Here is a 57,671-nt window from a genome sequence, read left to right on the forward strand (position 1 = left end):
AGTCCTATTAGAACTATGTCCCCTTGTAGCTGTTTTTAACTTTACATTGCAAAAATAGACCAGATATCTAAGAGAGATAATAGGCACGACTTTCATCTTTAAGGGGTAAATGTGGCAATCATCCAAATTGAGAGAAATACCTCTCGAAACGATAGATTCACTGTAATAGAATTGAAAACAAAAACAACTATCATACGTCTTTTTATAAAATTTGTCCGCCGCTTTCAGATAAATCCAAAGATGACAGACAAACCATATTTCTTACTTATTGTACGATTTTCCAAAATACCCATTGGTCCGGATCGAAACAGTAGCGCATAAAATTTGATTTTATACCCCATATATTTCAAATTTCCCGCAAGGGTAATATTTTTTAAGAAACAAGATATTTGGCAAGAGTCTGGATATTAACAAAATATGAATATCCGCCTTTTTGGGAGGGGTTCTTGTATTTTTTTTATCACATTATGTTACCTGTGTCGCCCTTACAGGGCGACACAGCCCTAAGACTTCGCTGCTATAAACACACCGATAATCTAACAGCCTGCCGGACAAGCAAACCGACGTCTTAGCGGAACATATATCCCAACGACAACGTCACATTGTTTTGATACAGGGAAGATTCGCCCTCACGCTCTATGGCACGGCGATCCAGCGTGCCGCAAAGGGCTCCGACGGAAAAGAAATAATGACTGTAATCGACACGCAGACCGACACTGACGCCCAAGTCGAATGTCTTGAGGTCGGCTTCTTTGGTTTGGCCGAAATGGATATCCACATTCTGGTTTTCGGTCTTCATTTTCCCAAACAGGGAGAAATCGAGGGCGGGACCGGCATAAACGCCTAACTGGACATCATTAATATGAAATGTATAAGCCAGGTTTACAGGGACCTGGATAGAGTAGTAGCTGCATTTGTTGAGAGAGTTCTTCGCCCCTTCCACCTGGAAGTTCGAAATGAAAGAACCGCCCTGATTCGTAAACGCCAGTTCGGGACGCAAAGACAAGCCCTTATATAAATGTATATCGGCAAGCCCCGCCAGACTGAAGCCGAAACGGGCGCCGGCGTTGTATGTTCCTTCCACTTTTTGCACCAGAGAAGAATAAGCGCCACCCGCACGAACGCCGAAAGCGACCTGACCGGCCGCCGGCATAATCATCAACAATGCCCAAAGGGCGATAAATATAATTTTTCTCATATTGCCAATCTCTGAGTTATTATGAGCAAAGATAGAATTTTTCAGCCGGATTATAACTGCCGATAGAATAAATTTGTAAAATAACCCGTATCTTTATAGGCCGAAATAAAAAAGATTAAGAATTGATATGGAACCGTTTATACATCTGCACGTACATACCCAGTATTCACTGCTGGACGGACAAGCATCGATCGACGCTTTGATTGACAAAGCGCAAAAGGATGGTATGCCGGCGATTGCCGTCACCGACCACGGTGTGATGTTCGGGATAAAAGAGTTCTTCAACAAGGTATCCAAGAAAAACGGCAAACCGTTAGGGGCCATCAAGGAGTATGAGAAAGAGCTGAAAGAACTGAAAAGCAAAACGGAACTGACCGCTGAAGAGCAGGCACGCCTTGAAGAAATACCGGCAAAGATCGAAGAAGAGAAGAAAAAGATATTCAAACCGATCTTCGGTTGCGAGTGCTATTGCGCCCGTTTCGGACGGCACAGCAAGCTCGCTTCGCAGAACGACCGGAGCGGATGGCACTTGATCGTGCTGGCCAAGAACCTGAACGGCTACAAGAACCTGATCAAGATGGTTTCCTTGTCCTGGACGGAAGGGTTTTATGGACGTCCGCGCATCGACAAGGAGTTGCTGGAAAAATATCACGAAGACCTGATCGTATGCTCCGCCTGCATCGGCGGGGAAATCCCGCAGCATATCCTGAACGGGCGGATAGACAAGGCCGAAGAATCGGTCCTTTGGTTCAAGAACCTGTTCGGCGAAGATTACTATCTGGAAATACAGCGGCACGAGACACATGATCCGAACGCCGCACAGGATGTGTACCCCCACCAGGTAACGGCAAACAAGGTGATCTTAGAACTGGCGCGTAAACACAACATCAAGGTGATCGCGACCAACGACGTCCACTTTGTCAACGCGGAAGATGCGGAAGCGCACGACCGCCTGATCTGCCTCAGTACGGGTAAAGACCTGGACGACCCGAACCGTATGCGCTACACCAAACAGGAATGGATGAAGACGACGGCTGAGATGAATACCCTCTTTTCTGATATTCCTGAAGCCCTCAGCAACACGCTGGAGATAGCCGACAAGGTGGAATTCTACTCCATCGACCACGGTCCTATCATGCCGACCTTCGCCATCCCCGAAGAGTTCGGGACGGAAGAAGGATATCGCCGGAAATTCACCGAACAGGATTTGTTCGACGAATTCACCCGCGACGAAAACGGGAACGTTGTCCTGAGCGAAGAGGCCGCGCGAGACAAAATAAAGAAATTAGGCGGTTACGAAAAACTGTACCGTATCAAACTGGAAGCCGACTATCTGAAAAAGATCACATACGACGGGGCAAAGATCTGTTACGGGGATGACCTGACCGACGAAGTCAAGGAACGGTTGAACTTCGAGTTGCATATCATGAAGACGATGGGTTTCCCCGGTTACTTCCTGATCGTGCAAGACTTTATCCGTGCCGCCCGTGAAGAATTAGGCGTTTCGGTCGGTCCCGGACGTGGTTCGGCGGCCGGTTCGGCTGTCGCCTACTGCCTGGGGATTACCAAGATCGACCCGATCAAATATGACTTGCTGTTCGAGCGTTTCCTGAATCCGGACCGTATCTCCCTCCCCGATATCGATACCGACTTCGACGATGACGGCCGCGGGGAAGTGCTCCGCTGGGTAACGGAGAAATACGGGGCCGAGCGCGTGGCGCATATCATCACATACGGCACGATGGCGACCAAATCGGCCATCAAGGATGTCGCACGCGTGCAGAAACTCCCGCTTTCCGAATCGAACCGCCTCGCTAAACTCGTCCCGGACAAGATACCGGACATGAAGAAGTTCAAGCTGAAGGATGCGATCAATTATGTGCCGGAACTGAAAGAGGCGGCTACCGGAAACGATCCGCTGGCACGCGACACCCTGAAATATGCGCAGATGCTGGAAGGCAATGTGCGCAACACGGGTGTGCATGCCTGCGGCGTCATCATCGGCCGTTACGATATATCGGATGTCGTACCTGTCAGCACGGCCAAGGACAAGGATACCGGCGAAGAGATGCTCGTCACCCAATATGAGGGTTCGGTGATCGAAGAGACCGGTTTGATCAAGATGGACTTCTTAGGGCTGAAAACACTGTCCATCATCAAGGAAGCGATCGAAAACATCCGGCTGACGACCGGGCAGGAACTGGACATCGACCATATCAGCCTGGAAGACCCGGCGACCTACAAACTGTATTGCGACGGAAAGACGACAGGTACATTCCAGTTTGAATCCGCCGGCATGCAGAAGTATCTGAAAGAACTGCAACCGTCCAAGTTCGAGGACTTGATCGCGATGAACGCCCTCTACCGTCCGGGACCGATGGATTATATCCCTTCTTTTATCGCCCGTAAACAGGGGAAGGAGGAAATCAAGTACGATATTCCCGTCATGGAGCGGTATCTGAAAGACACGTACGGCATCACCGTCTACCAGGAACAGGTCATGCTTCTGTCGCGTCTGTTGGCAAACTTCACGCGCGGCGAGAGCGACGCCCTCCGCAAGGCGATGGGTAAGAAGCTGATCGAGAAGATGAACCACCTGAAATCCAAATTCATGGCAGGTGGAAAGGCGAACGGCTACAAGGAAGAGACATTGCAGAAGATATGGTCCGACTGGGAAAAGTTCGCCTCCTACGCCTTCAACAAGAGTCACGCTACCTGCTACTCATGGGTAGCCTACCAGACGGCATACCTGAAAGCGAACTACCCGTCCGAATATATGGCCGCCGTCCTGAGCCGAAGTTTGTCGAACATTGTGGATATCACGAAGTTCATGGACGAATGCAAGGCGATGGGCATCCAGGTGCTCGGCCCGGATGTGAACGAGTCGATCCTGAAGTTCGGTGTAGACAAGGACAAGAACATCCGTTTCGGTCTGGGCGCCGTGAAGGGGGTCGGCGAAGCCGCCGTGCAAAACATCATTGAAGAACGGAGGAAGAACGGCCCGTACAAAGATATTTTTGATTTCGTGGAACGCGTCAACCTGACTGCCTGCAACAAGAAGAACATCGAATCGCTGGCATTGGCCGGTGCTTTCGACAATTTCGGCATCCAGCGGGAACAGTTCTTTGCCGAAACCGGGAAGGGGGAAATATTCCTCGAAACACTGGTTCGCTATGGCAATAAGTTCCAGACGGACAAGAGCACGGCGACCAACTCCCTGTTCGGAGGAGATACTTTTATCGCCATCGCCAAACCGGAGATTCCCAAATGTGAACGTTGGAGCGACCTCGAACGCCTGAACAAGGAAAAAGAACTGGTCGGCATCTATCTTTCCGCCCACCCGTTGGACGAATACCGCATCATATTGACGTACGTATGCAATACCGGCATGGCGGAAATAAACGACAAGGAAAACCTGGTGGGCAAAGACTTGCTGTTCGGCGGTATCGTGACGGATTTCCGCGAAGGGATGACCAAGAAAGGGAACCCTTACGGCATTATCAAGATAGAAGATTTCACAGGTAGCGGCGAAATCGCGTTGTTCGGCAAGGATTATGTCGATTACAGCAAGTTCGGCAAGCGCGGCATGTACCTGCTGATCAAGGCGCGTGTGGAAGACCGTTACAACTCCGGTCGCCTGAGCCTGTCCATCGGGTCCATCCAGTTGCTGCAGGAAGAGAAGGACCGCCTGATCGAAAAGATCAGCATCACGGTCCCGATCCACGATTTGGACGAACCGACCGTAAACGAACTGTCGACCCTGATCAAAAACAATCCGGGGCAAAGTCTGTTATATTTCAAGGTGGTGGACGGCGAGCACAACATCATGCAGAACTTTTTCTCGCAAAACATACGGCTCAATGTCACGCGCAACCTGGTCGAATTCTTGCAAACGAACGAGAATATGGATTTTAAAATTAACGGGTAGTAATTTGTGCGGTATAAAAGAATTTGTACTTTTGCACGAAATTCGAATATATAATTCATAATTAAAGATATGGCACTACAAATTACAGATGCAAATTTTGAAGAGTTGGTAAACTCTGGTAAGCCTATGGTCCTTGACTTCTGGGCAGAATGGTGTGGTCCTTGCCGCATGGTCGGTCCGATCATCGACGAACTGGCCACCGAATATGAAGGCCGCGTTACGATCGGCAAGATGGATGTAGACAACAACAACGACGTGGTTGCGCAGTTTGGCATCCGCAATATCCCGACCGTCCTTTTCTTCAAAGACGGCAAGGTAGTGGACAAACAGGTCGGCGCTGCTCCTAAAACGACATTCGTATCTAAAATCGAAGCTCTTTTATAATTTAATAGCACGAAGCATTTCGCGCTTTCCAGGGGGGCCGGGTATTCTTTCGACAGCATATCCGGCTTCTTTCATCATACGCCTGACGGCGCCTTTCGCACAATAGGTCGTCAAAACCCCGCCTCCGGTCGTTCGGGCATACAACCGGTCGAAGATTTCCCGGTTCCACATCTCCGGTTGCTTGTCGGGAGCGAACGCATCGAAATAGACCAGGTCGATACGGTCCGGCAAAGCACACGTATTGCTGTCTCCTTGTATTTTATGCAGTTCGAAGAACTCCGTAAGCGGGACCGGCACATTCCATTCCGCCTGATGCAGGGCCAGGAAAACATCTTTCCGTCCGGCACAAATCATCTCTCCGTAATTCAGGCTCCCGATCACATCCGTATCCAACGGGTAGAGTTCAACCGAATAGTAATGTATTTTCCGTTGATGCGCCTCGGCATCCAACAAAGTCAGAAAGGCATTGAGTCCGGTGCCGAAACCTATTTCCAGAAGGGTGATTTCGGTTCGTTCCAGATGGTGCAACCCGGCTTCGATAAAGACATGGCGCGACTCCTGCACGGCGCCGTTCACGGAATGGTAGTGTTCGTCCATTTCGGGGATAAAGAGCGTATGGCTTCCATCCGCCGTCAGCTGCAATTCCCGTTTGATATGATTCGATACGTTCTGCATATATTTCTATAATATGCCTGCAAAGGTACGTCTTTAATCCCGGTTTTTATATACCTTTGCACCCTAACAAGAATTGAGAATGGCCAAGAAATTTATCTTTCTTTTACTCTTGCTGTTTACGGGTTTACAAATGATGCAGGCCCAACAAACCTATTCCATAAAAGGGATCGTAAAAGATGCCGCCAACGGCGAGCCGGTCAGTTTCGCCAATGTCGTCATCTGGAATACGATAGAAGGAACCGTCACTGATTCGACCGGCCGATTCGAGATCACCGGGGTCGCTCCCGGAAGCTATCGCCTGCAAGCCTCCTTCATCGGCTATAAGCCAACGGTTACGGCCGAATTCAGAGTTTCCAACAAGGATATGTTCTTTCCGGTCGAACTGGAAGAAAGCAGTGAAAGCCTGCAAGAAGTAAGCGTCGTCGCCTCGCCGTTCCGCAAGACGGCAGAAAGTCCGCTCGGACTGCGCGTGATCGGGTTCAAAGAGATCGAGAAAAGCGCCGGAGGGAACCGGGACATATCACGGGTCGTGCAATCTTTTCCGGGTGTGGCGTCTACGGCCGCTTTCCGCAACGACCTGATGGTCAGAGGCGGAGGACCGTCCGAGAACCGGTTCTTTCTCGATGGCGTAGAAATACCGAACATCAACCACTTTTCCACACAGGGAGCTTCCGGAGGCCCGGTCGGGATCATTAACCCGGACTTCATACGCGAAGTCGATTTCTATTCCGCCGCCTATCCTGCCGCACGCGGGAACGCCCTTAGCTCGGTCCTTGATTTCAAGCTACAGGACGGGAACAAAGAAAAATTCTCCTTGCGGGGAGTGATCGGGGCTTCAGACATCGGGTTCTCAGCCAACGGGCCGGCCGGGAAGAAGACGACTTATCAGGTATCCGTCCGCCGTTCATACCTCCAGTTCCTGTTCGACATGATCGGACTGCCTTTCCTGCCGACCTTTACAGACGCACAGTTCAAGGTGAAACATACATTCGACCGGAAAAACGAACTGACAATCCTGGGACTGGGGGCCATCGACGACATGAAACTCAACACAGGCATGGAAGACATGAGCGAAAAGAACCAGTATATCTTAGCCTACCTGCCGGTAGTCAAGCAAAAGACATACACGTTGGGAGCGGTTTACAAACATTACTCCGGCAAAAACATTTACTCGCTGATCGCCAGCCGGAGCCAATTAAACAACCGGAATATCAAATACAGGGATAATGACGAAAGCTCGGAAGAGAACCTGACGCTCGATTACCGTTCGGACGAGATCGAAAACAAGCTGCGCAGTGAGAATATATTCCGTTTCCCTTTCTTCCGGCTGAATGTCGGCGGGAACCTCGAATATGCGACCTACACCAACCGTACCTACCAGAAGCAGTTCACCACAGTTCCCAAAGTGATCAACTACCATACGGATCTCGGACTTTTGAAATGGGGGCTTTATGCCACAGCCATATACGAAAGCGAGAACGAACGTTTCACCGCTTCTTTAGGCGTACGGACGGATGCCAACGACTATTCATCGGAGATGAACAACCTCCTGGACCAGCTCTCCCCCCGCCTCTCCCTTTCTTACCGCTTATTCGGAGCAGTCTATCTGAACGGGAACATCGGCAGGTATTACGAATTGCCCCCTTATACGGTCCTCGGATTCAAAGACAACGAGGGCAACTACCTGAATAAAGACAACCGCCTGACTTATATCCGGAGCGACCAGGCGGGACTCGGACTGGAATACCGCCCTTCCTCGTATCTGAAATTCTCGGCAGAAGGGTTTTACAAGAAATACGACCAGTACCCGATGTCATGGGTCGACAGTATTCCGCTTGCCTCCAAAGGTACGGACTACGGGGTTTTAGGAAACGAGGCGGTCAGCTCGACCGCTACCGGAAGAGCATACGGACTCGAACTGACCGGACGATGGTATAATTATAAGGGGCTGACTTTTATCGCCTCCTACACCTACGTCCGGAGCGAGTTCAAGGACGGGCGCGGGAGCGGGAAATACATCCCGTCAGCTTGGGACAACCGCCATCTCTTGACCTTCAGCGGAACCTATGCGCTGCCTAAGAACTGGGATGTCGGAGCTAAACTAAGAGTCGTGGGCGGTGCGCCTTATACCCCTTACGATGTTGAAAAAAGCAGCTTGGTCGAAGCCTGGGACGCCAGCGGCAGCCTTTATTACGACTACAGCCGATTCAACAGCGAACGGTTAAAACCTTTCACGCAACTGGATATCCGGATAGACAAGACCTTCTATCTGAAAAAGTTCATGTTGGGAGCTTATATCGACTTGCAAAACATCCTGAATTCCAAATACAAAGAACAGGACGTGTATATCAAAACAGGCAAGATCCTGAACCCGGAAGCCCCCCTCGACCGGCAACGCTACGAATTGAAGCCCGTGGAACGCCGTACCGGGACCTTATTGCCCAGTATAGGACTTATGATTGAATTATAAATAGTACTGATTTATGCAAACTTATATCAATATTATTCCTATTTTTGCGAACGGGATTCAAAAGGGAATAATTTTGGAGCTATAGAATAATATTGAATGAATAAATCATCAGACTACAAAGCAAAGCACAGGTGGCTGTTTTTTCTCACTGTCATATACTTGCTCTTCACATGTCAAGTCCATGCGGATGAAAATAATCCCATCCTGATAATCAGTTCCTACAATCCCGACACACGCAATACGACACAAAACATTTCCGAGTTCATGGAAGAGTACAAGAAGCAGGGAGGCAACTCGCCTGTGGTAATCGAGAACATGAACTGCAAGAGCCTCCCCGAAGCTCCCCTCTGGAAGGAAAGGATGAGACAGTTACTGAGCAAATACCAGGGAGAAAACAGCCCCGGCCTGATTGTCATACTCGGACAGGAAGGATGGGCTTCCTACCTTTCCCAAAATGACAGCATTATCCGAGATATCCCGATACTTTGCGGTATGGTCAGCCGGAATGCCGTCTTGCTGCCGGACAGTAATATAAATGTAGCGGAATGGAATCCCGAAAGCGTAAACATAGAAGACCTGAAAAGCAAGGAGAGAAACCTGGCCGGATTTGTCTACAACTATGATATCAAAGCCAATATAGAGTTGGTTCGAAAACTGTATCCGAGTACCAGGCATTTTGCGCTGATCACCGACAACAGCTATGGAGGCATTTCTCTTCAGGCGCTGGTAAAAAAGGAAATCAGCAAAATAGACGGGATCGACTTGATCCCTCTGGACGGACGTAAGAACGACATCTATAACATTATCGAAGAGATCAAACAGTTGCCTCCGCAAACCGCCATCCTTCTGGGAACCTGGCGCGTCGACGTCAACGACGGATATTATGTCGGCAACGCGACCTACACCATGATGCTGGCCAACCCGAAAGTCCCGACATTTTCACTGACCTCTATCGGATTAGGGCATTGGGCGATCGGAGGCTGCATTCCCCAATACCGTTCCATAGGAAAAGATCTGGCCCGCCAGGCTGTCCACCTTTTGAAAGAACATCCTGACAAACTCGACGCGGAAACAATCCCGAACGCATATACATTCGACGCCAAGAAGCTGAAAGAACGAAACATCGCGGCAAAAGAACTGCCCCCGCATTCCGTATTAATCAATACGGAGGTCGGATTGTTCGTCCAGTATAAATTCGAGATCCTGCTGCTGGTGGCAATCGTGTTGTTGCTGTTCCTGATCATGGTGTTCTACTTCTACCTGCGCACCAGCAAGCTGAAAAACAAGTTACTGATCCTGATCGACAAACAGAAGGAGGACGAAATAGAGCTGAGAAAAGCAAAAGACAAGGCCGAAGAATCCGACCGTCTGAAATCGGCTTTCCTGGCCAATATGAGTCACGAGATCCGTACGCCGCTGAATGCAATCGTCGGTTTCTCCAATCTGCTGACCATAGCGGAGAACGAAGAGGAGCGGGACGAATATATCAACATCATCAGCAGCAACAACGAATTGCTCCTGCAACTCATCAACGACATTCTGGACGTTGCCAAGATCGAGGCCGGGACATTGGAATTTATCGAATCCGAAATAGACATCAATGCCCTATTGTCCGACATCGAACAGTCTTCCCGCCTGAAGGTCCTTGAAGGAGTGCAGGTTTCATTTGTCGAGAAAATGCCTCATTGCATCATCCTGTCGGACAAGAACCGGCTGGCACAGGTCGTGACGAACTTCATCAACAACGCCATCAAGTTCACGAAAGAAGGAAGCATCCGGTTCGGTTACCGGCACATCGGCGAAAACCTGTTATTCTACGTCAGTGATACCGGATGCGGCATCGAACCGGAGAAGAAAGACCTCGTGTTCAACCGTTTCGTAAAGCTGAACAGTTTCGCGCAAGGGACAGGCCTGGGACTCGCCATTTGCCAGATGATCGTCAAGAAACTGGGCGGCGAGATCGGTGTGGAATCCGAATTGGGGGAAGGCTCGACTTTCTGGTTCACTTTGCCGGATTCCGTCATCCATGACATAAAAGCCCAGCCGATAAAGAAGGCGGTGGACGAAGAGACGGTAGCCGACGACACGAATCGGAAAAAAGCGACGTTGCTGATCGCGGAAGACAACGAAAGCAACTACATACTGATCCGCGCAGTCCTGAAAGACTATACCCTATTGCATGCCCGCGACGGGAACGAAGCCGTCCGGCTCTATCGCGAGCGCCACCCGGACCTTATCCTGATGGACCTCAAGATGCCGGACATGGACGGATATGAAGCGACTGCCGAGATCAGAAAAGAAGATTCCGACATCCCCATCATTGCCGTAACGGCTTTTGCTTTTGCAGAGGATGAACAGCGGGTCAAACAAAGCGGCTTCAACGGATATGCGGCCAAGCCGATCAAGCCGGCGGAGTTGAAAAAGATCATCGCCCGATATCTTTCTCCTACAACACACGCGTCTGTGGAAATTGCAAAGTGAAAGTAGTCCCCTTCTCTTCTTCCGAAATAACGGAAATACTGCCTCCATGCCGGTTCATGATCTGCCGGCAAACGCTCAGGCCGATTCCCGAACCGCCCTGTTTGGTGGTAAAAAACGGTACAAACACCTTATCCATCGCCTCCGGCACAATGCCGCATCCGTTGTCGGATACCGTAATGACCGGGACTCCCTCACGCCTGAATGCATTCACCCGGACTTCGGGACAAGGACGTTCCCGGCATGCCTCGGCTGCGTTTTTCAACAGGTTTATCAACACCTGTTCAATCATGGCCCGATCCGCATAAATATTCAAGTCTGACGGGCGGACAGAGAAAGAGAACGAAACCGCCCCGGCCGGATACAGTCCCCTCAGATCGTCAAAAAGGAAGGAGACCGGAAACAACTGCTGTGTCGGAGCCGGAATACGAGTCAGCTTCCGGTAATTCTCGACAAAATCCAATAGCCCTTTGCTCCGGCGGTGTATCGTCTGCATGGCTTGCAACATAATGCCGTAATCTCGTTCGTTCAGGCCGTTGGAGGTCGCCCGTTCCGTCACCGTCTCCGACAGGGAAATGATAGGAGCGATAGAATTCATGATCTCATGCGTCAGGACACGGATCAGCTTCTGCCAGGCTTCTGTCTCCGCCTCCGCCACCACCACATTGTACAGGCGGGTCCGAAAAGCGGAAAGCGCTTCATTCATGGCGCGTGTCAGGTTGGCTTCCGGTCCGTCCGTCGAAGGGACAGGGAAAGACAGGTTCATATCCCCGTAGTGGATGTTGGCTATCAGATGCTCCATCCTCTGAAGCATTTTCCGCTGATCCTGATAAAGGGATAAAGCGGTTCCCAGCAAGATGACAATACACATGACAGTCGTAAAATACAACCCCTTCAAGAGCAGAAAGGCTATTGAAAGGGACAGCCCGACCAGCAGCCCGATCTTCAGGAAAAGGACATATCGTTTCATAAGCCCAACTTATCCAGTTTACGGTACAAGGCAAAACGGGTGATTCCGAGCAGTTCGGCGGCACGAGTGATATTCCCGTCCGCCCGGCGAAGGGCACGTTCGATCGCTTCCTTTTCGAGAACGCCCAGGTTCAGTTCGTCCGGCTCTCCTTTCTTTTGGGCAGGCGCCGGATGCAGCATAAAGTTTTCGGGTTTCAACATGGGGCCATCCGAAAGAATCACGGCGCGCTCGATCGCATGTTGCAGCTCGCGGACATTGCCCGGCCATGCATAGCCTTGCAACTTCGTTTTCGCATCCCGGGTAAGGCCCCCTATCTTTTTCTTATACTTGCGGGCATAACGGTTCAGAAAATGGTCGGCCAAGAGCAAGATGTCATTTCCCCGTTCGCGGAGTGGAGGGATATGCAACTCGATCGTATTGATGCGGTACAACAAATCCTGCCGGAAAGTTCCCTCCTGAACCATCGCATGGATATTCATATTGGTGGCAGAGACCAGCCGGACATCGATCGGCACGGAACGGGTAGCCCCCAAACGGAGAATCTGCCTTTTCTCGATAGCGGTCAATAGCTTCGCCTGCATCGGCAAGCTCAGATTACCGATTTCGTCCAGGAACAGGGTTCCTCCCGAAGCCACTTCCATACGTCCCGGCTTATCGCGCCGGGCATCCGTGAAAGCTCCTTTTTCATATCCGAAGAGTTCGCTTTCAAACAGTTGCTCCGGGATACTTCCTAAATCGATACTGACAAAAACCTGGTTGCTGCGGGGCGAATGATGATAGAGGGCACGTGCGATCAGATCCTTTCCGGTCCCGTTTTCACCTAAAATCAGGATATTGGCATCCGTATCTTTCAGCTTGGCAATCGTGGCAAAGAGTTCCTGCATGGCATCGCTCTCGCCGATAATCTCAAAGCCGGTGTCTTCAGGGTTTCCCAAAACCTCGACCCGTTGTTTCAACGTATTGACTTCCGTACGGCTTTCACGCAGTTTCAAGGCGGCCGAAAGGGTAGCGAGCAGTTTTTCCTTTTCCCAGGGTTTCGGAATGAAATCGGTCGCCCCCGCTTTTATGGCACGCACGGCCTTTTCCGTATCGGCATAGGCCGTAATAAAAAGGACCACGGCATCGGGATCGGCGGCCTTTATCTTTTCGAGCCAGAAGAACCCTTCCTGCCCGCTGATCGCATCCCGCCGGAAATTCATATCCAGCAAGATGACGTCCGGCACGAATGCCGACATGAAATGCTCGATCCGTTCCGGTTGTGTCGTCACCTTTATCTGTTCCACATAAGGCTCGAGCAACAGATTCAACGCGAAGAGGACATCTTCGTTATCATCTATAATCAATATTTTCCCGTTCTTCATATTCCTGATTATATTCTATCTCCTGTAAGAAATCATCCTTGACGCGGCAAAGATATGTATTATATAGATGGAATGTATGTGCGATACTGCACATAATTTGTGCGGAATAACACGTTTTTTTCATACATTTACAGGCAAATACAACATCAACCATTTAAAACAGTATTACGATGAAAACATCCCGGCTATTTATTTCAGCCCTTGTCGCCATGGCAGCCCTTACGGCTTGCCAGCCTGCGGTCAAGACCAACAATGCTTGCAACGACACATGTACCTGCCCGGCGGCAACCGAAGCGGCTCCGGTCGCCTTGTTGACCGATACCCCGGCAATCACCGCTCCTCCTGCCGAACTCCAGCTCGATCCCTTCTATAAGAAATATATGAATGTGAACGGCATTCATGTCGTCAGTTCCTGGCGTGTACCCGACTCCTGCTTCTACGCCGCTTATATCAGTATCAAGGCCCTGACGGACGTCCTTCCACGCGAGGTCATGAAATCGCTGACCGACCGGCATACCCGCATCGGCATCATGGCACGCTACGAAGGGACGACGGATATTCCCGAACATGCTTTCCTGGCAAAAGACACGACGCTCAACTGGGATGTGCGTGCCCGTGGCTTGGGCGGTGATGCCGAACATCCTTTCTCGACTTGTGCCGAGGAGAATATCCTTGCCTACCAGATCGACAAATATCATGCGGAGGATATCCTGATCCACGAGTTCGCCCACACCATACATGGAGCCGGCATCCTCCCGATTCATCCTGAGTTCAACGACGAATTGCAGGCTTCTTTGGATGCAGCCGTAGCGAAAGGACGCTGGAGAAACGTCTATGCCGCCACGAATGTCTGGGAATATTGGGCGGAAGGTGTCCAGAACTGGTTTAACGTGAACGCCGAGGTCAATACGGATGATGGCGACGGCAAACATAATAAGATTAACACCCGCGAGGAACTGAAAGCCTACGATCCGGGGCTATACGCCATTCTTGCCCGGTACTTCCCGGAAGTAAAGGAGCAGGTCAGCCGGCATAAAAAGATCGATTCATACCATTGGGCAGAATAAGAATCTTATCTGTTACTTTTGGCTTGATCCAAAAGTAACCAAAAGATCAAGATTATTCTGTTACTTTTCTCTTGAAAGAAAAGTAACCAAAAGTTCAAGGCTTAACCGTCCGGTCTACTTCGGTCAAAGACTCCGCTGTCGCCTGCGAAACTCGCTTCGCTCAGACAGCGCAGGCTCTGGTCGCTTCGTCTTCGCCCTCCGCTTGACGCCCGTCCGCTTAGGCCTTTCTTAGAAAGCTCCGCTTTCTCTTGGGATGGCCGATGCCGACACCTATATGGCAGGCGGTATCGGCCATCCCCAAAGAGCCGTCAGGCTCTATCTCCGGCCTAAGCTGGTGAGCGTTAAGCGCAGAGACCGCAGTGAGCGCCCGGAGCGTCTGCTGTTTGAGCGAAGCGAGTTTCAGACGCGACAGCGAACGTAGGGAACGGAGTAGCGAGGCAGGTTCGGCCTTGATCTTTTGGTTACTTTTGGATCAAGCCAAAAGTAACGGGTAATCAGTATTTAAAGATTCAAATCTTAAAACAACGAAGCCCCGAAGATGTCGATCACCTCCGGGGCTTGTTTTCTGTATGCTTTCGTCCTTCACAGGGCTACCGGCTACATTGAACTTTTCAATTCAATATACTTTAGTATTATTAATATTAAATCCGGCCGCTTGTTCGCCTGTCGCAGGGTAATTACCGTTTTCACGGCACGCGGCCAAACATTTTAGAATTATTTGATTATAAATCCTTATTTAACGATAGCCTTAACAGCTTCTTCACCTTCGACAGCTACAACTACCACACCTGCCGGAGCAGCGATTACAGCGTTGTCGGAAGTAAGAACCGTGTTGGCTACTGTCTGGCCTAAGATGTTGCTGATGACCACCTTCTTGCCGGCAGCGTTAGCGATGGTTACCTGGCCTTCGCCTGCGATAACGGCGATTTCAGATATTTCTACGCCTTCGTTTGCGGTAGGAGCTTCTACAGAAGTCAATTTGATCAACTGGCTGCCTGTTTTAGCAGAAGTCAAGCAAAGAACATCGTTGTAAGTAGCCAGATAACCGGCTGCATTTTCTACGATATATTCACCGTCAGTATTTGTGTACTGGATTTTGAACTGGAACTGGTCGATACCAGGTTGTTTGCCCTTGTAACCTACGCTATCTTCCTTAGTAAATTCTTCATTCTGATAGTTTACCAACAGAGAATCGCTTGTAGCAAAACGTTTTGCAGGAACAAATGCCAGACGGATCAGACCGTTTGCAGCTTTGTAGCCTTCTACATCAATAGAGTCAGACATCACACGCAAGAAGTTTCCTTCCAATACTGAAGTTCCTTCTTCTGCTTTAGCACCAGACAAGATGAAGTAAGAAGGTTCAATTGCATGAATTTTAGCAGTATCGATAAACAGAGCGAAATCAGCTTTTTCGTAAGCAGCTTTCAATTCGCCTTCTTTGCGGAACATACCGAAACCTTCTGCATCAGCAGCCAACATATCGCCACGCAGGTTTTCGATGTTGTAGTGGCCCTTAGCATTCAATACATATTCAGGAGCCGGTTCAACCAGGATATCGAATGCATTGTTAGCAACAGCAGAACCAACTTTAACAGGTCTTACGGCACCGGACTTGATGTCGATGATCAATTCTTTGGAATCAGCCAAAGCAGCAACAGAGTCGATAAGAGAATAAGTATTTGCACCTACGTTTCTGAACAGGAACTTAACAGGTTCAGCTGTTTCAGACAACTTATAGCCAGTCTTGGCATCGTTGTAAGCAATGAACTTCTTACCTTCTCTATCAGAGATGTAATAAGCGCTTCTTACTAACGTATCAGCACCAAAGCCTTTTTCAATTGCAGGAACAGGTGACAGTTTGAAATATACGCTTTCATCAGATGCTTTCAATACAGAGTCAGCCGTATTGACATAAGTCGTGATGTCGTTATAATCTGTGAAGCTGATAGAGTAAGCATTGTTACGATAATCTTCTTCTTCCAGGTTCAGGTAACCCAGATATTTGTCGTTTGCCTGAGCAGGAACTGCAATAAACTTAACTGTATCAGTTGCATTCAATGCAACGGTATTATTATCTGCCGTATACAGAATAGCACCAGTTGCAAGACCTGCCGTAAGCCCTTCTCCTGTTTCACGGTTCTGGATCGTATAAGTGCCGGTTGCCACCTCTTTTACTGTCCACTGTGTAGCCGGCAGATAGTAAGCAGAGTCGGCATACTGTGCATCTCCATAGAAGCTATTTCCGTAGAACTTGCCGTTAGCCACGTTGGCAGCCTTGTTGGCACGCTGGATATAATAGCTTGCGCCATCTTCGAAAGAAGCAACGCCACCGCCCGGAGTGATATCGCCAAATGTGTATTTAGCAGTTTTAGAAACTTCTGCAACAGGAACTACTGTAAGTTCTTTTGCTGTAGAGAATTGTTTGATAGCTAAAACTTTACCTGTAGCAGCATTTGTAGCAATCGTTACAGTTGCAGAATCAGACCAGCTTGCAGGATCAGCTGCTTTAGCCAATGTAAACTTCGGATAGATGGAAACAGAGTCAGCTGCATAATCGTAAGCAATACCAAAAGCATAAGACTGCATAACGGCTTTAGGAGCGGCAACAATGTCATTACCGTCTTTCGTCAGGGTATCCAATTTCAGTTTGAAATAGTTACCACCGGCAAACTGAGCAGTATCTACACGCAGATACAAAGCACGACCTTGGGCGTCTTTTGCTTTGGCACGAAGGACATCAATGGTTGTAGCAGTTGAAGATGTACCAGCAACAGTGCTACTATTTGCAGTTTCATACGCTTTTACCGTTAACTGAACATATTCAAACTCATTCGTAGCCAACACGTTTGTCCCCGTTGATTCCAAACCAGTAAATTTGAAGCTGGTGAACTTCTTCGGGTTGATAAGACCGGCGAATTTGTCTTTATCTACTGCAATGTCAAAGCCCGGAACCATCGGCTGAATTTTCAAAGCATCATTAGAAGACATTGTTGAATAAGCATCATCGAACACGAACTTTGTCCCAGCATTGAAGGTTAATTTTTTACCTGCATTCACAACTGTTACAACTGATTGATTAGCATCATCCGCAGCAACATACCCCGTAAATGCTTTATCTGCCGCAATTGTAGCTGTATTGTCCCAAGCACCTACAACTTTGTCATTCTTGTCAAACTTCACCAGCTGCAATGATCTTGAAACATTCTTTCCGGACAAAACCTCATAACCATGCAAAACCGCATTGTTTGTCGGTTTATATTCTGACTTTTCCAACAAAGTAATAACTTCACGGAACTCATAATATTCACCTTTCGCCAAATCCAGACCTTGCAAAGAGGTCAGTTCAGTAGCAGCCACAGCATTAGCAGGATTAGCATCAGCAGGAACTCCATTAATCCACTTAAACGCATTCACAGAACCATCAGCCAACAGTGTGCCCGTATGCTTATTTTCAAAAGTCCAGTGGCTTAATTCTCCGGTAGCCGGATTCTTCACTTCAACCACTTTCCACAAAGCACGGTCTGTAGCTTCGGCTGTTGTCAATGCGGCGTCATCTACAACAGCCAAAGAGTCTGTCGTTACTTGACCTTTCAGATAAGCCAAAAATTCAACACCACCTGTAACACCACCTTCGGTAGCTTTCAAATAATAATACTCACCCGGCACAAACGTCGCGGGAGTACTTCCATTAGGTCCGGCAGCGGCACTTCCAACAGTCACCAACTGAGCACTAACAGACAAACTACCGGCCACCAGAGCGGCAGCCAAAAGAGTAGAAAATCTCTTGTTCATAATCATTAAAAATTAATTGTTAATAAAATAGTGTTTAAAAATCCAACAACTAATTTTACGAAGGGGAAAAACAACTCCCCGCGAATGATTATGAACGGGCATAAAAAAACGCGGGTCAATTGTCTATTATCAAACATGAGGCATCTGGAAAAGCCCGCTTAGCAATAATAGAACAAAAGCCCGCGCCTTATACGATATAACAATCCTCCCATAAAAATGGTAGACAAAATTATACGTAACCAGCGCAAGCATTTACTGTCCATTATTCCGCTAAACTCAAAAATTTTCCAGATTTTCATGTTAGGAATAATCTCCGTAAAATGCTTACAATATGTAATTGACCCCGCGCCCTGTGAGCCGCCGCCCACTACGGAATCGTTGCAAAGGTAAATAGGTTTTCCGAATCGACAAGAAAAAACACTCGTAATTTTCCAAAATATGTAGGTTACAGGACAAAACAATATCCTTTGGACAACATATTCCCTTAGTTTAGGGATAAAATACAAGTACCTGATATACTTTGAATGAAGTAAAAAAACGGATCCCAAGACAGCGTGTTGATTAATATTGATAATCAACCTATTACAGTTTCCCTCTGAAGGGAACGGAAATTTCCCTTGCAGGGAACCAGAGTTTCCTATGCTGGAAACGCAAGTTTCCTCGGTAGGAAACGGGAGTTTCCCAGTAAGGAAACTTCATGAAAGTAAAAGGGCAATGGTTAGAAAGACCTAAGCGGACGGGCGTCAAGCGAAGGACGTAGACGAAGCGGCAGGAGCCTGCGCTGTTTGGGCGAAGCGAGTTTCGCAGACGAGAGCGGAGTCTTTGTCCGATAAAAGAGGCGGAAGGTATCTATATATAGATAATTATTGCTATTTTTGCAGATAAGTAGCAACAAATAAATAATAATGGAACAAGCGGAGCATACTACAAACAGCGACATCTTGCTGCTTTTGGCAAAGCGGTTGAAGGATTACAGGCTGGCCGCACGCATGAGCCAAAAGGAACTGGCGGAAAAGTCAGGCGTGAGTCAGACGACTATCAGCCATTTCGAGCAAGGCGTGAACCGAAACCTGACATTGGGAAACTTTATCTCCCTGCTGCGTGTCCTCGGACTGGAGCAACGTATCGGGGAGGTTATGCCAGAGCTGCCGATGCCGCCTATGGCACTCCGGAAAATCGAGAAACTGATACCTAAAAGAGTACGGAGGAGCAAATTATGATAGAGAGCTTGGACGGCAAGGTATAAAGGGACAGCACATGCGGTTTCCCATCCGAAAGTCCGGTATCATATAGATACGCTTCCCGCTGCTTTTGGAACAATACCGGCTACCCGTTTCAATCTGAGGTGGTGATACAAGTGTGACACAGGAGTGATACATGAATCCGGCATGTATCACTCCTTGTACATCCTATTTATCAACGCCTATAAAGCAAAGTGTGATAGAGTGACAGAGAATCCCGCAAAACCGTAAAGAGAAGCCTATCGTCTTTAATACCGTTCCAGGCTGAATATTCCGTGCTAATCCGCACGCGGATTGTGCGGATTAGCACCCTGTTCCCATAACTTGATTTTCCTATTCATATCAGTACCAGGCTTTTACAAGAATGGCATATTATTTGCTTCATTCTTGTCATGAAACACACGATATACATAGCGATACTCCTTCTGCTCCCCTTCCAGCTCCGGGCGCAGAAAACACTTACGCTGACATTGAGCGAAGCGATCGAAATGGCGCGTCGCAATTCTCCTGAAGCGATCGCCGCCCGTCACGCTTTCAGGGCTTCTTACTGGAACTGGCGCTCGTTCCGGGCAAAACAGCTACCGAGCCTGACACTCACATCCGATCCGAGTCTGAACCGCTCCATCCAGTCGGTCACATTGGAAGACGGCAGCGACAAATTCGTGCACCGGAACCAGCTCTCGGTCGATGCCGGACTTGAAATCCAACAGAACATTGCCCTTACAGGCGGCAAGGTCTTATTGAAAACCGGACTTGAAAGGCTGGATATGTTCACCGACAATGTCTCGTCCTACAAGAGTACTCCGGTCGTCGTAGGATACGAACAAGACTTATTCGGCTTCAACGACCTCAAATGGGAACGCCGCATCGAACCGATCAAATACGAAGAGGCCAAAAAGAGCTACGTCGAGACGCTCGAACTGGTTGCCGCCTATACGACCAACCGCTTCTTCAACCTGGCAACGGCGCAGACTTCGCTGGAAATCGCAAACTATAATTTCGCATACGCCGACACGCTTTACCGGTATGCGCAAGGACGCTACAATATCGGAACGATCACCGAGAACGAAATGCTCCAACTGGAACTCAACAAACTGACCGAACAGACAAACCGCCTCAACGCACAAATCGAGGTCGACGATTATATCCAGTCGCTCCGCAGCTATCTGGGTATTTCCGAGAATATCACCCTGGTCGTGATTCCCGACGACAGCATCCCTCACTTCACGGTCGATGTAAACGAAGCCATGCAACTCGCTTTCCAGAACAACCCCGATATCAGCGCTTTCGAACGCCGCCGGCTGCAAAGTGAAAGCAACGTCGCCGAGGCAAAGGCCAACCGGGGTTTTAAAGCCGCCTTATACGCACAATTCGGTCTGACGCAAAGCAACGAAAAGCTGAAAGAGTCCTACCGCGACCCGATGGACCAGCAATTGGTGACATTGGGTATCCGCATACCGATACTGGACTGGGGCGTAGGAAAAGGCCGGGTGAAAGTGGCCAAAAGCAACCGCGACAAGGTCTACACCGAACTGGAGCAGGAACGGATGGACTTCGAACTGAACGTAGCGAAGATCGTCAAACAGTTCAACATTCAGGCCGGAAAAGTCGCCATAGCCTATAAAACAGACCAAACGGCCCAACGCCGTAACGACGTGGCACGCAGGCTTTACCTGTTGGGCAAATCGACGATTCTCGACCTCAATGCCGCCATAGCCGAAAAAGACAATTCCCGTCGTGCTTACATCGCGGCTTTATATAATTATTGGAATCTCTATTACGGACTCCGTAGCCTGACCGGTTACGATTTCGAGAAGCTGATTCCGATCACGGAAGACTACGAACTCCTTTTAAACAATTGACAATTCATAAATTATAAATCATATATCATACATGGACAAGCCCATTGCAAAGAAACCCGTTTATTACCGTTACCGCTGGCATATCGCCGGGGGAATCGCATTCATAGCCCTTCTCGTATATGTCGGGATCGCCGCCTCCGGTGGCAGGAAACTCCGTACCGAGGCCGAAAACCTGATCATCGGTGAGGCGACAAGCGACAAATTCCTGGAATATGTAGACGTCGAAGGAGTCGTGCAACCGATCCTCACCATCCAGATCAACGCCCGTGAAGCCGGTAGCGTGGACCGGATCATAGCAGAAGAAGGGACCATGATGGACAAGGGCGATACCATCTTGACACTCAGCAATCCCGATCTTCTTCGCACCATCGAGGACCAGCAGGATGAATGGGAAAAGCAGTTGATCTCTTACCAAGAGAAAGAGATCGAGATGGAACAGAAAAGCATCGACCTGCAACAGGAAACCCTGCAGACAACTTACGAACTGAACCGGCTCAAAAAAAGCTATGCACTCGACGAAGAGGAATTCAATATGGGAGTCAAAAGCAAAGCACAGCTCGAAGTGGCCCGGGACGAATTCGACTACAAGACCCGAAGCACAGCCTTGCAACTGGAAGGTCTGCGCCATGACAGTGCAGCCACGATCCTGCGCCGGGAGTTGATGAAAAACGATCTTGAACGGGAACGTAAGAAGTTCGAACGCGCCCGGGAACGCATGGAGGATCTGGTTGTTCGCGCACCTCTCTCCGGCCAGCTCAGTTTTGTCAAAGTAACTCCCGGACAACAGGTACAAAGCACCGAAGCGATCGCCGAGATCAAAGTCCTCGACCAGTTCAAGATCCATACTTCCCTCAGCGAATACTACATCGACCGGATCACCACCGGCCTGCCCGCCACCATCACCTGGCAAAACAAGAAGTTCCCGCTCCGGATCACCAAAGTCGTCCCGGAAGTCAAAGACCGTAACTTCGACGTCGACCTGGTCTTCACGGAAGCAAGCCCGGAAAACGTACGCATCGGCAAAAGCTTCCGTGTCCAGATCGAACTCGGACAGCCGGAAGAGGCGCTCGTCATCCCGCGTGGCGACTTCTTCCAGACCACCGGCGGCCAATGGATCTATAAACTGAACGAATCCGGCACGAAAGCCCGGAAAACCCCGATCAGCATCGGCCGTCAAAACCCGCAGCAATACGAAATAACCGGTGGCCTCCAACCGGGCGACAAGGTGATTGTCACAGGATATAGTACCTTTGGGGATGCGGAAGAGTTGATTTTAAAATAAAAGGAAAATAAGCCTGACAAGGCAACATGAATATGAAAATAATACGATTAGCGATACGATTAGCGATACGATCACTGACACGTTTCAGGCTCTACAGCGCCATCAGCATCATGGGGCTGGGGTTGAGTCTGGCGTGCGTCATCACACTATCCCGATATCTCTATCAGGAAACTACGGTAGACCATTTCCACACACACTTGGACCGTCTCTATTTCACGACCATCCAATACCGGAATTCTCCCATGATACGCTTTTCAGGCAGTTTCAATCTGAATCACGAACCCGACTACAGGGAGCCGTTGGAAGACAGGGCAGTAGAACGAAGCACCACATTCATCCCCATGCTGGATCAGGATACCTATTATGGGAATAAAAAGTTCACGGCAAATCTGTTTGCCGTAGACACCTGTTTTCTGCGAATGTTGGATTTCCCCATCCTCATTGGTAACCGGAATACGTTGCTTCTAAAACCGGGAAGTGCGGTAATTACACGGGAGTTCTCAAAAAAACTGTTCGGGAATGAGAATCCGGTCGGCAAAACCCTTTCTTTCACATTCGGGCAACCGGTGACGATCGAAGGCATTATAGGAAATCCGGGGGGTAAGAGTTCCTTGCACTTCGACATCCTGATCTCCACGTCTATGCAGAAAAAATGGTCAAGAATGCCTCAAAGCATTGCATTGCTTTATCCGGAAAGCGACCTGAAACAGGTAAACAAGCGATTGGACTATTACATGTACATGAAAGCGGGAGATCGCTATCAACGATATCAGTTCTTTCCCATGAAAGACGTTTATTTCGACCGTACAATCCACGACTTCAATTTATTTCATAAAGGAAATAAGACAAACGTCCGGATATTGACAGTCGTGACTTTTCTAATCCTGATCATCGGACTTTTCAATTTCACCAATATCTATACCGTACTTGTACAAAAACGAGCCCGGGAATTCGGTATGAAAAAAATATTCGGGGCAAAACGACTGCATCTGTTCGGGCAGATCTATATAGAAAATATATTCATTATCGCTTGTGCCCTGTTTATCGGATGGGTATTTGTTGAACTGACACAAGATTATCTGAGCGATCGCTGGGATATCTCCCAATCAAACGACTGGCATTTGAACCTTATGCTCGCGCTCATATTGTTGGTCTTCTTGCCTGTGTTGACCTCTTCCTATCCTTTTTTCAAATATCAATATGCGACACCGATTCATACATTGCAATCCATAAACGGAGGGGGAAATTCCGTCGCTTCAAGAAATATATTCCTGGTTATCCAATACGGCATATCGATCGCCCTTATCATCGTATCGCTGTTTTTCATCAAACAACTGCATTTCATGTTGAACTACGACAACGGATACCGTACGAAAGACATCATCAAAGTCCAATTTCTCCGTAGCGATTATGCATTAGACGATACATACGAGCAATCAATGGCTAAAAGCAAGAAACAAAAACAACTCGACCATATTATTACGACAAGGATGGACGAATCTCCCCTATTCACGGATTGGGCTTACGGAGAAAGTCCGTACGAATATGGAGAGCCACATATACAATTTGAATTTCAAGGTAAAAAACAATTGGTGATTTACAACAACGCAGACGAGAAGTACATGAATATATACGATCTTCAAATAATAGAAGGACGCAATTGGAACGACTCGATCGACCATTTCGGGACATACAACTTGATTATCAATGAAACGGCAAAAAAAATATTCGGCATCACCGATATTACAACAGCTAAGTTACAACCCGAAAGTAGATTATGGTGGAGTTCCGACATGCCTAATATGGACAAAAACCCTGCTTACAACATCGTTGGCATAGTCAAAGACTTTCAAACAGGACATTTGTCTCAGGCAACGCTTCCACTCGTTTTCGCTTATGACATAGGATACCGCTATGAACGTTTGACAGCTCACATCGTTCCGGGCAAACGCCAAGAAGCAATCCGTTTCCTACAAAAGTTACATGAAGAAACCGTTGGAGGAGAATTCATCTATTCTTTTGTGGAAGATGAGATAAAAGCCATTTACAAAGAAGACCAAAAGGTGTCCAGTATCTATACGGTTTTTGCACTGATAGCGATCCTGATCTCCTCATTAGGTCTGTTCGGGCTATCCCTGTTCGACGTACAGCAGCGCTACCGCGAAATAGCCATCCGCAAAGTCAACGGAGCGACCACTTCCATCATCATGCAAATGCTATTACGAAAATATTACGAACTGCTCGCAATCGCATTTGTCGTGGCGACTCCCGTCACCTGGCTTACGATCCACAAATATCTGGAAAATTTCGCCCACAAGACCGACATCTCCTGGTGGTTATTTGCCATCGCTTTATCACTTACGGGAGCAATCTCTTTGCTGACTTTGATTTGGCAAATACGCAAGGCAGCCCGGACCAATCCGGCGGAAGCAATCAAATCGGAATAAAAATATCTTTGAACAAAATTTCAGAACAAACAAACAGATCATGTTATCGCATTATATCAAAGTTTCTTTCCGGGAACTACTGAAATACCGGACTCAATCGATCATCAGCATTATCGGTCTGGCCATAGGATTTACAGCCTTCATTTTAGGAGGTTACTGGCTATGGTGGGAGACACATTTCGATAATTTCCATCCGGAAGCAGACCGGCTTTACTGCCTGACGACGGAGGGAATTGTCAAGCGTGCCAACGGGACACAAGCCGATCTGGACCAGTTACACATTAACGATCGGGAAGAATTGTTCAAGCTGCTCCCCGAAATCGAAGTCTCCTGTTCATTCAACCTCCTCAGCTTTACATTGAAACAGGACAACGAGGCGATCCAACTGCATGGGATGGAAAGCGGACAGTCCTTCTTCGACCTTTTCCGGGCGGATTTTATCGAAGGGACTCACAAAGGGGTCGTCCCCGACGGCAGTTCTGTCATTTTAACGGAACGGACAGCCCGCAAACTGTTCGGGACAACCAACTGCATCGGCAAGGAAGTCGTATTGGATGACAAGCTCCGTCCCTCGGTAGCCGGTATCATCCGTGACTATCCGGATAATACAGATCTGTTGTTCGACTTCCTGTTGATCCGGACACCCCAGCCCAATCATGTCAAACGCATGACGACCTACGTGCGACTCCAAAAGAACGCAAACGCGACAAACGTACGGAACAAACTGGCGCACTATAAAAGCCATGCCGAAGACAAAAGGAATCGCGAACAGGTAAAAAACTGGAAAATAAACCTGCTGACAGCCTCCGAGGTACATCTCCGGTGCCATCCGGAATTGACAGACCGCATCCGCAATATTCATATACTGGCTTTGGCCGGGGGAATGGCTTTCCTTAGCGCCCTGATCAACCTGCTTGTCCTTTTTATCGGTCAACAGCAACGGAAACAACAGAAAAACCGGACTTACCTCTGTGTAGGAGCATCAACCACAAGTATGGTCATGAAAGGTTGTACCGAACTGGCACTCCCTTTGACGATTGCCTTCCTGATCGCTTTCTGCCTGATCGAAAGCCTCTATCCTTACTATGAGAGCTATACGACCTGGAACCGGTACGGTATCTATGAGAACGTCAGTCGCCACCTTTCACGGACTTCGCTTTTCGGCAATACGCTGTCGCTCGCCGGAATCAGTATCCTGGCGTTCCTGCTTATCTGTTATTATCCGATACGAAATCTTTTGGAACAAAAGATACAAAGACCGGTCCTCTTCAAACAAAGTTTGATCGTCATCCAGATATTTATCGGTTCGTTATTCTTTATCATCTCTCTGGGATTATTCCGGCAGTTGCATTTCATCCTTTCAAAAGACAAAGGGATCGATTACGAACGAGTCATACAGGTCGATTTAGGATACGATACGGCTTTTCAGACGGATTTGAGCGTCTTGAAACCGGAAATGGCCAATCATCCGTATGTAGAAGGAGTCACATACACCTGCGGGAACGCTCCGGTCTTTACGGAACAGGGGGATTGGTACGGTTCCTTTTACTCGCAGTTCTGTTTCGATCCGAATGAAGCCGAACCCAATAGTTACAGTCCGGTAGTCGTTGCCGACAAAGACTTCTTTTCGTTCTTCAGGCTGCAACTGATATCAGGCAACTGGCCGACGGATGCAAACCCATATAGCTATATGGTAAATGAAACTTGCCTGCAAACATTAGGATACACGGACCTGCTTGAACGGCCTATATACAAGAAAGGACAGGCAAGCCAGGGCAAAGTCTGCTGTGTCATAAAAGACTATCTCTATGCTCCGATGCAATATCCTATATTGCCGCTGTTCTTTACCACCTACGATAATCCGATGGTAAAAGACTTCGAGCGTCCTTACCTTATTTATGTACGCTATGCAAAAGGACATAAAAAGGAAGTGATGGAGCATCTTCGTGAGGTCACATCACATATTCAGAATGACAATGTCAACCGGAGTAAAATGTTTACGGAGCTATCCGACCTGGTCGATCTTTTCAACCGTCCGGAAAAAGTGATTTTTACCATTTTCAGCATCCTTTCTCTGGTTTGTATCCTGATCTCCACTTTCGGTATCTACTCGCTGGTCAGTCTCGCCACCGAACAGCGGCGGAAAGAGATTGCCATCCGCAAGGTGAACGGGGCGACGTTTTATCACATCCTCCAACTGTTCTTCCGGGAGTATTTCATGTTAGTGGCAGTAGGCAACGCTTTTGCCCTTCCGGTCGGCTATTTAGTAACGAACCGTTGGCTCGAAACGTACGCCAATCACACCACATTGCCGGTATGGTTGTTCCTGTTGGTTTTCCTGATCACCAGCGGAATCGTACTGCTCTCTATTTTCCGCCAGGTTAAAAGAGCTGCCGCTACCAATCCGGCGGAAGTAATCAAAACAGAATAAAAACACGATACGATAGTATAAAGAAAACAATAAAAAAGAAAAGCAAAAACTAATTAAGTCAACACATCCCAAAAACAATTAACATTTTAAATTGATAAGACAAATTACACTAATTATATCATACAGCACCATAAGTTGTTTTATATTCGCTCTATAAATTATTTACATTAATATTTCACGAATTTTATGCTTGAGGAATGGGAACCGGCCTATATAGCCATGTTGACCGGCTTCGTCAACAAGAATCAGGACGATTATGTAGGAAAAGGGAAACACACGCTGGTTGACTTTTGGGCAAGCTGGTGCGGACCGTGCCGGGCTGAAACGCCGCAACCTGAGAGGTGAAGAGTTAAAAGTAAGAGTAAAAAAGGTGATGCAATAATATAACATGCACAAACAGCTACTTATAGTGATGTTGATTTGTCTGAAAGGCGCCGATTATATATCTGCACAGCAGTGGACAAAAAAGGATTCAGTCTGGCTCCAGAACGTTCTGTCCGGCAAAGAAAAGCTGGAACTGAATCCAGAGACGATGAAAGCGATTCAATCAGGTTCTTTTCTAAACCTGGATGAACCGGCTTCCGATATGAAGATGTCGCCGGTAACCCCGTTACCCATCCTCAAAGATTTTACCGAATACATACAAACGGATTCGGTCCATCGCAAAAAGGCATTAAAGGACCTGCCTCCCGGCGTTTTCTGGTTGTACACTCCTCCTCCCGGTAAATTTTTACCGGTCTACAAGAATATGCTCGAAGCATGGAAAAGCGATCCTATGAACCGTTCTCATAACACAGGCTTCGTCACTTTCGACTTCGCTGAAATGACCAGCAGAAAGAGTTATATACACAAACGTAATGCCAAAAGAGACGGGACATGGAAGAATTACAACAATCTGCCAACCCCCGACATCATCAAAAAGAAGAAGAAATTCGCTAAAGATAATCCGGATATAGCCGGACAGGATACGCTTTTATTGCGCAAGGACTCGTTACAGTTAAAAGACACGACGCACGTAACCACCTCTGCTCCGATGAACTAAACAGCCCATAGCATAACTTTATTAAAAAAAGTCGTATTATTTTGCAACAATTCAGTGTCAAATAACGTCTTATAGTTATACAAGAAACATTAATCGAAAACAGATTATGACAAAAATACAACTATTAGCTACGCTGTTGGCATTTTTCATCATTGCCATGCTGGGAGCATGCAATAATGAAGACTATTCGGAACCGGATGTTTTCAAGGTAACACCTGACCTCCGCACCCGTATCAACACTGGGGTAAAAATGGCTTCCCGCACGGAAAAAAGACTGTTCAATGAGAAATTTAATTCCTTCCTCACCAAGTGCGATGAAATGGGATTGGAAAATACTCCCTATCAGTATATGGAAACGGAAGAGTACGCCGACTTGAAAAATCAAGTCTTGTCATCCTCTCCCGCTACCTGCTATCTGTTAATGGACCGCTATCTAAAGCGGAATCCCCCTTTCTTCTCTTTCATCCTGAACGATCTGATCGAAACAGCCTATCCCAATACGGCAGACGAGATTGCCAACCGGATGAAATCATCGACCACCGTACAAGAAACAATGGAGCTGTTTCCTCAAGTTTGCCTGGAGATCTGGCTGGATGAGATAGAGAAATAGTTAATCTATCTAAAAAAATAGAACCAATTATTGCATATAATATATCTTTTGCATTTATTTGTCTGACAAATAAGATTAATCACAATTATTGTCTAATATTATTGCAATGGATACATTAAAAGTACATAGTCAAACAATCACACTTGTTGACCAAGTAGAGGATAAACTTCTCAATTATTTAAAAGAAAAAGATATACGTACAGGGGATTCTATACCTAATGAATTGGAATTGGCAGCAGCCCTGGGTGTCGCTCGCAGTGTCCTTCGAGAGGCATTAAGCCGGTTAAAAATGATGGGAATGATAGAAACTCGTACGCGTCGGGGGATGATCCTAACAGAACCAACGATTCTCGGAGGAATGAAACGAGTTGTCGATCCGCGTATTTTAGGAGAAGAGGCTCTTTTCGATATTTTAGGATTCAGAATTGCTCTGGAAATAGGGATATGTAGCGATATTTTCAGAAACATTACTCCGGAAGACATTTCAGAACTGGAAGAAATTGTAAAAATGGGAATTGTCTTTGAAAATAATGAATATGCCCCAGTCAGCGAATTTACATTCCACGCTAAACTATATGAAATTACAGGAAATAAAACTATTTCCGAATTCCAAGGTATCATTCATCCCGTAATGATTTTTGTAAAAAACAAATTCAAGGATTTATTAGAACCCATTAATATCGAGATGAAAGAACAAGGACAGATAGTTACTCACGCAGATCTTCTTGATTTTCTCAAAAACAGAGATGAGTTCGGGTATCGAAGAGCTATAGAACAACATTTTGAAGTATACAAAAGATTTTTGAATAGCAGAAAATGAATAAATAACTTGTTAACTACATGTCTAATACGATCAAAATAGGAACAATTTTTCTGGCTTGTTTATTAAATTTATTTCAAGCCACAGCATTAGAAGGGAGTATCTCTTCAACTAATCCTGGATTGGAAAAAATCGAATGGGATAATTCTCTTACTCTGCCTGATTTAGACGGCAAGCCTAATATCGGAGTTGCGGGAGCTTTTTCGGGTTTTATAGGCGACAACCTAATTATTGCGGGAGGCGCAAACTTTCCTAATGCCACACCTTGGAATGGAGGGAATAAGACTTATTATAATACAATATATTACACAAACACGATCGAGCCAACTCCCAAATGGTCAGTATTAACAGAAAGTATGCCAAAAGCCTTGGCATACGGCAATTCTATAGAATTGCCTACAGGAATATTATGCATTGGAGGTTGCGATTCCACCCAATGCTATAATGATGTTTTTCAAATTCAGCTAATTGATGGACAAATAAAAATTGATACAGACTGGCCTACCTTACCTGTACCTTTAGCAAATGCAACCGCCTCTTTGCTCGGAGATAAAATATATGTGGCTGGAGGCCAAAAAAGCATGGAAAAGCCCGAAGCTACTAACCATTTTTTTGTTCTGGATCTCAACAGCCGCAATAAAGGTTGGATAGAGCTACCAGCATGGCCGGGAGAGCCTCGAGGATATGCAGTGAGTACATCTCAAAGTGACGGTTTTGATAAATGCTTTTATCTTTTTAGTGGACGTAACTATAAAGCTGACGGATACATAAAAACACTTACAGATGGCTATGTCTTCAACCCACGTTTAAATTCATGGAAAAAACTGAAACAAAGTTTTCCTGTCATGGCAGGTAATGCATTACCTTGTGGTGCAAACCATATTCTTTTTTTGGGTGGTGTACCACAATTAATTCCAGGTTCCGATGACCATCCAGGTTTTGACAATACAATCCGTCTTTACCATACCATCACCCAAAGTTTGATAAAAAAGGAGGTTGCTCCTTATCCTATCTCCGTTACAACCAATATTGCCCAAAAAGGCAATACATTTTTTATTGGGAGCGGTGAAATCAAGCCTGGTATTCGTACATCTCATATACTGAAAGGGGAAATCATCCCATTCGAAAAAAAACTGGGTATAGTTAATACAATTGTCATCATTTTATATTTTGCATCTCTTGCCTGGATTGGCTATTACTTTTCGAAGAAGCAAAAAAATACAGACGATTATTTCAAAGGAGGAGGACGACTCCCTTGGTGGGTTGTCGGATTAAGTATTTTCGGAACGAGCCTGAGCGCCATCACATTCATGTCCATCCCCGCAAAGGCTTATTCTTCCGATTGGAGCTATATGCTTGTAAACGCAGGTATATTAATGGTTGTTCCACTCATATTATATTTGTTTATTCCATTCTATCGCAAATTGAATGTTACAACTGCATACGAATATTTAGAACAGCGATTCAGTTCTTTAATTCGGGTACTTTGCAGTTTAGCCTTCATCTTATTTCAGGTTGGTCGTATGGGAATTGTCTTATTCTTACCAGCTATAGCCTTAAATGTTGTTACTGGTTTTAATATATTTCTCTGCATAGGGCTGATGGGAATATTAAGTCTTATCTATACCATGATGGGAGGTATTGAAGCCGTAGTGTGGACAGATGCTTTACAAGTTGTTATTTTATTAGGCGGTGCTATCCTGGTTGTTATCATGGCCGCATGCAATATCCCTGATGGGTTCTCAGGTATTATCAGAGAAGCATCAGTTGACAATAAATTCGACTTGGGAAGTTTAAATTTCGACTTAAGGCAATCGACATTATGGACTGTACTAATTGCGACTTTTTTTACTAATTTGACAACTTATGGAACAGACCAGACAATGGTACAACGCTATATGACTACCGAAACAGAAAAACAAGCACAGAAAAGTGTACTGACAAATGCAATTCTTACTATTCCAGCAACACTTCTTTTCTTTTTCGTAGGTACAGTATTGTATGTTTACTATAAACATAATCCAACAGATTTAAGTTTGACAATCACAGACGGAGATGCAATTCTCCCCTGGTACATCTATTCTCAACTGCCCCAAGGAGTCATAGGACTTTTAATTTCAGGGATATTTGCAGCAGCGATGTCTACCCTCAGTAGCAGTATGAATTCGGCTGCCACTGCCTATATAGTCGATATTCATAGCAAGATAGTTAAAAAAGAAGCAATAGGCAACTTACACACAGCAAAAATAGCAACCTTTTTCTTAGGTATTGCAGGAATAGCTTTTGCTTATATGATGGCAACTTGGGAAATAAAATCATTATGGGATGAATTCAATAAAATTTTAGGTATCATTTTAGGCAGCCTAGGTGGGCTCTTCCTATTAGGAATGATCACACGAAAAGCCAATGCAGCAGGAGCATTATGTGGTATTATCGGCAGTATATTTATACAACTGATCGTCATCCAACAGCAATCCGTACATCTTTTACTATATACAACTACCGGATTTGTATCATGCTTCGTTATTGGGTATATAGCAAGTTGGATTATTCCTGGCAGGGCCAAAAACATAGATCATTTAACAATATATAAAATATTCTCTAAAAAATAAAAACATGAAAAACTATCAACGTTTAAAAGGATTGATTGCGGCATCTTTCACTCCTATGGATGCCCAAGGAAAGATTAATCTTTCCGTAATCGATAAGTATGCAGATCTGATGGCTAAATCTGATATGACAGGAGTATTCGTGTGCGGCACAACCGGAGAGTCTCAATCCCTAACGACTATTGAACGTAAAAGAATTCTGGAACAATGGATCAAATCGTCAAATGGGCGGTTTAAAGTAATAGCTCATGTAGGCAGTAATTCACAAGTAGAAGCAATAGAATTAGCGCGTCATGCAGCAGAGACAGGAGCCGATGCTATTGCCGCAATGGCGCCTTGTTTCTTCAAACCGGAAACTGTCAAAGATTTGATTGACTTTTTTACTCCGATTGCCAATAGTGCTGAAGAACTACCATTCTATTATTACAATATGCCATCCATGACTGGTGTATTTTTGCCTGTTGCGACCTTCTTGGCAGAGGGTAAAAAAGTGATGCCTAATTTAGCGGGAACAAAATTCACACACAATAATCTCATGGAAATGGGTGAATGTTTAGCATTAAATGACGGTGAATTTGAAGTTCTTCACGGGTATGATGAAATTCTAATCTCAGGATTAGCATTCGGAGCAGTTGCTGGCGTTGGAAGCACCTATAACTATCTACCCGAAGTCTACCACGGCATTTTGAAAGCAGTTGAAGAAGGAGACTTCCAACATGCGAGAAAATTACAGATGAAATCAATAGAAATAGTAAAAATAATCATTAAATACGGAGGAGGTGTACGAGGAGGTAAAGCAATTATGAATTTGATCGGAATAGATTGTGGTCCATGCAGACTGCCCATTCCAGCTGTAAGCAAGGAAGAATATGATATGCTGAAAAACGATTTGCTAAAAATCGGTTTCTTATCTAAATAAAAAAGACACGGGGAATAAAACTTTGACCGGTACTTATTCCCTCGTGTCAATCTTAAAATAGCACTATTTTAAAACCAGTACAAAGATGAATAAATTAAATCATTTATGTTTACTGTTAGTCCTCTTATTATTCCCATTTATCTCAATTTCTGCTCAAGAAATGAATATTTCGGGCGTTGTTGTAGACAACGATGGACTAACTATGCCAGGTGTTTCTGTTTCTGTCAAGGGAACAACAACAGGTACTATTACCGATATTGACGGTAAATACGACCTCAATGTGCAAAAAGGGGCGACTCTTCTTTTCTCTTTTATCGGATACACAACAAAAGAAGTAAAAGTAGGAAACGAAAACATTTTGAATATCACACTTAACGCCTCTACTATAGGCTTGGATGAAGTAGTTGTAGTCGGTTATGGAACACAATCGAGAAGAACAATCACCTCTGCTATTACAAAAGTAAGTGGTGATGCATTGAAAAATGTTCCGGTAAATACTATTGGCGAAGGTTTGAAAGGCAAAATTGCCGGTGCACGCCTATACTCCAATAATAATACTCCAGGGGCTGATGCAACAATCCGCATCCGTGGTGGTTCTTCCATCAATAAAAGTAACGACCCTCTGATTTTAGTAGATGGTGTCGAACGTGCATTCTCGGGTATTAATCCAAATGACATTGAATCTATTGAAGTTTTAAAAGATGCGGCATCCACCGCAATCTATGGTTCAAGAGCATCTAATGGTGTAATTCTTATCACTACAAAAAAGGGATCTGCCAATCAAGCCCCCCGAATAACATTCGAAGCTAATTTGGCGCTACAACAAGCAGAAACATTGTATGATTTTATGAATGCCGAAGATTATATCAATACTGTTCGTCCGGCTGTAGCCTTAGGTCCCAAATCTCACTACAACTTTATGGATGGTTATTCTGCAAGTTCAGGAAATACAGAATCTTCGATCTATTCAACTCGCTACCTCAAAGAAGGGGAAAGCGTACCTGCCGGATATAAATCCATGTCGGATCCATTAGATCCGACTAAAACACTGATTTTTCAAGATAACAACTTTCAAAACGAAATCTACAAAAATGCACTGTGGCAAAACTATTACGTAGGAATTGATGGAGGAAGTGAATCTGTCAGATACAGTGCCAGTGCAGGATACACAGATGACGGGGGAGTCGCTTTAGCTACAGGTTATTCCCGTTTAAGCATGCGAAATAATCTGGATGTAAAAATCAACAGCAAATTGTCTTTTGCAATGGGTTTTGATTATTCTAAAACCAATTCATCTGAATATCCTAACCAGATGAATGTTATATCAAGAGGTTTAGCAACTCCACCGACTCAAAAGAAATATAATGAAGATGGAACACCCACAAAAGGTTATAATGCAACCTCGCCTAACCCATTGTGGTATCAATACTACAATGATCAAAGCAAAGAGGAAAAACGAATGTCTGCATTTGGAAAGTTGACATATCGTATTATTGACGGCCTGAGAGCAGACGTGCAAATGTCCACTTATAATCACCACTGGAGAAGCGACAGTTTCGAAAAAGCCAACGAATTCAGTGGTTTACGCACCACTACTGCGAAATTCGGAGAATTAAACAGAAACAAATTGGAAGCCTATGGAACATACAATAAAACAATCAAAGATCATTCTTTCTCTGTAATGGCAGGTTACTCCTATCAGAAAGATAAAAATCAATCAATGGAAGCAACCGTTACAGGCGCCAGTTCCGATAAAGTTCCGACATTAACAGCAGGTCCCAATAAAAAAGACGCAAAAAGCGATTTTACGGAGGATGTCACAATTGGCTATTTTGGCCGATTATCTTATGATTTTCAAAAGAAATATCTGTTTTCTGCCACATTTAGAGAGGATGCATCTTCCCGTTTTGCAGCAGGAAATCAATGGGGGTTTTTCCCTGGTGCTTCCGTGGGTTGGGTTATGTCTGACGAATCCTTCATGCAAAATATTAAACCTATCGATAACCTGAAATGGCGCATAAGCTATGGACAAACAGGGAATAATGCAATTGGCCTTTATGATGCTTATGGGAAATATTCAACAAATGCTAAATACGATGGAATTGCCGGAATTGTATCGTCTACTATGCCTAATTTAGGATTAACATGGGAAGTTTCTACACAGTTAGATGCAGGTTTCGATCTGTCAATGTTTAATAATCGCTTAAACATCAGCGCAGACTATTTCGACAAAAGAACTGACAATCTATTATTTAGCAAAGAATTACCAAATACTTCCGGTTTTGCCAATGTTCAAACCAACATCGGTAAAGTAAAATTCTATGGTTTCGATATCGAAATCAGTTCCACAAATATCGAAACAAAAGATTTTATTTGGACATCTAAGTTTACATGGAGCTACGTAAAAAATAAAGTTTTAAAGCTCCCTGATAATGGACGAGACAAAAACCGTATAGGAGGTATTACACTGGCAGATGGGACAGCTTTTGGTGGAACAGCAGAAGGGGAACCATTATATCGTTATTATGGTTATATGGTTGATCATATTATAGAAACACAAGAACAAGCAGACAATGCGATGTATGATAGTTCCGCAAAAGGTTATCGGCCTTCCGATGGGAAAAACATAGCCGGACGTAAAGAAATTGGTGATTACGAATGGAAAAACCGTAAAGGCAGCCAGACAAAAGATGGAAAAGATTATATTGACAGTCAAGATCAATTCTTGCTCGGTTATACAGTTCCACATTCAACCGGAGGCTTGAACAACAATTTCACCTATAAAAATTTCACTTTGAATATCTTTGTAGATTGGGCTTTAGGCCACTCCATCAACAACAATTCAGAAATGCGTTATTTCATGAATACATTTGCAAACAATTATACATTGATTGATGAAGTGAAACAATGTTGGAAACAGCCGGGCGATAATACAAAATACGCACGTTTTACAGCCAATGACCCGGATGATGGAAATGCTAATTTTAGCCGTACATCGAATGTGTTCAACTACAAAGGCGATTACCTCTGCATCCGTGAAATAAGTCTGCAATACAATGTACCGACAAATAAGCTGACAAAACTGGGTATTCAAAATTTGGCTATTACATTAGCAGGAAACAATCTGCATTACTTTACAGCTGTAAAGGGTGTTTCTCCTGAAGTGGGTGCTTCTACGACCTATAATAAGGATTATTACAATTATCCTCCTATTCGTAAATATTCCGTAGGAGTAAAAGTTACTTTCTAATCAAATGATTTCTTAAGTTATAAAAACATTTATATCATGAAAATCAAAACAATATTATCAATATTATTGGCTGGAACTCTATTTGCTTCATGCCATGGTGATCTGAATATCATCCAGAAAAGTGAAGTGTCAGCCAATTCCATGTGGCAAGATGAAGGAGATGCTACTTCTGCCATGTACGGTATGTTCAATAAATTCAGAGCTACATTCAGTACAGGTTACATTTACTGGGGAGAATACAGGACCGGTCTTTGGGCAGACGGTTTAGCCGGACAAACAGCACGTGACCAGGTATATCAAAATCAGATACCAACAAACCACGGTTATGCAAATTGGGCTGATTTATATACGACAATCAACAATGCTAATTTGATTTTAAAATACACACCGGATATTGCGTTCAATAGCGAAGATGCTAAAAACAAGATTTTAGCAAACGCATATTATGTAAGAGCATTTTGCTACTATTGGATCGGGCGTATTTGGGGAGATGCTCCCATATTGCTGGACGGCTTTGAATCGGACCAGCAAGAAGGACTTTTTCCGACTCGTCAACCAGCCGAAGATGTTTTCAAACAGGTAGGCGAAGACATCAACAATGCTTTAACCTTGATGCCGACATCTGTAGCAGACAGGAATCTGGCATCACCGGGAGCCATTAATATGCTGAAAGCAGACTACTCTTTATGGATGTATAAAGTACGAAATGCAGGAGAAACTGCACTCGACAATGCAAACACTGCAGTCCAAGCTGTTTTGAACAACTCAAATTACTCACTTGAAGAAGATTTCAGCAATATTTTTTACAACGAATTAGGCAATGAGATTATATTTGCGTGGAGTTACATTCAAGATGAATATACAGGTGGATATCCAGGAGATTATCTGGTTCCTTCTCAATATGTTTCTGTCGAAGCAATAGAAAATCCGGTAAAAGTAGGTAGCCATCAACAATGGTGCTTCTATACAGAAGATTATAAAGCTTTACTTTCAGAAAATAAAGAAGATCAAAGAACAATTGTAAGTTTCGAAACTTATTTCGATGAACCGAAAAATGCAACATTTCAATGGATCAATAAATTTGCCGGTACATGGACAAACGGAACACGTATCTTTGATTCAGATATAATCGTATACCGTTATGCTGATGCCATTCTGTTTGATGCAGAAATCAAATTAGCAAAAAATGATATGACCGGTGCGATTGCTTCACTTAACCATATAGCTGAACGGGCATACGGTAAAAAGAACTTCTATCCATCCTCCATGGCTGCCAATGACTTGAATGAAGCCATTGTAACAGAAAGAATGAAAGAATTCGCTGCCGAAGGCAAATTATGGTGGGATTTCATTCGTTTAGGAGTTGTCTTCAAAAAGGCCCCTTATCTGGTTGGACGTGAAAACGAGTTAAATATTTTATTATGGCCCGTAGCTCAGGCTTCAATTAATAAGAACCCGAATATCATACAGACTCCGGGATATGATGAATAATTGATATTTATGCATCCGTTAACACATACAACTCTTGTCGGCAACTGGGCAACTCTTTTGCTGGCAACAAATAAAAACGGAGAAATAGATTATAAACGCATGGGAGATGAAATAGATATTTTAATAGCATCATCTCCCTGCGGAATCTATTCGAATGGGACAGCAGGCGAGTTTTATACTCAAAACGAAGAAGAGTTTATAAAAACAAGCGAATTACTGGCAGAGAAATGTTCTGCTGCCAGTATTCCGTTTCAAATCGGTGTCAATCACATGAGCCCGCAAATATCTCTAAATCGATTACAAGCGGTCAAATCTCTAAATCCCGGTGCAGTTCAAGTAATCTTACCAGATTGGTTTCCGGTCACATTGGAAGAGGCTGTTATTTTTTTACAAAGGATGGAAGAAACTGCTGACGGAATTCCTATCGTCCTTTACAATCCTCCTCATGCAAAAAAGATACTTTCTCCTCATGATTGGATGTACCTAAAACAACATATACCATCTTTGATCGGCGTCAAAGTTTTTGACGGGAACCGGAATCCTGAATGGTATAAACAAATCAGAGAAAAGGTGCAAGGGTTATCTGTTTTTATTCCAGGCCATAATCTGGCAAGCGGAATACTCTCCGGAGCTCATGGAGCATATTCCAATATAGCGTGCCTGAATCCTTTTGCTGCTCAAAAATGGTATGAGCAAATAACAGCAAATAAAGATATGGCACTCGAATTGGAGAAGCGTATTCATCTGTTTATGGATAAACTGATAACTCCTTTTATCGTAAAAGATCATTTTCCAAATCATGCCTGTGATCGTTTTATGGCATTAGTAGGAAAATGGGCTGATATAGGCAGCTATTTGAGATGGCCTTATCGTTCGATACCGGAAGAATACGTTATTAAAGTAAGAGAAGAAGGCTGTCATATCATTCCAGAATTTTTCAATCAATAATCTCAAATCAACTAACAAATCATGAAGAATATAATAGTAACATGCTTTTTCGTTTTGATGCAATTGGGAATTTTAGTCCAAGCACAAACGAATACAACAACAGACATTTACCAAAAAGGGCAGGACGGATGTGCCTGCTTCCGTATTCCTGCTATCGTCCAAAGCAAAGCGGGGACCCTGCTTGCCTTTGCTGAAGCGCGAAAAAACAGTTGTTCCGATACCGGTAATATTGATTTAGTAGTGAAACGTTCCGAAGACGGAGGTAAAACTTGGAGCCACACCATTACAGTATGGGATGATGGTGATAACGTATGCGGCAACCCGTCTCCTATCGTAGACCAAGAAACAGGTCGTATCATCTTGGTCAGTTGTTGGAATTTAGGAGAGGATCACGAAAAACAAATCATCGATAAAACAAGTAAAGACAGCCGGAGAGTATATGTTCTTTATTCCGATAACGATGGCAAAAGCTGGTCAGCTCCCAAAGAAATCACATCATCCGTCAAGCACCCCGATTGGACTTGGTACGCAACAGGTCCCTGTCATGGAATCCAATTACAAGGTAAAAAAAATAAAGGTCGGTTAGTGGTTGCCGCCAACCATATGGTGGCAGGAACAAAGACATATCATTCCCAACTGATCTATTCCGATGATAAAGGCGAGACTTGGAAACTCGGAGGAATCGTCAACGAACATGGAGGAAATGAAAGTAGTGTTGTAGAATTAAGAAATGGAGACTTAATGCTAAACATGCGCAATTACAACCGGAAAGAAAGTAAAACCCGTTCGTATGCAATCAGTAAAGATGGTGGAGAAACTGTCTCCCAAATGTCATATCTTCCTGAACTGATCGAGCCTATTTGTCAAGGGAGCACACTAAATTATATGAAAAGGGGAAAAATCAGCAGCAACATTTTATTCTCCAATCCCGCCTCCACTGATAAAAGAGAAAAGATGACAATCAAACTGAGTGAAAATAATGGTGAAACCTGGCCCTATGCCTATCAAGTCTATTCAGGTCCAAGTGCTTATTCAGACCTGACCAATCTGGGAAACGGGAATATCGGACTGTTATATGAATATGGTATAAACAATCCGTATGAAAAAATCGGCTTTACAATAATACCATTCGAACAACTAAAAAAATAAAACAAATGGTATGCTTAAATTATTGATTAACTAAGAACAGGCACATGAAACAAAAGACTACTTTGGTAGCCATTGGGGCATTATTACCTTTTTGCATACAAGCAGAAAATGATGTTAAAAACGTGCTTTTCATAGCCATAGACGACTTGCGTCCGACATTGGGATGTTACGGTGATCCATACGCCGTAACTCCCAATATCGATACATTTGCGACTAAAAGTTTCCTCTTTAAAAACACATACTGCCAGCAATCTGTCAGTGGTCCTTCACGGGCATCCCTACTGACAGGATTACGCCCGGATGAAATAGGAGTTACCGATCTAAACACCCATTTCAGAGAAAAATGTCCGTATATTACCACTCTGCCACAACTTTTCAAGAATAACGGATATAAAACTATCGGTATAGGTAAAATCTATCATGGCAGTGCCCGGACACAAGATACGGTTTCCTGGACCCAAACTCCCATCTACAATTTATCTATTAAGAAAGAAGAATATACGTTGATGCAAAACAGACAAGGGAATAAAGCAACAGCAATTGAAATTGCCGATCAACCGGACACTTCCTTTCTGGATGGCAAAGTTACCGCAGAAGCTCTAAAGAGATTGGATAAATTATCCAGATCCAAGCAGCCTTTCTTTTTGGCAGTCGGGTATATCAAACCTCACCTGCCATTTAGTATGCCGAAAAAATACTGGGATATATACCGGAATAAATCCTTCATCCGAAAAGTGACAGAAGATAAACAACCAGTGCATGCTCCTGTTATTTCCTTCCACAATTGGGAAGAGTTGAGAGGTTATACCGACATACCCAAACATGGAAACCTTTCAATAGAAAAGCAGGAAGAACTTTGTAAAGCTTATTATGCATGTGTCAGTTTTATCGACTCACAAATCGGAAAATTATTGGGTAAACTCAAAGAACTCGGATTGGAGAAAAATACAATCATTGTCATTTGGGGTGACAACGGCTTCCATCTCGGAGAACAGCATCTATGGGGGAAATCCACAAATTTTGAATTGGATTGCAAAGTTCCTCTACTTATATACAGTCCAGAATATAAAGATCGCCCGAAACGAATAAACGACATTGTTGAGTTGATTGACATCTATCCGACATTGACCGACCTCTGCAGGCTAAAGTCTGCACATATATTATCCGGGCAATCCCTCCGTTTTCTGATTGAAAACAAAGCAAACTGGAAAAATCGTGCTTTCAGTCAATTTCCAAGGCCTTATAAAGCGGTAAATTCTTATAAGAACCAGACACACATGGGATACACTGTCCGGACTAAAAACTGGCGTTACACGCTGTGGTATGACAATGCGACAAACCATATTACGGACCGGGAACTTTATTGCATGAACGGTAATAATATAGAAAAAGAAAATCTAAGCGGAAAAAGCGAATATGTTGACATTGAAAATGAGCTACAGCAAATGATTGAAGATTATAAAAACATTCATAATAAATAAGAATCCATGAACAGAGCATTATTATTTACAATCCTTTCAGGCCTGTCATTATCCTGTACGGACTATACGGATAACATATCCATGACAGCAGAACATCCGGTACTCCCCGTTCTTACCATGAAGGAAGCCAACCCTGTCTTCAAAATTGAACTGATAAGACATCAAACTGGCGATAATTATTCATTACAAAAATTAGAAGTGGATCTTCATGGCACAACAGATATCGACGATATTGAAAGTGTCGGTCTTTATCATACCGATTCCAAAGGAATGATCGATACCAACAAGCCGGTTCTCCACGCAGTATCCGCATCTGAAAAAGTTGTTTTCAATACAGATATTTCAATTGATACGGACACCTTCCCTTTTTGGGTATCTTTTAAGTTGAAAGACAAAGTAGATCTCAGCCATCGCTTTAAAGCAAGCTGTTCTAAGATAGAAACAAATGAAGGAGAGATAAAAGTGCCCGTAACAGCTTCACCTGAACTTCGTGCAGGAGTAGCCGTACGCCAGCACAAGCAAGACGGCGTTCACACGTCTCGTATCCCTGGGTTAGCAACATCTACAAGAGGGACATTGTTAGCAATTTATGATGCCCGCTACGAAAGTCCACGCGATTTACAAGGGCACATGGATATCTGTCTGAATCGCAGCACAGACGGAGGACAAACCTGGCAACCTATGCAAGTAGTCCTGGACATGAAAGACTGGGGTGGATTACCTGAAAAATACAATGGAGTTAGCGATGCCAACATCCTGGTAGATGAAAACACAGGAGATATTTATGTTGCCGGCCTCTGGATGCATGGAGTATTAGATGGAAAAACAGGGAAATGGGTCCCTGGAATGACAAAAGACAGTACCCGCTGGATACACCAATGGCGTGAAAAAGGTTCTCAGCCGGGGTTTGGAGTAAAAGAAACCTGTCAGTTCCTAATTGCAAAAAGTACCGATGACGGTCAGACCTGGAATACCCCTGTAAACATAACGAAACAAACCAAACGAAAGGAATGGTGGCTATATGCCCCTGCACCGGGACACGGGATTACACTACAAGACGGAACTCTCGTCTTTCCGACACAAGGACGAGATAAAGACGGACATTCATTCTCCAATATAACCTGGAGCAAGGACGGTGGTAAAACATGGACCGCCAGCAATCCGGCTTTTACAAATGTAACAGAATGTATGGCCGTACAACTATCTGACGGAAACATCATGCTAAACATGCGTGACAACCGTAACCGGGGAAATAAAGAGGAGAACGGACGGCGTATCTGCATCACCTCCGACTTAGGGAAGACTTGGACAGAACATCCCACCTCACGAAAAGCATTAATCGAACCGACTTGTATGGGGAGCATACACAAACACACTTATCACAAAGACGGGCATAATAAATCAATCCTGCTTTTCGTTAACCCGGAATCCTATTCGGAGCGTAATCATATCACACTGAAGGTTAGCTATGACGATGGAAAGACCTGGCCTGAAAACAAGAAAATCCTATTGGATGAATATAACGGGCGCGGTTATTCCTGCATAACCTCTGTAGATGAAAACACAATCGGTATTCTATATGAAAGCAGTCAAGCCGATATGGTCTTTCAACAAATCAAATTGGAAGAATTACTGCCCTAAACAGGAAAGGCCCTTTATCCGAGGTTCGAAATCTCTTGGATACAGGGCCTTTTTATTATTCAGATATCACCTTACTCCCACTCCGGCGGTTCCTGCCCCAGCAAGTTCTTGACGAAGAAATCGTGCATTTTGTGCATTTCGAACGGGCCACCGAGACTGTGCGTCTTGCCCGGCAGGTAAAGCTGTTCGAAGTTCTTGTTCGCTTTCATCAAGGCGCTGACAACCTGCAAGGTGGAAGCCGGATCGACGTTGTCGTCCAGTTCGCCGTTGATCAGGAGCAACTTGCCTTTAAGGCGGTGAGCATTGTCGACATTGGAGGAGGCGCTGTAAGAAGCGTCGATCGGATAGCCCATCCACTGCTCGTTCCACCAGATTTTATCCATCCGGTTGTCATGGCAACCGCAAAGGGCGACCGCAACCTTATAGAAATCGTTATGGAACAGCAGAGCCGCCATCGCATTCTGGCCTCCGGCCGACCAGCCATAGATGCCGGCACGATCCAGATCCATGTACTTGTACTTCGCACCTGCCGCTTTCATCCAGGCGATACGATCCGGGAAACCGGCATCTTTCAGGTTCTTCCAGCATACATCATGGAAAGCCTTCGAGCGGTTGGATGTCCCCATCCCGTCGATCGAAACGACGATGAAGCCGAGTTCCACCAGTTTGGAGACCAGATGATGGGCCGGCTTGAAATCCTTATCCACATGCGAATCGTGCGGACCGGCATAGATAAACTCTACGACCGGATAGGATTTGGAAGCATCGAAGTGCATCGGGCGATAAATGTTCCCCCAGATATCCGTCTGTCCGTCCCGTCCTTTCGCACAGAATACTTCCGGCATCTGCCAGCCTTCCGCCTGCAACGCACTCACATCGCACTTCTGTAATCCGGCAACCACAGACGCATCCGAAGTCCGCTTCAACTGGCTGACAGGCGGCAGGTCGGGACGGGAATAGACATCGGTAAAATAAGAACGGTCGGCAGAGAAGGTCACACGGTGGTTCCCGTTCTCAGGAGTCATATCGGTAAAGCCCGTTCCGTCCAGGTTAATCCGGCAGTAATGCAGGTTGTAAGGATCTTCTCCTTTGTTGAAACCCGAAGCGGTGAAGTAGACAACCCGGTTCGCCTCATCCACGTGATCGACCTGGCGAACCACCCATTCGCCCTTCGTCACCTGTCGTTTCACCTGCCCGTTCGTGCCGTCTATCAGGTAAAGATGACGCCATCCGTCCCGCTCGGAGATCCAGAGCAGTTCTTTTCCGTCGTCGAGGTCGTATCGGTAATTGTTATAATAATAGATAAAAGTCTTTGTCTGCTCGTCCACCAGATGGCGGATAGAACCGTCGGCCGCACTCACTTCGCCAATGACATAACGCTGATGGCCGCGCTGGTTGAACTCGAACGTAAAAGCGCGGCTGTCTTCACGCCAACCGGTCAGGTTCAGATAGAACTGGTTTTCATAAGGAGCGACATTCAGTGCCACCTGCTTGCGTGCCTCCACGTCAAAAAGGACAGGCAGGTAAACCGGCAACACGTCGCCCGGCTTCGCGTAATCGCGCCATTGCAGGATCGGTTGTTTCTGGCTGGACGGACTGGATTCGATCAGCGGAATACGGCGTTCCTGCACGTCGCGCACCTTCACCGTCGCCAGCTTGCGGGAGTCGGGCGACCAGATGATCGACCAGGCATCATAGCGCAGGTTGGTCGTGCCGTCCATCGTCAGGGCAATCTCTTCTTTCGGCTTATCCTTCTCTTTCTCATCTCGGACAGGAGAGATATAGAGGTTGTTATCTTTCACATACGCTTCCCATTTCTTATCAGGCGAGACGACAAGAGCCGGAGCCTCTCCGCGGCGGTGCCAGCGATCCGGCTTCTTTTCCTCTTCCTTCAACAAGGATTCGGCCAGCCCCTTTTGCTTTTTAGAGAAGAATGCCGCCAAACCTTTCTTATCTGCGGCACGTTGCTTCTTTCCGCTCTCCGCATTGACAAGATAGTAGAAATCTCCCTCCTTCTCATGATTCTTATACCAGAAATAGTGGGAGCTGTCTATCCATTCGGGATGGATAGCGGGAGAATAAACCCGGTCGGAACATTTCAGGATCGTGTCGGCACGCTCATAATCGGCACGCGTCACCTGCGAAGCGGCGCTTTCTGCACCGAACGCCATCGCCAACAGGCACAGGCAAGAGATAAACAAAGTCGTTCGTTTCATAATAAACAGTGATTTATGATTTAATCCCAATTTTTTAATTCTTAATTTTTAATTCTTAATTTCCCAACCACCAGTCAATCATCCTCCGCGCCAAGCTCAGTTTACGCGGTATCTCCGGCAGGTTGTCTTTCGAGAAGAACGAACCGGAGCTCAACTCCTCATCCTGCAATTTGATCTCCCCGCCGGCATAATCGGCAATAAAACCGATCATCAGGTTGCTCGGATAAGGCCAGGGCTGATTGCCGAAGTAAGTGATGTCGCGGATCGTCAATCCGGTTTCCTCCCGCACTTCACGTTCCACGCACTGCTCCAACGTCTCGCCCGTTTCCAGGAAACCGGCCACAAGCCCATGAAACGTCCCCCGGAAATTACGTGCATGCACCAACAGGATTTCCTCGCCTTTCCGGATCAAGACAAGAATGGCGGGCGACACTGCCGGATAGATCTCATATCCGCAAGCGGGACACTTCTTCACGATCGGCCCCTTCTGTTCCGTCGGCGTCCCGCAAGCCGGACAGAAGCGGCTGTGCCGGTCCCAATAGAGTATCTCGTAGGCCTTCCCCGCCTGGTCATAGAAGTAGCGGTCGATATGATCGTAAGAAGCCCGAAGTCCCATCGGCAAGTAAACGTCCGTCTCTTCCAGCGGCTCGTCGGTCGAAACAGCCATCGCCATCGTCCCGTCCTGCATTTCGACCCTCTGGGGTAGAGACGCACGGCCATACGTCTCTACAGGCGATTTATCCATAAAAGGAATTGTATAGCCACCACCGGCTTTCTTTTGCAGCAAAAGTTGGTCATTGTAGAAAACATACCAATATAGAGGAGCGTTATTTGTTATTTCCATACGTCTGATTCTTTATATCGGGGACAAACATACGAAAAAAACCCCCACATTGGTATCTCTATTGTTTCCTATCGCACAAGAAAACGTATCGCATAAGTAATAAATCTTCGCCAAGTGCCTTACTATTCTATAATCAGCGGCGGCGATTACATAATCAGCACCGACGATTATAAAATCACCGCCGCTGATTATAAAACCGCCGGTTGTGATTAAAGAATTATACGGCATCTAACGATCTTTTCCTATAAGGAACAAAAAGATTTTCTTATGAGGCCCGGGAGAATAATCGTGCGTTTCCGAACTCCATCCGTGCGGACAAGCACAGTTGCAGGATTCCGGACAAGCGATAATCCACTACATATAAGAGACTTATGATTATGGCACGACTTTTGCATCACTACTCATAAACAAAACAGTTGAAAACCATGATTAAAACAGTTGCATTAGAAAAGATCTTCCGGACGGAAGAGGTGGAGACGTTGGCGCTGAACAAAGTAAGCATAGAAGTCAAAGAAGGAGAGTTCGTTGCCGTTATGGGACCTTCCGGATGCGGTAAATCTACGTTGCTGAACATCTTAGGGCTACTGGACAACCCGACTACCGGAGAATATTACCTGAACGGGATCGAAGTTTCCCAATATACGGAAGCCCAGCGGACGAAGCTGCGCAAGGGGATTATCGGTTTCGTCTTCCAGAGTTTCAATCTGATCGACGAGTTGAACGTGTACGAGAATATTGAACTACCTCTGCTTTATATGGGTGTTTCGACCACCGAACGGAAAAAGAAAGTGCAGGAAGCGATGGAACGGATGGCTATCGTGCACCGCGAAAAGCATTTCCCGCAGCAGTTGTCCGGCGGCCAGCAACAGCGTGTCGCCATTGCCCGCGCCGTAGTGGCCAACCCGAAATTGATCCTTGCCGATGAACCTACCGGTAACCTGGACAGCAAAAACGGGCAGGAAGTGATGAATCTGCTTAACGAACTGAACAAGGAAGGGACGACGATCGTCATGGTGACGCACAGCCAACACGATGCCGGATTCGCATCCCGCATCATCAACCTGTTCGACGGACAGGTGGTAACGGAGACCATGATTTAAGCCTGAAATGTTATAAAAGGGAAAGAAGAAGCCATAACGTATTAAGATATGTTATGGCTTACGAAATTGTCGTATTCCGTATGATTCCAAATCAAATAAACTTGTATATTGCCGGCACTAATCATAAATCGAATGAATATGAAACACGGACTTTACTTACTTATGTTCCTTCTTTGCTTCACTGGATTGCAGGCACAGGAACGCGTAGTCGAACAACCGGCTTTCGACGCTTGGAACTCGACGACACTGGAAATAGATAAAATCGTACTGAGCGATACCGCAACAGTCTTTTATATCGACGCTTACTACCACCCGAAATACTGGATACAGGTCGCGAAGGAAACTACCTTGCAGGCCGACGGCAAAACCTATCCGATCAAGGCAGGCGACGGCATCAACCTGAGCGAAAAGTTCTGGATGCCGGAATCGGGAGAGGCCTCTTTCCGCCTGATATTCCCGCCGTTGCCGAAAGGGACGAAAGCCGTTGACTTTTCCGAAGGAGACGTAGAAGGCGCCTACAAGATATGGAACATCCGGCTGGACGGTTCACCAGCCTACTCTTCCCTGGCAGGGAAAAAGAACCCTGTTGAAACCCCGGTACTGGAAAAGCCGGAATTCAAAAACGGCACGGCTGTACTGAAAGGACATATCGCCGACTATAAACCGGACATGAACCTGAAGGGACGCGCTTGGAATTTCAACTTGTTGAACGGGGGCACGGAAGAATATAATATTACGGTACAACCGGATGGGAACTTCACGTTGGAAGTCCCTCTGTATTATTCTACAAGCCTGAATATCTCCAGCAACTTTATGAACGGCCTGATATATCTGAAACCGGGAGAAACGACTTCCGTAGAAATCAACATGCCGGAGATTTGCCATTCACAGTCCAAAAAGCAGAAAGACAAACCGTCATTAGGCGAGAAATATTATTTCACCGGGGCTTTGGCGGCGCTTAACAACGAATCCTGCAATTCTTCCCTTCGTTTTGTATCCGTCTCCCCCAAATCCCAGGAAGACTATATGCAGATGTTTTCCGATATCAGCACGATGGATGCAAATCAGTTCAAGGCTTACTGGATGGATCGTTACCAGAAGGAAAAAGCCGTACTGGACAGCCATACGGAATTAAGCGACGCTTACCGCACGCTCCTGCATAACAGCCTGAAAAAAGACTTGGCGGAACAATTGCTTGGCATCAGCGGAATGATGGAGTACGCTTATCGTACTGTCAACCAGATTCCGCGCGACTCAGTGATACCCAAAGACAAAAAAGTGATACCGGCTATAGAATATTACGATTTCATCCCGGAGTTGATAAGCAACGATCCGTACCTGCTGTATGACGGCTCTTTCACTTATCTGATCTCCTACCTGCAATATACGAACTTCACCGGAGAAGACAGGGCCGCCGGAGAGAAAGCCCCCGATAACACCGCCGATCTCATCAAGATTATGGGGACAGACAACGGGATTCTTTTCGACCTCCTTGCCGCACAACGCCTGTCCCAACCGATAAAAGAATTCCGCCCGCTAAGCGACGAGGAGATCGCTCAGGCCGGGAAAATATCTCCGGTCATCCAGGAAGCACTCACGCAGATGAACAACAAGGTCAAGCAGACAATCGAAGAAAACAAAAAGAAATCCGGCTACACCGTCAACCGCGTGAACATCGCCGACATCCCGGCCGAGGAACTGTTCAACGCCATCACCACGCCTTACCGGGGCAAAGTCGTGTTTGTCGATTTCTGGGCGACCTGGTGCGGCCCGTGCAAAGCCGCGATGAGAGCGTCCGAACCTGTCAAGAAAGATTTCGCCGGCAAGGATATCGTCTTCCTCTACCTGGCAGGCGAGAACTCCCCGAAAGGCACTTGGGAACAGATGATACCGGATATCAAGGGCGAACATTACCGGATGACGGATGCACAATGGACGTATATCTGCAATAAATTCGGCGTGCAGGGTGTTCCTTCTTACATGATCATCGCCAAAGACGGCACGCCGACCCATTTCCAAGTCGGATTCATGGGAGCGGATAAGATGAAGGAAATGCTCATGAAGGAATTGGATAAATAAGAACTGTTACTATGTATAAAACGTTGCTTGCTCTATTGTTTTCAGGTATCGGCCTGTTGTTGCATGCTGATAATTCCTATCTCATACAGGCCCGCATACGGGATGTGAAAGACGGAACCGTATTCTTCCTGAAACAATTCAGCACGCAACGGATTATAAATGCGATGCGACTCGAAGACGGCAAATTACAGATGAAAGGCGAGCTGTTCGACACGCCCCAGCATCTCTGGCTTTGCACGACCATCAAAGATGAATTCTATTACTGCGACCTGCTGGTAGACACGGGGAAGATCGTTGTCGAAGGAAGCATCCATGATTTTCCGAACGGCTTGCATTTCGAAGGGGCTCAAACACAAATGCAATATGCCGCTTATCTGAACCGGACGCAGTCGTTTACACAACAGATCGACAGCCTGAACCACATAGCCAATCGCTTGCATAACCGGAAAACGGATGGCATAGTGTATAACAGTCATATCGTTCCGGGCACTTACAAATTAGACGTAGAGGTGGAAAGAGATAGAATCACAGCCATACGCGACTCCATCCGTTCCAAATTTATCCAGAACCACATGGACCAGTATGCCGGGCAGTTCCTGCTGACCCGTGTCATGAAAAATCTTTCGCCCGATTCCCTGAAAGCCCTTTACCGCCTCATCCCGGTCGAGATGAAGAAAACCAAATTCACACGTTTGATCAGCAACCAGATCAACCCGTATGCCGACAGCTACATCCGGGAGGCGGATGACCTGCTGCGCCAGACAAGCCACAAAGAAAAAGAAATGCACAGCTATGCGGAAGAAGCCTATAAACTCTATGCGCAAGCGGTGCAGCTCGACTCTACACGAACGGACGGCTACATCGCACTGGCATCCATGTCCGAACGCCTGCTCCCAATCAAAAATGTGGAAGCTTACGACATTGCGATCCATTACCTTCAGAAATTCATGGCAAGCGACATCCGGGCAAACGAATACGAGGCTGCTGTGAAGAAAATGGAAGACCTGCAATTCAAGAAATGGCTGAAGCAGAACGAAGAACCGGAAATGATAACCGTCAATGGCGGAAGTTTCGAAATGGGGTCCACTTATAAAGAAGACAACAACCCGCCTCACAAAGTAAAAGTAGACAGTTTCCTAATCAGCCGGTACGAGATAACGAACTACCAGTTTGCCGCCTTTCTCTCGACACTTAGTCCTGAAAAGATAAAAGACGACCCGCCTTTGTATTACCCCTGCAACTGGGGCATCCAAAACGGAAAGCCAATGCCGGGTTACGAGGCTCATCCGGCAATCTATGTCACCTGGTACGGCGCACAGGAATATTGCAAATGGGCCGGAGGACGCCTGCCGACCGAAGAAGAATGGGAATTCGCCGCACGAGGCGGCAACTACGGGAACCGCGACCATCTTTATAGCGGCGGCATGGAACTGGACAGCTTAGGTTGGTATGCCGGAAACTCCGGTGGCAAGCCGCACCGGGTAGGGACGTTAAAACCCAACGAATTAGGTTTACACGATATGAGCGGTAACGTATGGGAATGGTGCAGCGACACCCAGATAAAAGACGGCAAAGAATATGTCGCCGTCCGTGGCGGAACCTGGTTCAACGAACGCGCAATCTGCCGCCCGACCTGCCGCTATTACATCTTCCCGAACAGCAAGCATTTCAACAATGGGTTCCGGCTGGTAAAGGATTTATAATTGCCTGGCAGGAAATACGACTTTAACAGCTCTATAAATTAGGGACCATACATAATTGTAGGCTTTCAGCACATAGACATTGACACAAAGTATGAATAAAAAGCCGGCAACAAAAATGACAAAAACAGGTGATATAAATCATTATTCCCCCTCTGCATATATCCAGATTCCGATCTCTCATGTTCTATTTATTTCCTATAATCAATTGAAGGTTGCAAAGATACTTTTTCCTTTTAATAAAAAAGAGTAATATTGCATACTAAAACAAATCAATCAAATTAATGAGCAATTCCATACATTTAATCAGTCTCTTACTTCTAACTTCCGGTCTATCCATACAAGCCCAGGAAAAGAGAGCGATGACATTCGACGAGATGGTCGGATGGGAACACATATCCGAACAACGTATTTCCGATGACGGCAAATGGGTCTTCTGTAAAATGGAGCCTTGGCGGGGAGATGCCTCCATTCAGTTATACAACGGCAAAGGAGAAGAGAAAGCGACTTTCAAGCCAGCTTCGAAAGCACAATTCAGCGCTTCATCCGAATATCTGTTGGTAACAAAAGTTCCTTCCTTGGAAAAAGTAGAAGCCGAGAAGCTAAAGAAAACAGACAAGGACCAAATGCCGATGAACAGCCTTGTCATCTCCCGGCTGACAGGTAGAGAGGAGACGGTAGATTCACTCAAAACATACAAACTCTCGGAAACGGCCGATTGGCTGGCTTATCAGCGCGGAAGTAAAAAAGACTCCACTCTTTACATCCGTTCGCTCGACGGAATGCTGAAAGATTCGTTTCCGGCTGTAAGCGATTTCGGATTTGCCCAAAAAGGGAATGTACTATACATCGTATCCGATTCTGTCTTATATACCTATATTCCAGAGAAAGGGAACAGCCGGATATCCGCCGGAAGAGGAGTATTCAAAAAGATCGCTTTCAATGAAAACGGCAGCAAACTCGCCTATCTGTTCTGTGCAAACAAAGACTCCGCCTCGACCCGGAGCAGCCTGTATATAGCGGAAAACAATACCCCCGGCAAACTGATCGCGCAACGGGGGGACAAAGCCTTTCCCTCATCGTGGATAATCAGCGAAAACGGAACTCTCCATTTCTCCGAAAACTCTAATCGCCTGTTCTTCGGCACAGCCCCGGAGCCCCGGCAGAAAGACACGACCGTACTGGCCGAAAACCGGCCGGACGTACAAGTGTGGAGTTGGGACGAAAAGGTACAATACACGCAACAGTCTTTCAACAAGGCGTCCGACTTGAAACGGTCTTATACGGCAGTTTACAACATCGGTTCCGGACGTCTCTTCCAATTGGCGACCGAGGAACTTCCCTCGTTGCAAACCGCTGATGAAGGGAATGCATCACTGGCACTTCTCTCGACCTCAAAGCCATACGGCACACAAAGCATGTGGACGGCTAAAAACTTTTATGACCTTTATACGATCGACCTGGAAACCGGAGAACGACGGCAAATCAAGGAAAAGAGTCCTTCTTACATGCGTTTCTCCCCGAAAGGGAAATATACATACTGGTATCAGGAACAGGACAGTTCTTGGTACACCCGTTCCATGGCCGACGGGAAAGAATACCGCCTGACCACACCGGAGACCTTCATCGCCTGGAATGAAGATAACGACGTCCCGGACTATCCTTCCCCGTACGGAATCGCCGGTTGGACAGACGACGACCGGACGATCCTGATCCGGGACCGCTACGATATCTGGGAGTTCAGCCCGACAGCCTCCTCCTCTCCTGTCAGCCTGACCGTAAACGGCCGGAAGGAGAAGATCACCTATTCGCTGATCCAAATGGACCGGGAGAAAAGATCGTACAACCTGAACGCTCCCCAGTATCTCAACGGCTTCAACGAAGTCACCAAAGGCTTCGGGTATTATACCGCCCGTCTGAACAAACCGACCGCCCCCAAAGCACTGTTGGCCGGCGACTTCAAACTGGCCGCTCTGTCGAAAGCCAAAAACACCGATGCCGTAATCTACACGCAGGAAACATACGAGCAATATCCGGATGTCCGACTATCCGACCTCAGTTTCAAGAAATCCATCCGGCTGACAGACGGCATCCGCCAGCAGGATTCCATCATTTGGGGGACAGCCGAACTGACTTCCTGGATCTCCCTGGATGGCCGGCCTCTGGAAGGTGTCATCTACAAACCGGCCAATTTTGACCCGAACAAGAAATATCCGGTAATCGTGAATTTCTACGAGCGCAATGCCAATACATTATACAACTACCATATGCCCAGTCCCGGACGTTCTACGATCGACTATCCGTTCTACCTCAGCCACGGCTTTATCATTTTCAATCCCGATGTCCGCTTCACAGACGGCTATCCGGGTGAAAGTTGCTATAATTGCGTAATGCCGGGGATCACTTCCCTGATTGCGAAAGGGTATGTCGACGAGAAAGCGATCGGCGCACAAGGCCATAGCTGGGGAGGTTACCAGGTTGCTTATTTAGCCACCCGTACCCGGCTCTTTGCCGCAATCGAATCGGGTGCGCCGGTAGTCAATATGCTGAGTGCTTACGGCGGAATCCGTTGGGGCTCCGGCTTAAATCGTTCCATGCAATATGAACACGGGCAAAGCCGTATCGGGGGCAATATCTGGGAAATGCCGTTGCAATATATCGAAAACTCTCCCCTCTTCAATATGGATAAGGTGACTACCCCGATCCTGATCATGCATAACGATGCAGACGGGCACGTGCCCTGGTATCAGGGGATCGAATACTTCATCGCCCTCAAACGCCTCCAAAAGCCGGCGTGGTTGCTCAACTATACAGGTGAACCCCACTGGCCGACGCGTTTGGCAAACCGTCTCGATTTCCAGAAACGCATGTTCCAGTTCTTCCACCACTACCTGCAAGGCGCCCCCATGCCTAAATGGATGAGCGAAGGTGTTCCGGCCGTAGACCGGGATTTCGAGTTGGGATATTGATATCTCTTTTATATTTATTCTTAATATATTATGGATAAATATTCATATCTTTGTATATTAATTGGAATGTAAACAATGAAAATAACAGGTAACACATTAAGTTTATATGTTGATATTCCTATATCAGAAATATCCATATTCAAATATCTTGCCCATAAAATGGGATGGAAAGTTCATGTTGCTAAAGAAAATGAAGATACATTAAGTCAGGAAGAAGAAAAAAAACTATTTTTCGAAAACTCCAAACGCTCTATGGCGAAGTGCATGGAAAAATATTTATCAGAATGAAAATACACCAACGAGATATTATCGAAGTTAATTATTTATTTCCTGACGGAACAACAAAACCACATATGGCTATTGTGGTATCCAATGATGAACTTCAGGAGATAGAAGGATTCTTTTATTTGGCAATGATTTCATCTAAGAACTATAATCCACAATATACTTATCCATTGAATAATGAAATGTTAAGCAAGCCTTTATCGAGGCAAAGCTATGTCATTTGTCAACTAATAGGCGGATATACAGAACGCGATGTAGTCAAGATATGTAGCCGAATCAAGAATGACTTTTTCGTCGAAATTGTCGAGAAGATAAAACAAACGATCTTTTAAAACTCCATCTTAAATGTTGTCCGGACATTCGGAACGGACAAGACGGAAAGTTGGCCGCCATGCAATTGCATGATGCGCTGGGAAATAGGCAGGCCGATGCCGCTACCACCGGATTTGGTGGAATAGAAAGGAGTAAAGACGGCGGACAACCGTTCGGGAGGAACCCCCGGGCCGTTGTCTGTTATCGTTATAAGAAGACGTCCGGTTACCCCGGTACATGCATCGACCTTGACAATTCCATCCTTTTGTCCCTCTACCGCCTGCAATGCGTTCCGGATCAGATTGATCAATGCAAGAGTAACCAGATTGGCATCGCCATATATTTGAAGTTCCTTACCCGCCGTATCAGCCTTTCCACCGGAATAAACAATCCGTTCACTTCCCGGTTCGGCTTGTAGTAACTGTTCCAACTTAGTAAATAACGCCCGTACGGGGATTTTTTTATATTCCGGTTCCGGCAAATGCGTCAAACGATGATACGAATCGAGAAAAGCAGTCAGGCTCTTTGCCTGGCTGTTGATGACTTCAAGCTCTTCACGTTGCTGGGATAGGGAAGTACGGTCCATATATTTTAACAAATCTGCCGAAAGAGAAGCAATCGGGGTAATAGAGTTGCGAATCTCATGCGTCATCACCCGTAGGATACTATCATAATAAAGGCTTTTCTCTTCCACCTCAAGATGTTTATCCCCCAATTGCCGGAGAACATGATTCATATCGGCGTATAAAGCATTCATAAAGGGATCATCCGGATCAGCAGGGAAATGTTGCGTCGTATCCTCGTTCCGCATCGCCTCGAAAAAGACGGACAATTTATAATTAAAGTGGGTTGCCAACCGGATTATAAACAGAGTTATCAACAGGATAAACAACAGGCACACAAAGGATAATGTAAATGACAACTGTGTTATTAACAACCAGGAGCCAATGAGGGATAAAAGCACGATCAATACTACGCCCCCTACCATCTTAGCATATAACCTGCGACTATACATAGGGCAAAGGTACATTAATTACGACAAACCCACAAAAAGACAAAGAAAATACGAATCTCACGTTTATTTACGAATTAATAGTAACAAACTTGTTTTTAATAAATTAAATCGCTTTATTTGTATCGGACAATCGAACACAAATAAAATACGAACAATTAATCCGGAGATTATGAACAAGACAACGAGACTTTTAGGAAGTTTGCTTATTGCCACAATAGCAACATCCTGCGGAACGGGAGGTAAAAATCAATCCGCACAAACAAACGATCCTTTGGCCAACAGCCCGATAGTCGGTCAATATGTACAGGTAGGAACTGACAAAGTCATGTCGTGCGACCAGAAACTACTGGCCGATACCGTACGCATACCTCTCAGTTTCTTCACGGAAGAAATGGAAATCGTAAAACTGGATAACCGGGATGAGGCATTGGTCGGACAAACCGGGGTAACGATTTCAGATAATTACATCTTGGTACATGGCCGCCAGCCAAACCCATTCAAACTATTCGACCGCAAGGGGAATTTCCTGACCAACATCGGTGCGATCGGACAAGGCCCCGGCGAATACCAAATGGTGTATGATGCCAAATTGGACGAGGCAAACAACCGCATCTATATCCTGCCTTGGAATGCATCGCAACTTTTAGTGTACGACTTGCAAGGAAACGTCTTAGACCCGATTCCTCTTTGCTTACGTTGTCCGAAAGCAAAATTCGATGTCGATCTTACCGGAGGCAAGGTTTCGATAGTCCTGTTGCCTTTCAAAGGCTATGCGGCCGTTGCCTGGACACAGGATTTGAAAGGGAACAGGCTCGGCTACATAGAACCGGGACATTTGGAAGCGCCTCAGGACTTCAGTAATGAAGTGATATCAGGATTCAATATCCCCGGCGCGTTCGATGTCAATATTTTATGTATAATGCCGACTCGCGTCGATTCGCTCTATCGATATGACGGAGACAATAGCCGTTTGATCCCGACATTCACACTCAACTTTGCCAATACGGATAAAATCCCCTGGCACGGATACGGAGAATGGCCGCACCATTTCATTGGAGATTTTTCAGAACCGCCGGTTGAAGTCGCTCCCGGATCATGGACCAACGGAAAGACTTACCATTACATCGTGGACAAAAAAACAGGAAAAGGTTCTTTCTTTAAACTCTATAACGACTATTTCGGCAATTTGGAAATCGGCTATCCCAGTTATGCATTCTCCAATGGCTATTATATCCGGAATATCGAACCCGGCAACCTCATGACCGACATCGAGAACGCATTGAAAAACCAGGATATCACCGACGAGATGCGTAAAAAGTTGGCCGACCTGCAAGCCTCTATCGGTGAGAACGACAACAACATTCTCTTTTTAGCTAAGTTAAAACAATAAATGCATAAACAGATGAAAACACTTCTTCCCCTCCTATTCCTTTTCCTGTTCACAACCTGCAATAGCAAAAGTTCTCCGGTTTCCGGAGAAGGCGACAATGGACAAATGCCTTGCATCGACCTGGCCGGGAACCTGAACAACACCGTTCCCTCCCTGCCCCTGAGCGAAGCGGTGGGAAAGGTGGATATTGTCCCGTTGGAAACGACAAGTAAGTC

Annotated in this window: 37 protein-coding genes and 1 pseudogene (1 of these 38 running past the window's edge); 30 read left to right on the forward strand and 8 right to left on the reverse strand. The window is 45.9% G+C overall.

Going from position 1 to position 57,671, the window contains the following annotated elements; all coding sequences use genetic code 11:
* Positions 1–568 precede the first annotated feature (568 nt).
* On the reverse strand, positions 569–1,198 hold the full coding sequence (locus ACW6QF_RS10350) for a porin family protein (RefSeq protein WP_298551249.1): 630 nt from the start codon (positions 1,196–1,198) through the stop codon (positions 569–571).
* 127 nt (positions 1,199–1,325) lie between these two features.
* Here ACW6QF_RS10350 and dnaE point away from each other — a divergent pair, with 127 nt between their 5' ends.
* Both dnaE and trxA read left to right on the forward strand, forming a co-directional pair.
* Positions 1,326–5,126, forward strand: coding sequence for a DNA polymerase III subunit alpha (gene dnaE, locus ACW6QF_RS10355; protein WP_298551250.1), 3,801 nt, complete (start codon positions 1,326–1,328; stop codon positions 5,124–5,126).
* A 69-nt stretch (positions 5,127–5,195) separates the two neighbouring features.
* Positions 5,196–5,510 carry a thioredoxin gene (gene trxA, locus ACW6QF_RS10360; RefSeq protein WP_005637649.1) on the forward strand — a complete coding sequence of 105 codons (315 nt, stop codon included), beginning with the start codon at positions 5,196–5,198 and terminating at the stop codon, positions 5,508–5,510.
* Here trxA and mnmD read toward each other — a convergent pair.
* A complete protein-coding gene (mnmD, locus tag ACW6QF_RS10365) occupies positions 5,505–6,185 on the reverse strand; it encodes a tRNA (5-methylaminomethyl-2-thiouridine)(34)-methyltransferase MnmD (protein ID WP_456087759.1) in 681 nt (226 codons plus the stop codon). The two genes, trxA and mnmD, sit on opposite strands and share 6 nt — an antisense overlap.
* Before the next feature lie 79 nt (positions 6,186–6,264).
* Between mnmD and ACW6QF_RS10370 the strand changes: the two genes are divergently transcribed.
* Together ACW6QF_RS10370 and ACW6QF_RS10375 are read left to right on the forward strand one after the other, a co-directional pair.
* Complete coding sequence (locus ACW6QF_RS10370) at positions 6,265–8,655, forward strand: TonB-dependent receptor (protein ID WP_456087760.1); 2,391 nt, start codon at positions 6,265–6,267, stop codon at positions 8,653–8,655.
* A gap of 96 nt (positions 8,656–8,751) precedes the next feature.
* On the forward strand, positions 8,752–11,136 hold the full coding sequence (locus ACW6QF_RS10375; protein WP_456087761.1) for an ATP-binding protein: 2,385 nt from the start codon (positions 8,752–8,754) through the stop codon (positions 11,134–11,136).
* On the opposite strand, the gene ACW6QF_RS10380 is transcribed toward ACW6QF_RS10375, so the two are convergent.
* Both ACW6QF_RS10380 and ACW6QF_RS10385 read right to left on the reverse strand, forming a co-directional pair.
* Entirely contained in the window at positions 11,102–12,103 is a 1,002-nt protein-coding gene (locus ACW6QF_RS10380; RefSeq protein WP_456087762.1) for a sensor histidine kinase, read from the reverse strand. The two genes, ACW6QF_RS10375 and ACW6QF_RS10380, sit on opposite strands and share 35 nt — an antisense overlap.
* Positions 12,100–13,464 (reverse strand): sigma-54-dependent transcriptional regulator, encoded by a 1,365-nt coding sequence (locus ACW6QF_RS10385; RefSeq protein ID WP_298551257.1) that lies wholly within the window; start codon positions 13,462–13,464, stop codon positions 12,100–12,102. Before ACW6QF_RS10385 ends, ACW6QF_RS10380 begins: the two co-directional genes overlap by 4 nt.
* A gap of 170 nt (positions 13,465–13,634) precedes the next feature.
* Between ACW6QF_RS10385 and ACW6QF_RS10390 the strand changes: the two genes are divergently transcribed.
* Positions 13,635–14,531, forward strand: a complete 897-nt coding sequence (locus ACW6QF_RS10390; protein WP_456087763.1) for a hypothetical protein — start codon at positions 13,635–13,637, stop codon at positions 14,529–14,531.
* A gap of 732 nt (positions 14,532–15,263) precedes the next feature.
* Here ACW6QF_RS10390 and ACW6QF_RS10395 read toward each other — a convergent pair.
* Positions 15,264–18,323 (reverse strand): DUF6383 domain-containing protein, encoded by a 3,060-nt coding sequence (locus ACW6QF_RS10395; protein WP_456087764.1) that lies wholly within the window; start codon positions 18,321–18,323, stop codon positions 15,264–15,266.
* Positions 18,324–19,228: 905 nt separating this feature from the next.
* Between ACW6QF_RS10395 and ACW6QF_RS10400 the strand changes: the two genes are divergently transcribed.
* The 17 genes and pseudogenes from ACW6QF_RS10400 (at position 19,229) to ACW6QF_RS10480 (ending at position 43,546) form a co-directional block, all read left to right on the forward strand.
* Positions 19,229–19,543, forward strand: coding sequence for a helix-turn-helix domain-containing protein (locus ACW6QF_RS10400; protein ID WP_456087765.1), 315 nt, complete (start codon positions 19,229–19,231; stop codon positions 19,541–19,543).
* A 413-nt stretch (positions 19,544–19,956) separates the two neighbouring features.
* Positions 19,957–21,426, forward strand: a complete 1,470-nt coding sequence (locus ACW6QF_RS10405) for a TolC family protein (RefSeq protein WP_456087766.1) — start codon at positions 19,957–19,959, stop codon at positions 21,424–21,426.
* Between the two features lie 31 nt (positions 21,427–21,457).
* On the forward strand, positions 21,458–22,708 hold the full coding sequence (locus tag ACW6QF_RS10410; protein ID WP_298551267.1) for an efflux RND transporter periplasmic adaptor subunit: 1,251 nt from the start codon (positions 21,458–21,460) through the stop codon (positions 22,706–22,708).
* A 32-nt stretch (positions 22,709–22,740) separates the two neighbouring features.
* A complete protein-coding gene (locus tag ACW6QF_RS10415) occupies positions 22,741–25,155 on the forward strand; it encodes an ABC transporter permease (RefSeq protein WP_456087767.1) in 2,415 nt (804 codons plus the stop codon).
* A gap of 40 nt (positions 25,156–25,195) precedes the next feature.
* The gene (locus tag ACW6QF_RS10420; protein ID WP_456087768.1) at positions 25,196–27,586 is read left to right on the forward strand and encodes an ABC transporter permease; all 2,391 of its coding nucleotides are present in this window, start codon (positions 25,196–25,198) and stop codon (positions 27,584–27,586) included.
* Between the two features lie 249 nt (positions 27,587–27,835).
* Positions 27,836–27,916, forward strand: a pseudogene (locus tag ACW6QF_RS10425) (TlpA family protein disulfide reductase); the annotation flags it as partial.
* A 58-nt stretch (positions 27,917–27,974) separates the two neighbouring features.
* Positions 27,975–28,628 carry a DUF4858 domain-containing protein gene (locus ACW6QF_RS10430; RefSeq protein WP_456087769.1) on the forward strand — a complete coding sequence of 218 codons (654 nt, stop codon included), beginning with the start codon at positions 27,975–27,977 and terminating at the stop codon, positions 28,626–28,628.
* Positions 28,629–28,734: 106 nt separating this feature from the next.
* Positions 28,735–29,238 carry a hypothetical protein gene (locus ACW6QF_RS10435; protein WP_456087770.1) on the forward strand — a complete coding sequence of 168 codons (504 nt, stop codon included), beginning with the start codon at positions 28,735–28,737 and terminating at the stop codon, positions 29,236–29,238.
* Between the two features lie 106 nt (positions 29,239–29,344).
* Complete coding sequence (locus tag ACW6QF_RS10440) at positions 29,345–30,058, forward strand: FadR/GntR family transcriptional regulator (RefSeq protein WP_456087771.1); 714 nt, start codon at positions 29,345–29,347, stop codon at positions 30,056–30,058.
* 20 nt (positions 30,059–30,078) lie between these two features.
* Positions 30,079–32,670, forward strand: a complete 2,592-nt coding sequence (locus ACW6QF_RS10445) for a sodium:solute symporter family transporter (RefSeq protein ID WP_456087772.1) — start codon at positions 30,079–30,081, stop codon at positions 32,668–32,670.
* A gap of 4 nt (positions 32,671–32,674) precedes the next feature.
* Positions 32,675–33,586: a dihydrodipicolinate synthase family protein gene (locus ACW6QF_RS10450; protein WP_186930240.1), complete on the forward strand. Its 912-nt coding sequence runs from the start codon at positions 32,675–32,677 to the stop codon at positions 33,584–33,586.
* An 85-nt stretch (positions 33,587–33,671) separates the two neighbouring features.
* Positions 33,672–36,836: a SusC/RagA family TonB-linked outer membrane protein gene (locus tag ACW6QF_RS10455; protein ID WP_456087773.1), complete on the forward strand. Its 3,165-nt coding sequence runs from the start codon at positions 33,672–33,674 to the stop codon at positions 36,834–36,836.
* 36 nt (positions 36,837–36,872) lie between these two features.
* Positions 36,873–38,327 carry a RagB/SusD family nutrient uptake outer membrane protein gene (locus ACW6QF_RS10460; protein ID WP_186930242.1) on the forward strand — a complete coding sequence of 485 codons (1,455 nt, stop codon included), beginning with the start codon at positions 36,873–36,875 and terminating at the stop codon, positions 38,325–38,327.
* 9 nt (positions 38,328–38,336) lie between these two features.
* Positions 38,337–39,275, forward strand: a complete 939-nt coding sequence (locus ACW6QF_RS10465; RefSeq protein WP_456087774.1) for a dihydrodipicolinate synthase family protein — start codon at positions 38,337–38,339, stop codon at positions 39,273–39,275.
* Between the two features lie 21 nt (positions 39,276–39,296).
* The gene (locus ACW6QF_RS10470) at positions 39,297–40,424 is read left to right on the forward strand and encodes a sialidase family protein (protein WP_456087775.1); all 1,128 of its coding nucleotides are present in this window, start codon (positions 39,297–39,299) and stop codon (positions 40,422–40,424) included.
* A 44-nt stretch (positions 40,425–40,468) separates the two neighbouring features.
* The gene (locus ACW6QF_RS10475) at positions 40,469–41,905 is read left to right on the forward strand and encodes a sulfatase (protein WP_456087776.1); all 1,437 of its coding nucleotides are present in this window, start codon (positions 40,469–40,471) and stop codon (positions 41,903–41,905) included.
* Positions 41,906–41,911: 6 nt separating this feature from the next.
* Positions 41,912–43,546 carry an exo-alpha-sialidase gene (locus ACW6QF_RS10480; protein WP_456087777.1) on the forward strand — a complete coding sequence of 545 codons (1,635 nt, stop codon included), beginning with the start codon at positions 41,912–41,914 and terminating at the stop codon, positions 43,544–43,546.
* A gap of 71 nt (positions 43,547–43,617) precedes the next feature.
* Here the strand turns inward: ACW6QF_RS10480 and ACW6QF_RS10485 are convergent, their stop codons facing one another.
* Together ACW6QF_RS10485 and nudC are read right to left on the reverse strand one after the other, a co-directional pair.
* On the reverse strand, positions 43,618–45,762 hold the full coding sequence (locus ACW6QF_RS10485; RefSeq protein WP_456087778.1) for a DPP IV N-terminal domain-containing protein: 2,145 nt from the start codon (positions 45,760–45,762) through the stop codon (positions 43,618–43,620).
* Between the two features lie 55 nt (positions 45,763–45,817).
* Complete coding sequence (gene nudC, locus ACW6QF_RS10490; RefSeq protein WP_456087779.1) at positions 45,818–46,606, reverse strand: NAD(+) diphosphatase; 789 nt, start codon at positions 46,604–46,606, stop codon at positions 45,818–45,820.
* 425 nt (positions 46,607–47,031) lie between these two features.
* On the opposite strand from nudC, the gene ACW6QF_RS10495 reads away from it, so the two are divergent.
* From ACW6QF_RS10495 to ACW6QF_RS10520, 6 genes are all read left to right on the forward strand, one after another.
* Positions 47,032–47,706 carry an ABC transporter ATP-binding protein gene (locus tag ACW6QF_RS10495; RefSeq protein WP_456087780.1) on the forward strand — a complete coding sequence of 225 codons (675 nt, stop codon included), beginning with the start codon at positions 47,032–47,034 and terminating at the stop codon, positions 47,704–47,706.
* Between the two features lie 138 nt (positions 47,707–47,844).
* Positions 47,845–49,785, forward strand: coding sequence for a TlpA family protein disulfide reductase (locus tag ACW6QF_RS10500; protein ID WP_456087781.1), 1,941 nt, complete (start codon positions 47,845–47,847; stop codon positions 49,783–49,785).
* An 11-nt stretch (positions 49,786–49,796) separates the two neighbouring features.
* The gene (locus tag ACW6QF_RS10505; protein ID WP_456087782.1) at positions 49,797–51,488 is read left to right on the forward strand and encodes a formylglycine-generating enzyme family protein; all 1,692 of its coding nucleotides are present in this window, start codon (positions 49,797–49,799) and stop codon (positions 51,486–51,488) included.
* Between the two features lie 281 nt (positions 51,489–51,769).
* On the forward strand, positions 51,770–54,454 hold the full coding sequence (locus ACW6QF_RS10510; RefSeq protein WP_456087783.1) for a prolyl oligopeptidase family serine peptidase: 2,685 nt from the start codon (positions 51,770–51,772) through the stop codon (positions 54,452–54,454).
* A gap of 75 nt (positions 54,455–54,529) precedes the next feature.
* A complete protein-coding gene (locus tag ACW6QF_RS10515) occupies positions 54,530–54,742 on the forward strand; it encodes a hypothetical protein (protein WP_298551290.1) in 213 nt (70 codons plus the stop codon).
* On the forward strand, positions 54,739–55,071 hold the full coding sequence (locus tag ACW6QF_RS10520; RefSeq protein ID WP_298551292.1) for a type II toxin-antitoxin system PemK/MazF family toxin: 333 nt from the start codon (positions 54,739–54,741) through the stop codon (positions 55,069–55,071). The genes ACW6QF_RS10515 and ACW6QF_RS10520 overlap by 4 nt, the downstream gene beginning before the upstream one ends.
* On the opposite strand, the gene ACW6QF_RS10525 is transcribed toward ACW6QF_RS10520, so the two are convergent.
* On the reverse strand, positions 55,068–56,066 hold the full coding sequence (locus ACW6QF_RS10525) for a sensor histidine kinase (RefSeq protein ID WP_456087784.1): 999 nt from the start codon (positions 56,064–56,066) through the stop codon (positions 55,068–55,070). The two genes, ACW6QF_RS10520 and ACW6QF_RS10525, sit on opposite strands and share 4 nt — an antisense overlap.
* Positions 56,067–56,235: 169 nt before the next feature.
* On the opposite strand from ACW6QF_RS10525, the gene ACW6QF_RS10530 reads away from it, so the two are divergent.
* Both ACW6QF_RS10530 and ACW6QF_RS10535 read left to right on the forward strand, forming a co-directional pair.
* Positions 56,236–57,456 carry a 6-bladed beta-propeller gene (locus ACW6QF_RS10530; protein WP_456087785.1) on the forward strand — a complete coding sequence of 407 codons (1,221 nt, stop codon included), beginning with the start codon at positions 56,236–56,238 and terminating at the stop codon, positions 57,454–57,456.
* A 12-nt stretch (positions 57,457–57,468) separates the two neighbouring features.
* Positions 57,469–57,671 carry the start of a 6-bladed beta-propeller gene (locus ACW6QF_RS10535; RefSeq protein ID WP_456087786.1) on the forward strand. It continues 1,117 nt past the right edge of the window, so only the first 203 of its 1,320 coding nucleotides appear in the window; the start codon lies at positions 57,469–57,471; the stop codon falls past the right edge of the window.

This window comes from Parabacteroides sp. (genome assembly GCF_977054455.1).

Excerpts from the sequence above, each read along its gene's own strand:
- ACW6QF_RS10485 (WP_456087778.1), bottom strand. The coding sequence starts at position 45,762 with ATGAAACGAACGACTTTGTTTATCTCTTGCCTGTGCCTGTTGGCGATG.
- ACW6QF_RS10460 (WP_186930242.1), top strand. The coding sequence starts at position 36,873 with ATGAAAATCAAAACAATATTATCAATATTATTGGCTGGAACTCTATTT.
- ACW6QF_RS10435 (WP_456087770.1), top strand. The coding sequence starts at position 28,735 with ATGACAAAAATACAACTATTAGCTACGCTGTTGGCATTTTTCATCATT.
- ACW6QF_RS10410 (WP_298551267.1), top strand. The coding sequence starts at position 21,458 with ATGGACAAGCCCATTGCAAAGAAACCCGTTTATTACCGTTACCGCTGG.
- ACW6QF_RS10475 (WP_456087776.1), top strand. The coding sequence starts at position 40,469 with ATGAAACAAAAGACTACTTTGGTAGCCATTGGGGCATTATTACCTTTT.
- ACW6QF_RS10480 (WP_456087777.1), top strand. The coding sequence starts at position 41,912 with ATGAACAGAGCATTATTATTTACAATCCTTTCAGGCCTGTCATTATCC.
- trxA (WP_005637649.1), top strand. The coding sequence starts at position 5,196 with ATGGCACTACAAATTACAGATGCAAATTTTGAAGAGTTGGTAAACTCT.
- ACW6QF_RS10500 (WP_456087781.1), top strand. The coding sequence starts at position 47,845 with ATGAAACACGGACTTTACTTACTTATGTTCCTTCTTTGCTTCACTGGA.
- ACW6QF_RS10375 (WP_456087761.1), top strand. The coding sequence starts at position 8,752 with ATGAATAAATCATCAGACTACAAAGCAAAGCACAGGTGGCTGTTTTTT.
- ACW6QF_RS10470 (WP_456087775.1), top strand. The coding sequence starts at position 39,297 with ATGAAGAATATAATAGTAACATGCTTTTTCGTTTTGATGCAATTGGGA.
- dnaE (WP_298551250.1), top strand. The coding sequence starts at position 1,326 with ATGGAACCGTTTATACATCTGCACGTACATACCCAGTATTCACTGCTG.
- ACW6QF_RS10420 (WP_456087768.1), top strand. The coding sequence starts at position 25,196 with ATGTTATCGCATTATATCAAAGTTTCTTTCCGGGAACTACTGAAATAC.
- ACW6QF_RS10495 (WP_456087780.1), top strand. The coding sequence starts at position 47,032 with ATGATTAAAACAGTTGCATTAGAAAAGATCTTCCGGACGGAAGAGGTG.
- ACW6QF_RS10385 (WP_298551257.1), bottom strand. The coding sequence starts at position 13,464 with ATGAAGAACGGGAAAATATTGATTATAGATGATAACGAAGATGTCCTC.
- ACW6QF_RS10400 (WP_456087765.1), top strand. The coding sequence starts at position 19,229 with ATGGAACAAGCGGAGCATACTACAAACAGCGACATCTTGCTGCTTTTG.
- ACW6QF_RS10455 (WP_456087773.1), top strand. The coding sequence starts at position 33,672 with ATGAATAAATTAAATCATTTATGTTTACTGTTAGTCCTCTTATTATTC.
- ACW6QF_RS10390 (WP_456087763.1), top strand. The coding sequence starts at position 13,635 with ATGAAAACATCCCGGCTATTTATTTCAGCCCTTGTCGCCATGGCAGCC.
- ACW6QF_RS10380 (WP_456087762.1), bottom strand. The coding sequence starts at position 12,103 with ATGAAACGATATGTCCTTTTCCTGAAGATCGGGCTGCTGGTCGGGCTG.
- ACW6QF_RS10405 (WP_456087766.1), top strand. The coding sequence starts at position 19,957 with ATGAAACACACGATATACATAGCGATACTCCTTCTGCTCCCCTTCCAG.
- ACW6QF_RS10395 (WP_456087764.1), bottom strand. The coding sequence starts at position 18,323 with ATGAACAAGAGATTTTCTACTCTTTTGGCTGCCGCTCTGGTGGCCGGT.
- ACW6QF_RS10440 (WP_456087771.1), top strand. The coding sequence starts at position 29,345 with ATGGATACATTAAAAGTACATAGTCAAACAATCACACTTGTTGACCAA.
- mnmD (WP_456087759.1), bottom strand. The coding sequence starts at position 6,185 with ATGCAGAACGTATCGAATCATATCAAACGGGAATTGCAGCTGACGGCG.
- nudC (WP_456087779.1), bottom strand. The coding sequence starts at position 46,606 with ATGGAAATAACAAATAACGCTCCTCTATATTGGTATGTTTTCTACAAT.
- ACW6QF_RS10465 (WP_456087774.1), top strand. The coding sequence starts at position 38,337 with ATGCATCCGTTAACACATACAACTCTTGTCGGCAACTGGGCAACTCTT.
- ACW6QF_RS10525 (WP_456087784.1), bottom strand. The coding sequence starts at position 56,066 with ATGTATAGTCGCAGGTTATATGCTAAGATGGTAGGGGGCGTAGTATTG.
- ACW6QF_RS10510 (WP_456087783.1), top strand. The coding sequence starts at position 51,770 with ATGAGCAATTCCATACATTTAATCAGTCTCTTACTTCTAACTTCCGGT.
- ACW6QF_RS10515 (WP_298551290.1), top strand. The coding sequence starts at position 54,530 with ATGAAAATAACAGGTAACACATTAAGTTTATATGTTGATATTCCTATA.
- ACW6QF_RS10530 (WP_456087785.1), top strand. The coding sequence starts at position 56,236 with ATGAACAAGACAACGAGACTTTTAGGAAGTTTGCTTATTGCCACAATA.
- ACW6QF_RS10445 (WP_456087772.1), top strand. The coding sequence starts at position 30,079 with ATGTCTAATACGATCAAAATAGGAACAATTTTTCTGGCTTGTTTATTA.
- ACW6QF_RS10520 (WP_298551292.1), top strand. The coding sequence starts at position 54,739 with ATGAAAATACACCAACGAGATATTATCGAAGTTAATTATTTATTTCCT.
- ACW6QF_RS10415 (WP_456087767.1), top strand. The coding sequence starts at position 22,741 with ATGAAAATAATACGATTAGCGATACGATTAGCGATACGATCACTGACA.
- ACW6QF_RS10370 (WP_456087760.1), top strand. The coding sequence starts at position 6,265 with ATGGCCAAGAAATTTATCTTTCTTTTACTCTTGCTGTTTACGGGTTTA.
- ACW6QF_RS10430 (WP_456087769.1), top strand. The coding sequence starts at position 27,975 with ATGCACAAACAGCTACTTATAGTGATGTTGATTTGTCTGAAAGGCGCC.
- ACW6QF_RS10350 (WP_298551249.1), bottom strand. The coding sequence starts at position 1,198 with ATGAGAAAAATTATATTTATCGCCCTTTGGGCATTGTTGATGATTATG.
- ACW6QF_RS10505 (WP_456087782.1), top strand. The coding sequence starts at position 49,797 with ATGTATAAAACGTTGCTTGCTCTATTGTTTTCAGGTATCGGCCTGTTG.
- ACW6QF_RS10450 (WP_186930240.1), top strand. The coding sequence starts at position 32,675 with ATGAAAAACTATCAACGTTTAAAAGGATTGATTGCGGCATCTTTCACT.